Annotated in this window: 44 protein-coding genes and 2 rRNA genes (1 of these 46 only partly in view); 14 read left to right on the top strand and 32 right to left on the bottom strand. The window is 73.1% G+C overall.

What is annotated here, in order from left to right; translation table 11 throughout:
* From ACLIBK_RS10075 to tyrS, 4 genes are all read left to right on the top strand, one after another.
* Positions 1-593: the 3' portion of a serine hydrolase domain-containing protein gene (locus ACLIBK_RS10075; protein WP_415387121.1), read on the top strand. It extends 511 nt beyond the left edge of the window; only the last 593 of its 1,104 coding nucleotides appear in the window; its start codon lies off the left edge, out of view; the stop codon is at positions 591-593.
* Between the two features lie 5 nt (positions 594-598).
* Positions 599-1,630, top strand: a complete 1,032-nt coding sequence (locus ACLIBK_RS10070) for a dipeptidase (protein ID WP_415387120.1) — start codon at positions 599-601, stop codon at positions 1,628-1,630.
* 271 nt (positions 1,631-1,901) lie between these two features.
* Positions 1,902-2,384 carry a hypothetical protein gene (locus ACLIBK_RS10065; protein ID WP_415387119.1) on the top strand — a complete coding sequence of 161 codons (483 nt, stop codon included), beginning with the start codon at positions 1,902-1,904 and terminating at the stop codon, positions 2,382-2,384.
* A 150-nt stretch (positions 2,385-2,534) separates the two neighbouring features.
* Complete coding sequence (gene tyrS, locus ACLIBK_RS10060) at positions 2,535-3,758, top strand: tyrosine--tRNA ligase (RefSeq protein ID WP_415387118.1); 1,224 nt, start codon at positions 2,535-2,537, stop codon at positions 3,756-3,758.
* 53 nt (positions 3,759-3,811) lie between these two features.
* Here the strand turns inward: tyrS and treY are convergent, their stop codons facing one another.
* The 10 genes from treY to ACLIBK_RS10010 all read right to left on the bottom strand — a co-directional run bounded on the left by treY (position 3,812) and on the right by ACLIBK_RS10010 (position 23,238).
* Positions 3,812-6,646 (bottom strand): malto-oligosyltrehalose synthase, encoded by a 2,835-nt coding sequence (gene treY / locus ACLIBK_RS10055; protein ID WP_415387117.1) that lies wholly within the window; start codon positions 6,644-6,646, stop codon positions 3,812-3,814.
* Entirely contained in the window at positions 6,643-8,718 is a 2,076-nt protein-coding gene (malQ, locus tag ACLIBK_RS10050) for a 4-alpha-glucanotransferase (protein ID WP_415387116.1), read from the bottom strand. The genes treY and malQ overlap by 4 nt, the downstream gene beginning before the upstream one ends.
* A complete protein-coding gene (gene treZ / locus ACLIBK_RS10045; protein ID WP_415387115.1) occupies positions 8,715-10,529 on the bottom strand; it encodes a malto-oligosyltrehalose trehalohydrolase in 1,815 nt (604 codons plus the stop codon). The genes malQ and treZ overlap by 4 nt, the downstream gene beginning before the upstream one ends.
* A gap of 1 nt (position 10,530) precedes the next feature.
* Entirely contained in the window at positions 10,531-12,636 is a 2,106-nt protein-coding gene (gene glgX / locus ACLIBK_RS10040; RefSeq protein WP_415387114.1) for a glycogen debranching protein GlgX, read from the bottom strand.
* On the bottom strand, positions 12,620-14,803 hold the full coding sequence (gene glgB / locus ACLIBK_RS10035) for a 1,4-alpha-glucan branching protein GlgB (protein WP_415387241.1): 2,184 nt from the start codon (positions 14,801-14,803) through the stop codon (positions 12,620-12,622). Before glgB ends, glgX begins: the two co-directional genes overlap by 17 nt.
* Positions 14,803-18,102 carry a maltose alpha-D-glucosyltransferase gene (gene treS, locus ACLIBK_RS10030; RefSeq protein ID WP_415387113.1) on the bottom strand — a complete coding sequence of 1,100 codons (3,300 nt, stop codon included), beginning with the start codon at positions 18,100-18,102 and terminating at the stop codon, positions 14,803-14,805. The genes glgB and treS overlap by 1 nt, the downstream gene beginning before the upstream one ends.
* 25 nt (positions 18,103-18,127) lie before the next feature.
* Entirely contained in the window at positions 18,128-21,400 is a 3,273-nt protein-coding gene (locus ACLIBK_RS10025) for an alpha-1,4-glucan--maltose-1-phosphate maltosyltransferase (RefSeq protein WP_415387112.1), read from the bottom strand.
* 168 nt (positions 21,401-21,568) lie between these two features.
* On the bottom strand, positions 21,569-21,832 hold the full coding sequence (locus ACLIBK_RS10020; RefSeq protein ID WP_415387111.1) for a hypothetical protein: 264 nt from the start codon (positions 21,830-21,832) through the stop codon (positions 21,569-21,571).
* 168 nt (positions 21,833-22,000) lie between these two features.
* Positions 22,001-22,465, bottom strand: coding sequence for a transcription elongation factor GreB (greB, locus tag ACLIBK_RS10015; RefSeq protein ID WP_415387240.1), 465 nt, complete (start codon positions 22,463-22,465; stop codon positions 22,001-22,003).
* A 410-nt stretch (positions 22,466-22,875) separates the two neighbouring features.
* Positions 22,876-23,238, bottom strand: a complete 363-nt coding sequence (locus tag ACLIBK_RS10010; protein WP_415387110.1) for a phage holin family protein — start codon at positions 23,236-23,238, stop codon at positions 22,876-22,878.
* Positions 23,239-23,421: 183 nt separating this feature from the next.
* Between ACLIBK_RS10010 and ACLIBK_RS10005 the strand changes: the two genes are divergently transcribed.
* Positions 23,422-24,279: a DMT family transporter gene (locus ACLIBK_RS10005; protein WP_415387109.1), complete on the top strand. Its 858-nt coding sequence runs from the start codon at positions 23,422-23,424 to the stop codon at positions 24,277-24,279.
* Positions 24,280-24,306: 27 nt separating this feature from the next.
* Here ACLIBK_RS10005 and ACLIBK_RS10000 read toward each other — a convergent pair whose 3' ends face one another.
* Complete coding sequence (locus tag ACLIBK_RS10000; RefSeq protein ID WP_415387108.1) at positions 24,307-25,092, bottom strand: hypothetical protein; 786 nt, start codon at positions 25,090-25,092, stop codon at positions 24,307-24,309.
* Positions 25,093-25,372: 280 nt separating this feature from the next.
* Between ACLIBK_RS10000 and ACLIBK_RS09995 the strand changes: the two genes are divergently transcribed.
* From ACLIBK_RS09995 to ACLIBK_RS09985, 3 genes are all read left to right on the top strand, one after another.
* Positions 25,373-25,837 (top strand): methylated-DNA--[protein]-cysteine S-methyltransferase, encoded by a 465-nt coding sequence (locus ACLIBK_RS09995; RefSeq protein WP_415387107.1) that lies wholly within the window; start codon positions 25,373-25,375, stop codon positions 25,835-25,837.
* Complete coding sequence (locus ACLIBK_RS09990; RefSeq protein ID WP_415387106.1) at positions 25,834-26,814, top strand: quinone oxidoreductase family protein; 981 nt, start codon at positions 25,834-25,836, stop codon at positions 26,812-26,814. Before ACLIBK_RS09995 ends, ACLIBK_RS09990 begins: the two co-directional genes overlap by 4 nt.
* A gap of 212 nt (positions 26,815-27,026) precedes the next feature.
* Positions 27,027-27,980, top strand: a complete 954-nt coding sequence (locus tag ACLIBK_RS09985; protein ID WP_415387105.1) for a LysR family transcriptional regulator — start codon at positions 27,027-27,029, stop codon at positions 27,978-27,980.
* Positions 27,981-28,061: 81 nt separating this feature from the next.
* Here ACLIBK_RS09985 and ACLIBK_RS09980 read toward each other — a convergent pair whose 3' ends face one another.
* The 9 genes from ACLIBK_RS09980 to ACLIBK_RS09940 all read right to left on the bottom strand — a co-directional run bounded on the left by ACLIBK_RS09980 (position 28,062) and on the right by ACLIBK_RS09940 (position 38,022).
* On the bottom strand, positions 28,062-28,856 hold the full coding sequence (locus ACLIBK_RS09980) for a GNAT family N-acetyltransferase (RefSeq protein ID WP_415387104.1): 795 nt from the start codon (positions 28,854-28,856) through the stop codon (positions 28,062-28,064).
* 83 nt (positions 28,857-28,939) lie between these two features.
* The gene (locus ACLIBK_RS09975; RefSeq protein WP_415387103.1) at positions 28,940-30,760 is read right to left on the bottom strand and encodes a hypothetical protein; all 1,821 of its coding nucleotides are present in this window, start codon (positions 30,758-30,760) and stop codon (positions 28,940-28,942) included.
* 12 nt (positions 30,761-30,772) lie between these two features.
* Positions 30,773-31,342 carry an NUDIX domain-containing protein gene (locus ACLIBK_RS09970; protein ID WP_415387102.1) on the bottom strand — a complete coding sequence of 190 codons (570 nt, stop codon included), beginning with the start codon at positions 31,340-31,342 and terminating at the stop codon, positions 30,773-30,775.
* 11 nt (positions 31,343-31,353) lie between these two features.
* A complete protein-coding gene (locus ACLIBK_RS09965; protein ID WP_415387101.1) occupies positions 31,354-32,475 on the bottom strand; it encodes a CgeB family protein in 1,122 nt (373 codons plus the stop codon).
* Positions 32,472-33,566 carry a CgeB family protein gene (locus ACLIBK_RS09960; RefSeq protein ID WP_415387100.1) on the bottom strand — a complete coding sequence of 365 codons (1,095 nt, stop codon included), beginning with the start codon at positions 33,564-33,566 and terminating at the stop codon, positions 32,472-32,474. Before ACLIBK_RS09960 ends, ACLIBK_RS09965 begins: the two co-directional genes overlap by 4 nt.
* Positions 33,563-34,684 (bottom strand): CgeB family protein, encoded by a 1,122-nt coding sequence (locus ACLIBK_RS09955; protein ID WP_415387099.1) that lies wholly within the window; start codon positions 34,682-34,684, stop codon positions 33,563-33,565. The genes ACLIBK_RS09960 and ACLIBK_RS09955 overlap by 4 nt, the downstream gene beginning before the upstream one ends.
* The gene (locus ACLIBK_RS09950) at positions 34,681-35,790 is read right to left on the bottom strand and encodes a glycosyltransferase family 4 protein (RefSeq protein WP_415387098.1); all 1,110 of its coding nucleotides are present in this window, start codon (positions 35,788-35,790) and stop codon (positions 34,681-34,683) included. The genes ACLIBK_RS09955 and ACLIBK_RS09950 overlap by 4 nt, the downstream gene beginning before the upstream one ends.
* 46 nt (positions 35,791-35,836) lie before the next feature.
* A complete protein-coding gene (locus ACLIBK_RS09945; protein ID WP_415387097.1) occupies positions 35,837-36,907 on the bottom strand; it encodes an SDR family NAD(P)-dependent oxidoreductase in 1,071 nt (356 codons plus the stop codon).
* A complete protein-coding gene (locus ACLIBK_RS09940; protein ID WP_415387096.1) occupies positions 36,904-38,022 on the bottom strand; it encodes an NAD-dependent epimerase/dehydratase family protein in 1,119 nt (372 codons plus the stop codon). Before ACLIBK_RS09940 ends, ACLIBK_RS09945 begins: the two co-directional genes overlap by 4 nt.
* Positions 38,023-38,598: 576 nt before the next feature.
* On the opposite strand from ACLIBK_RS09940, the gene ACLIBK_RS09935 reads away from it, so the two are divergent.
* The 3 genes from ACLIBK_RS09935 to ACLIBK_RS09925 all read left to right on the top strand — a co-directional run bounded on the left by ACLIBK_RS09935 (position 38,599) and on the right by ACLIBK_RS09925 (position 40,763).
* On the top strand, positions 38,599-39,681 hold the full coding sequence (locus tag ACLIBK_RS09935) for an inositol-3-phosphate synthase (protein WP_415387095.1): 1,083 nt from the start codon (positions 38,599-38,601) through the stop codon (positions 39,679-39,681).
* 12 nt (positions 39,682-39,693) lie between these two features.
* Positions 39,694-40,308, top strand: a complete 615-nt coding sequence (locus tag ACLIBK_RS09930; RefSeq protein WP_415387094.1) for a histidine phosphatase family protein — start codon at positions 39,694-39,696, stop codon at positions 40,306-40,308.
* A gap of 158 nt (positions 40,309-40,466) precedes the next feature.
* Positions 40,467-40,763 carry a hypothetical protein gene (locus ACLIBK_RS09925; protein ID WP_415387093.1) on the top strand — a complete coding sequence of 99 codons (297 nt, stop codon included), beginning with the start codon at positions 40,467-40,469 and terminating at the stop codon, positions 40,761-40,763.
* 127 nt (positions 40,764-40,890) lie between these two features.
* Here ACLIBK_RS09925 and rho read toward each other — a convergent pair whose 3' ends face one another.
* On the bottom strand, positions 40,891-42,174 hold the full coding sequence (gene rho, locus ACLIBK_RS09920) for a transcription termination factor Rho (RefSeq protein ID WP_415387092.1): 1,284 nt from the start codon (positions 42,172-42,174) through the stop codon (positions 40,891-40,893).
* Between the two features lie 518 nt (positions 42,175-42,692).
* Here rho and ACLIBK_RS09915 point away from each other — a divergent pair.
* Entirely contained in the window at positions 42,693-43,814 is a 1,122-nt protein-coding gene (locus tag ACLIBK_RS09915; protein WP_415387091.1) for an alkene reductase, read from the top strand.
* Positions 43,815-43,900: 86 nt separating this feature from the next.
* Positions 43,901-44,329 carry an organic hydroperoxide resistance protein gene (locus ACLIBK_RS09910; protein WP_415387090.1) on the top strand — a complete coding sequence of 143 codons (429 nt, stop codon included), beginning with the start codon at positions 43,901-43,903 and terminating at the stop codon, positions 44,327-44,329.
* 152 nt (positions 44,330-44,481) lie between these two features.
* Here ACLIBK_RS09910 and ACLIBK_RS09905 read toward each other — a convergent pair whose 3' ends face one another.
* From ACLIBK_RS09905 to ACLIBK_RS09880, 6 genes are all read right to left on the bottom strand, one after another.
* Complete coding sequence (locus tag ACLIBK_RS09905; RefSeq protein ID WP_415387089.1) at positions 44,482-45,885, bottom strand: glycosyltransferase family 4 protein; 1,404 nt, start codon at positions 45,883-45,885, stop codon at positions 44,482-44,484.
* 28 nt (positions 45,886-45,913) lie between these two features.
* Positions 45,914-48,862: a glycosyltransferase gene (locus tag ACLIBK_RS09900; protein WP_415387088.1), complete on the bottom strand. Its 2,949-nt coding sequence runs from the start codon at positions 48,860-48,862 to the stop codon at positions 45,914-45,916.
* Positions 48,863-48,873: 11 nt separating this feature from the next.
* Complete coding sequence (locus ACLIBK_RS09895; RefSeq protein ID WP_415387087.1) at positions 48,874-49,200, bottom strand: hypothetical protein; 327 nt, start codon at positions 49,198-49,200, stop codon at positions 48,874-48,876.
* Positions 49,201-49,273: 73 nt separating this feature from the next.
* Positions 49,274-50,029, bottom strand: coding sequence for an ABC transporter ATP-binding protein (locus ACLIBK_RS09890; RefSeq protein WP_415387086.1), 756 nt, complete (start codon positions 50,027-50,029; stop codon positions 49,274-49,276).
* A 7-nt stretch (positions 50,030-50,036) separates the two neighbouring features.
* Positions 50,037-50,870: an ABC transporter permease gene (locus tag ACLIBK_RS09885; protein WP_415387085.1), complete on the bottom strand. Its 834-nt coding sequence runs from the start codon at positions 50,868-50,870 to the stop codon at positions 50,037-50,039.
* Between the two features lie 141 nt (positions 50,871-51,011).
* Positions 51,012-51,623 carry a glycine zipper 2TM domain-containing protein gene (locus ACLIBK_RS09880; protein WP_415387084.1) on the bottom strand — a complete coding sequence of 204 codons (612 nt, stop codon included), beginning with the start codon at positions 51,621-51,623 and terminating at the stop codon, positions 51,012-51,014.
* A 523-nt stretch (positions 51,624-52,146) separates the two neighbouring features.
* Here ACLIBK_RS09880 and ACLIBK_RS09875 point away from each other — a divergent pair.
* The gene (locus ACLIBK_RS09875) at positions 52,147-53,730 is read left to right on the top strand and encodes a transglycosylase SLT domain-containing protein (protein ID WP_415387083.1); all 1,584 of its coding nucleotides are present in this window, start codon (positions 52,147-52,149) and stop codon (positions 53,728-53,730) included.
* Between the two features lie 189 nt (positions 53,731-53,919).
* Here the strand turns inward: ACLIBK_RS09875 and ACLIBK_RS09870 are convergent, their stop codons facing one another.
* The 5 genes from ACLIBK_RS09870 to ACLIBK_RS09850 form a co-directional block, all read right to left on the bottom strand.
* Positions 53,920-54,939 (bottom strand): LLM class flavin-dependent oxidoreductase, encoded by a 1,020-nt coding sequence (locus ACLIBK_RS09870; protein WP_415387082.1) that lies wholly within the window; start codon positions 54,937-54,939, stop codon positions 53,920-53,922.
* A 189-nt stretch (positions 54,940-55,128) separates the two neighbouring features.
* The gene (locus ACLIBK_RS09865; RefSeq protein ID WP_415387081.1) at positions 55,129-55,872 is read right to left on the bottom strand and encodes a pyridoxine 5'-phosphate synthase; all 744 of its coding nucleotides are present in this window, start codon (positions 55,870-55,872) and stop codon (positions 55,129-55,131) included.
* Positions 55,869-56,906 (bottom strand): 4-hydroxythreonine-4-phosphate dehydrogenase PdxA, encoded by a 1,038-nt coding sequence (gene pdxA, locus ACLIBK_RS09860; protein WP_415387080.1) that lies wholly within the window; start codon positions 56,904-56,906, stop codon positions 55,869-55,871. The genes ACLIBK_RS09865 and pdxA overlap by 4 nt, the downstream gene beginning before the upstream one ends.
* A 129-nt stretch (positions 56,907-57,035) precedes the next feature.
* Positions 57,036-57,150: ribosomal RNA gene (gene rrf, locus ACLIBK_RS09855) — 5S ribosomal RNA — on the bottom strand.
* A 122-nt stretch (positions 57,151-57,272) separates the two neighbouring features.
* A 23S ribosomal RNA gene (locus ACLIBK_RS09850) occupies positions 57,273-57,399 on the bottom strand; the annotation flags it as partial.

The following is a 57,399-nucleotide window of genomic DNA, read 5'->3' as shown; positions in this document are numbered from 1 at the left end:
AGGGCAAGGCGCCCAAGGGCTGGGAACGCCCGCTGGCGGAGCCCGGCGCCTACCGGGAATACAACGATGTCCGGGTCAACGTGCTGTCCCTGGCCCTGCTGCACCGCTTCAACCGCGCCCTGCCCGAGGTCTGGGCGGAGCGGGTGGTGGCGGCGATCGGCGGCAGTCCGGACTGGTCCTGGGACGGCTACCGCACCGCCGCCGTCACCCTGGCGGACGGGCGCGAGGTGCTGAGCGTGCCCGGCGGCACCCATTGGGGCGGCGGTTTGCGCACCCATGCGGAGGACCAGGCACGGCTGGGGCTGCTGATGCTGGCGGACGGGGTGTGGAACGGCACCCGCATCCTGCCGCCGGGCTGGGTGGAGGCCAGCGGCACGCCCTGTCCGCTGAACCCGGATTACGGGCTGCTGTGGTGGCTGAACCGCAGCGGCCGCATCCCCGAGGCCGGGCGAGACAGCCTTTTCGCCCAGGGCGCGGGGGGCAACACCATCTGGATCGAGCCGGACACGGGGATCGTGGCCGTGTTCCGCTGGCTCGACCCGGCTGCTCTTCCCGAACTCATCCGACGCCTGCGCGGCGCGAGGACCCAGTGATCGCCATGGACGCCCCTTCCCCCCTTCCCGCCGATGCCGCCGCCATCCACGCGGCGATGCCCACCCTCGACACCCATGTCGACATCCCCTGGCCCGACACGCCCGACCCGCGGCACGAAACGGTGCGGCAGGTGGACTTCCCCAAGATGGCCGCCGGCGGGCTCAAGGCGGTGGTGTTCATCGCCTACACGCCGCAGGGGCCGCGCACCCCGGAAGGCCATGCCGCCGCCGGCGAGCGGGCCGAGGCCATGCTGCGCGCCATCCGCGCCACCGCCGAGGGCGGGCCGCAGCGCCTGGTCACCACCCCCGAGGAGCTGGAGCGCGCCCATGCCGAGGGCGCCCCGGCGGTGCTGCTGGCGGTGGAAAACGGCAATGCCATGGGCCATGACCTGTCCCGGCTGCGGCTGTGGCGGGAACTGGGCGCCTGCTACGTCACCGTGACGCATGACGGGCACAACGACCTGTCCGACGCCGCGCGGCCGCGTGCCGACCTGGGCGACGGCCCCAGCCTGCATGGCGGGCTCAGCGAGCTGGGCCGGCAGGCGATCGCGGAGATGAACCGGGTCGGGCTGATGGTGGACGTGTCGCACATCGCCCGGACCTCCTTCTACCAGGCGGCGGAACTGTCCCGCGCACCGGTGGTGGCCACCCATGCCTGCTGCGCCGCGCTGCGGCCGCATCCGCGCAACCTCGACGACGCGCAGCTGGACGTGCTGCGCGACACGGGCGGGCTGCTGCAGGTCACGGCCGTGCCCGCCTTCCTGCGCGCGCCCGGCGAGGACGGGAAGTTCAAGGCTTCCGTGGCCGACATGGCCGACCACGTCCAGCACGCGGTGAACCGCATCGGGCTGGAGCATGTCGGCCTCAGCAGCGACTTCGACGGCGGCGGCGGCGTGGAAGGCTGGCGCCATGCCGGGGAAACCGCCGGGCTGACGGCCGAGTTGCTGCGCCGCGGCTTCGACGCGGCGGCGCTGCGGCTGCTGTGGTCGGGCAATTTCCTGCGGGTGTGGCGCGCGACGGCTGCCCTGGCCGGCTGACGCCGAACGGCGGCGGGCCGACGTGCATCTCCCCGGGGCGGACCCGCATTCCCCCGGCATGGAGGCGCATCCCGGTCGGGTAGGCCGGAACCCCGCCACCCCTGGGCTCGCCGGATGCCTGCGGCATCGCCGCGCCCCGGCGGCTCCCGGCAACCCCGGAGCCTTCGCCGGGTTTCGTGATGGTCGCGCCCAGATTTTGCCGCGGCATGGACGCGAAGCATTCACCAGCTGGGCGTTTTATTACGGGGCCGATCGGGAAAGGGAGGCGTTGATGCGCGGCGTGGCAATGCTGGTCTTGGCAGGCGGGCTGATGCTGGGGGGCTGCGTGGATGGCGCCTACGGCCCCGATGGCGGCTTCGGCGGCCCCGTTTATGCGCCCGGCGGTCCCCTGGTCGGCTACCAGCCGGAATACGCCCCTCCCCCGGCCTATGGCCGCCCGGACTGGGAGCGCCGGCGCTACCAGGAAGCCCGGCGCGACGACTACGCGCGTCGCGAAGCCTATGAGCGCGACCGCCGCCGCGACGACGACCGGCGCCGGGCCTATGAGCGCGACCGCCGTCGCGAGGACGACCGTCGGCAGTCCTATGAGCGTGACCGGCGCCGCGACGACGACCGCCGGCAGGCTTATGAGCGCGACCGCGGCCGTGACGAGGCCGCCCGGCAGCGCCCCAGCGGCCCGCCGCCCGGACGTTCGCGCGAACAGTCGGAGCAGGCGCGGCGCGAGCAGGCCGTGCGGTCGGTGCTGACGCAGTAGCCGCCGCGGATCGGCTGCCGGATCGGCCCTTCCGCGGGCCGGTCCGGCGCCGCGTCTGAGCCGGCGGTCCTGCTGCCGGGCAGGGAATAGCCAGGGTGCGCCCTGCCCTGCTGGGCAAAGTCGCGCGGAACTGGCAACACCGGCCCCGCCATGGACGACTTCCTGCACATCGCGCGCGAGCGCGGCTACCTCCACCAGGTCACGGACGAGGCCGCGCTGGCCGCCCGGATGAAGTCGGGGCCGATGTCGGGCTATATCGGCTTCGACTGCACGGCGGACAGCCTGCATGTCGGCTCGCTGATGCAGATCATGCTGCTGCGCCTGCTGCAGCGCACGGGCCACCGGCCCGTGGTGCTGATGGGTGGCGGCACCACCCGCATCGGCGACCCCTCCTTCCGCGACGAGGCGCGGCCGCTGCTGGACGACGCCCAGATCGCCCGCAACAAGGCCGGCATCCTGCGCGCCTTCAGCAACCTCGTGCAGTTCGGCGAGGGGCCGACCGACGCGATCGGGCTGGACAACGCGGACTGGCTGGACGGGCTGGCCTATATCCCCTTCCTGCGCGACGTCGGCCGGCACTTCTCGGTCAACCGCATGCTGACCATGGACAGCGTGCGGCTGCGGCTGGACCGCGAGCAGCCGCTGACCTTCCTGGAATTCAACTACATGCTGCTCCAGGCCTTTGACTTCCTGGAGTTGAACCGCGGTCACGGCGTGGCGCTGCAGATGGGCGGCAGCGACCAGTGGGGCAACATCATCATGGGCGTCGACCTGGTGCGCCGGGTCGCGGCGGCGGAAGCCTTCGGCGCCACCACGCCGCTGCTCACCACAGCCTCGGGCACGAAGATGGGCAAGACCGCCGCCGGCGCGGTCTGGCTCAACGCCGACCGGCTGTCGCCCTACGACTACTGGCAGTTCTGGCGGAATACCGAGGATGCCGATGTCGGCCGCTTCCTGAAGCTGTTCACCGAACTGCCGCTGGTGGAGATCGCGCGGCTGGAAGCCCTGCAGGGCGCCGAGATCAACGAGGCCAAGAAGGTCCTGGCCACCGAGGCCACCGCCCTGCTGCACGGCCGCGCCGCGGCCCAGGCCGCCGCCGACACCGCCCGCACCACCTTCGAGGCCGGCTTGGTCGCCGAGGACCTGCCCGCCGTGGCGTCCGCCCTGCCCGCGGCCGTGCTGGACTTGCTGGTGGCGGCCGGCTTCGTGGCCAGCAAGGGCGAGGGCCGCCGCCTGATCCGCGGCGGCGGCGTCCGCCTCAACGACGAGGTGGTGAGCGACGAGGCGCGCCAGGTCGGCCCGGAGGACCTGCGCGACGGCGCCGCCAAGCTCTCGGCCGGACGCAAGAAGCACGCGCTGGTGCGGCCGGCCTAGCGGCCGGCGCGTCGCCGGGACAGCGCGATCCCGGGCAGCAGCGCGGCCGCGCTTCAGTCGCGGGCCGACAGGTCCAGCAGGGCCACCGGCAGCCGTTCCAGCAGCCGCGACACCGGCAGCCGATCGCCCTTCGCCGCGAGGGCCCCCTCCCCCAGCACGTTTCGCAGCGCCGCGCCGGCCAACCCGCCGGGCAGCACCAGCGCGGTGTTGCCCCAGGCCTCGGCCGGCACCAGCGGCACGGCGGCCTCGCCCAGCAGGGCGGCGGAGAGGCGCGTCACCGCCACCAGCACGGCTTCCTCGCCGCGGCGGCGCAGAAAGGCCAGGACGTGACTGGCCCGCTCGCCCACCACCTCCAGCGGCAGGTACTCGCCCTCGGCGAACAGGTCCGGGCGGCGTTCCCGCAGCGCCAGGGCGCGAGCGATGATCGCCTGCTTCACCCGCCCGTCCCGCCAATGGCCCACCAGTTCCGCCGGCGGCAAGGCTGCCTTTTCCGCGGCCTGCCGGGCGGCGAAGTCCACCGGGCGGCGATTGTCCGGGTCCACCAGGGAAAAATCCCAGAACTCCGTGCCCTGGTAGAGGTCGGGGATGCCCGGGGTGGTGCAGCGGAGCAGCGTCTGGCTCAGGCCGTTCAGCGCGCCCGCCGGGGCCAGCCGGTTCGCGAAGCCCGCGATCTCCGCCCGCATCTGGCTGGCGCGGCCGGAGGCCAGGATGGCGCGCAGGAAGTCGCGGCAGGCAGTCTCGTAGCTCTCATTGGGCACCGCCCATTCGGAACGGCGCTTGCCCTCGCGCAGGGCCTTTTCCTGCCAGCCCAGCACGCGCTCGACCAGCGCCTCCACCCCCGCTTCGTCCGAGGGGTCGAGGTCCAGCGGCCAGGCGCCCACCAGGGTCTGGTAGAGCATCAGCTCGTCCGTGGTGTCCGGCGCCGGCGTGTCGTCCACCTCGCGCTTCAGGCTGCTGTTGAGGCGGCACCAGCGGCGCAGCGCCGCCGCCCATTCTTCCGGCAGCTCGGAGATCACCGCGAGGCGGGCGCGGTTGTCCTCGCCGCGCTTGTGGTCGTGCGTGGCGGTGGCCAGCAGCTCGCGCGGGAAGCGCTTGGCGCGCTCGCGGCAATCCGTGTGGAAGGCCGCGGGCGTTTCGGCGAAGTGAGAGGGTTCCGAGCCGACCTCGTTGCGCGAGAGCAGGCGGCCGTAGCGGTAGAAGGCGGTGTCCTCCACCGACTTGGCCGCCACGGGGGCCGAGAGCTGCTGGAAGCGCACCGCCGCGCGCCAGCTTTCCCCCCGCTGCGCGTGCGGCAGGGAACGCGGCAGGTCGCCGCCCAGCCAGGCGCTGAGCAGGTCCAGCAGCGGCCGTTCCGTGGCGCGCACGGTGCGTCGCGCCCCGGCCAGCGCCCATTCCAGCGTGCGCGTGTCCTCCTCCGACCGGCCGGCCAGCGACACGTAGAGCCGGTAGACCGGGAAATGCGCCAGCACCTCCGACAAGGCGCGGCGGATCGCGGTCAGGGTGAAGTCCCGCGTCGCGAGGTCGCGCCCGGCGATGCGGTGCAGGATGGCGGCGGTGCCGTTCAGCTCGCTGGCCAGGTTCTCGCGCAGGATCTGGCGGCGGGCCTCGCGCGCCTCGTCCTCGAACTTCGCGGGGCGCTCGGTCAGCTCGTGCCACAGGGCGGTCAGCGGTGCCTCGCCGGCCGGGTCGTGCAGCAGGCCGGAGACTTCGTCCATGAAGTTGTAGCCGGTGGTGCCGTCCACCATCCAGTCGCCGTGCAGCCGCTCGTGCGGCGCCAGGATCTTCTCCACCACCAGCAGCGGCTCGCCCTTCGGTGCGCCGGCCGGGCGCTGCGCCGTCAGCCCGTCCAGGCGACGGCGCAGCTTGCGGCAATAGCCGCGCGGGTCGGCGAGGCCGTCCACGTGGTCCACCCGCACGCCGTCGATCAGCCCGCGGGCGTAGAGGTCGAGGATCAACTCGTGCGTGTCCTCGAAGACCCGCGGCCGTTCCACCTGCAGGCCGGCGAGCGAGGTGACGTCGAAGAAGCGGCGCCAATTGATCTCGTCCGTGGCGGCGCGCCACCAGGCGAGGCGGTAGTTCTGCGCCTGCAGCAACTCGTGCAGCCGCGCCCGGCCTTCCGGCTGCTGCGGGTCGAAGGCGGCCAGGGTGGCCTCGATGGCGGCCTGGCCTTCGGCCGTGGCGGCGAAGCGGGCCAGGGCATCCAGCGCCACGCCGGCCGCGGCGCGGGCGGCATCCGCCTCGCCGGAGGCGGCGATGCCGGCGAAGACCTGGGCCAGCCCGCGCAGTTCCGGGCGGCCGGCGGCGCGCAGGATGCGGTCATAGGTCCAGGGCGCGATGGGAAAGCGGTGCTCGAAGTAGCGGGCGAAGATCTTGCCGGTCTCGGGCTCGAAATGCAGCGCGAGATCGCCGGATTCCAGCACCGTGCCGTAGGGCGCGCCCAGGAAGGGCGCCAGCATGCGGTCCTGCAGCGCCGGGTCGGGCGGGTTCCAGTCAATGTCGAAGAACTGCGCGAAGGGCGAGCGCGGCCCCCATTCCAGCACGTCCAGCCACCAGCCGTTATCGGCGCCGCCGACGCCCATGTGGTTGGGCACGATGTCCAGGATCAGCCCCATCCCGTGCGCGCGCAGCGCGGCCACGAGGCGTTCCAACGCTTCCTCGCCGCCCAGTTCCGGGTTGATGCGGCCGGGGTCCACGATGTCGTAGCCGTGGGTCGAGCCCGGCCGCGCCTTGAGCAGCGGCGAGGCGTAGAGATGGCTGATGCCGAGCGCGGCGTAGTAGGGCACCAGCGGCACGGCGTCGTCGAGGGTGAAGCCGGCGTGGAACTGCAGCCGGGCCGTGGCGCGGGGCGTCGTCGGCACGACGGACGCCGCCGTTGTAGCGGAACTCACGATCGGGAAACTCCCTGCGGCCCGGCGGTGCGGGCGCGTTGGATGGCGTCGAGGCGGTGGGCGGCGCCGGGTTCGTCCAGCAGCGTTTCCGCCGTGCCAGGCAGGCGGCGCTGCCAGTTGGGGTGGCCTTCGGTGGTGCCGGGCAGGTTGGGCTGTTCCGGCAGGGCCAGCACGTCCTCGACCGGGATCAGCGCCAGGGCACAGGCGGCACCGGCCACGTGCGCCACGGCGGCATCGGCTACGGCCTCCCCGGCTTCGGGTGGCGGCGCCTCGCCCTGGGCGGCGCCGCTGTCGCGCATGGCCTGCCACAGGGCGGCACGGTCGCGCTCGCGCTCCTCGCGCTGCTCGCTGCCGTCCTTGCCTTCGCCCAGCAGGCCCAGCTTTACGCGCCACTCGATGTCGCGGCCGCGCCACCAGCCCGCCACGGTGGGCAGGTCGTGGGTGGTGGTCATCGCCATGGCGCCGGGCGTCCAGCTGGCAGGCGGCGTGAAGCCGCGCTCCTCGTCCTGTTCGAACCACAGCACGCGCATGCCGAGCATGCCGATGCCCTCGATGCGGTCGGTGAAGCCTTCCGGCACGGTGCCGAGATCCTCACCCACCACGACCGCGCGGTTGCGATGCGATTCCAGCGCCACCAGCCGCAGCATGTCGTCCACGGGGAAACGCAGGTAGGCGCCTTCCGCGGCGGAAGCGCCGTCCGGCACCATCCATAGCCGCTGCAGCCCCATGGCGTGGTCGATCCGCACGCCGCCGGCATGGCGCATGGCGGCGCGCAGCATTTCCAGGAAGGCCGCGTAGCCGCCCGCCTTGAGCCCGCGCGGCGAGAAGGCCGCGAGGCCCCAGCTCTGCCCCAGCGGCGAGAAGATGTCCGGCGGCGCGCCTACGGTCAGGCCGCGCAGCATCTCGCGCGGGCGGCTCCAGCCATGGCTGCCGGAACCATCCGTGCCCACGGCCAGGTCGGCGATCAGCCCGATCCGCGCGCCGGCCTGCTTCGCCGCCACCTGCGCCGCATCCAGCCCGCGTGCGGCGAGCCATTGGGCGAAAGCGTGGAACTCCACCTCCCGCGCGTTCTCGCGGGCGAAGCGCTCCACCCCAGGGCCTTGCGGGTCGCGGAACTCGGCCGGCCATTTCCGCCAGTTCCACTGTTCCGGGTCGGCGGCGAAGCGGCTGCCCTGCAGCGCCTCGAAGCGGGCATGGCTTTCCAGCGCCTCGCCGCCCTCGCGCCGGAAGCGCTCGAATTCGGGGCTGCCGGGAAAGCGGTCGAAGAGGGCGCGCAGCACCGCCAGACGCGCCCGGCCGCTGGCCGGCCAGTCCACGAGGTCCAGCGTTTCCAGCCGCGCGAATTCTGCTTGCAGCCCGGTGCTGGCCAGGGCCTCGCGCAGTGCGTCCTCGCCCAGCGCGGCGGGGTCGGCATGCAGCACGTTCAGGAACAGGCGCGAGGAGGGCGCGTAGGGCGAGGAGCGTTCAGGGTCGGCCGAGAACTGCGCGTGCACCGGGCTGATGGCGACCGCATCCGCGCCCTTGCGCGCCGCGGCGCGGGCGAACTGCGCCAGGGCGGCGAAATCGCCCAGGCCTGCATCGCCCGGCCGCCGCAAGCCGTAGAGCTGCACGGCCGTGCCCCAGGGCCGCGCGCCGGGGGCGGCATCGGACACCTCGAAGCCGCGCGCCGGCGCCACGGCCAGGGTGGTTTCCCGGTCGCCGATGACGAGGTGGTGGTAGCCGGCCTCCTCCACGGTGCAGAGGCGGCACAGCTCACCCTCGGGCGTCGCGGTGCCTTCCACGGTCGCCCCGCTTTCCAGCGTCAGCTTGAAGCGCGGCGCCGGATCGGCGAGGCGGCCGAGGCGCACGGGCTGCCCGGCCACCGCGGTGCAGAGCGGCGGCAGGGCGGCTTCGCGCGCCAGCTCCTCCCGCCCTTCCCGCATGGCGGCCTCGGAATCCGTGGGCAGGCCCAGGGCCTGCAACACGGCGCGCATCGCCTCGGGGGCGGTTTCCTTGTCATCCCCGTGGGCGTCGCGCCAACGCAGCTCGATGCCGGCCGCTTCCGCGAGAGCGCGTAGCGCGTCGTCGCTCATGGTCCCGAATCCTCCGGCGCGTCCAGCAGCGCCACGGTGCAATGGGGCGGCAGGGTGCCGCCGGCCAGAGCGGCCCCGGCCCCTTCCGCGGTCTCGAACAACAGCGTCGCACCCGTGGCCGTTGCGGCGGCGGGCTCAGCGCCGAGATTGGCGGCGAGACACAACACCGTGCCATCTCCCATGCGCCAGCGCGCCACCACCGCCTTGGCCCCCACGGGCTCCGCGCCCAGCGCCGCGGCCCCGGGCAGGCGGGGGATGATCTCGGCGTGACGCAGCGCCAGCAGCCGCTTGTGCAGCGCCAGCACCGCGGCGTGCTCGCCCTGCGCGGCCTCCGCCCGGTCGGGGATGGAGGCGGTGAAGGTGGTCTCGGCGTTGGGGTCGGGGATGCGCTCGCGGGTTTCCGGGTTCTGGAAGGCGGCGAAATGGGCGAACTCCTTGCGCCGCCCTTCGCGCACCGCCTCGGCCAGTTCGGCGCCGGGAAAGCCGGTGAAGAACAGGAAGGGCGCGGAGGCCGCCCATTCCTCGCCCATGAACAGCATGGGGATCTGCGGGCAGAGCAGCAGCAGCGCCGCCGCCGCGCGCAGCGCCGCCGGGTCGGCCAGGGCGGGCAGACGTTCGCCCAGGGCGCGGTTGCCGATCTGGTCGTGGTTCTGCAGGAACAGCACGAAGGCGGTGGGCGGCAGGTGGCCGGAGGGCGCGCCGCGCGGGCGGCCGAGATGCGGCATCTCCTGGCCCTGGAACAGGAAGCCCTCGCCCAACACCGTGGCCAGCTTGTCGGCGCCGTCGGCGGCGAAGTCCTCGTAATAGCCTTCGCGCTCGCCGGTCAGCAGCGGGTGCAGCACGTTGTGGCCGTCATCGTTCCACTGCGCGTCGAAGCCCGGCGCGTCCGGCCCGGTGCGGAGGTGCTCGACGCCGTTGCGCTCGTTCTCCAGCACCAGGTGGATGTGGCGACCGGGGGTTTCCGCTTCCACCTCGCGCCGCAGCCGGGCGGCGAGGTGGTCCAGCCAGTCCTGCTCGGCGATGGCGTGCACGGCGTCGAAGCGCAAGCCGTCGAAGCGGTACTCGCGCAGCCACATCAGGGCGTTGCTCTCGAAGAAGTCGCGCACCGGCTGCTTCTTGAAGTCGATGGCCGCGCCCCAGGGCGTGTGCAGGCCCTCGTCGAAGAATTCCTTGGCGTAGGCGTGCAGATAGGCGCCGTCCGGGCCGAAGTGGTTGTACACCACGTCCAGGAACATCATCAGCCCGAGGCCATGCGCCTCGTCGATCAGGGCCTTCAGCTCCTCGGGCGTGCCGTAGGTGCTGTCGGGGGCGAAGGGCAGCACGCCGTCGTAGCCCCAGTTCCGCTCACCGGGGAAATCATTGATCGGCATCAGCTCCACGGCCGTGACGCCGAGGTCGCGCAAGGCGGGCAGCAGGGCGCGCACGCCGTTGAAGCCGCCGCAGGCACCGGCATGCAGTTCGTAGAGCACGGTTTCGTGCCAGGGCCGGCCTCGCCATTCCGCGTTCCGCCAGCGATAGCCGGCGGGGTTCACCACCTGCGAGGGGCCGTGCACGTCCCCCGGCTGGAAGCGCGAGGCGGGGTCGGGCACGGCGAGGTCCGGCGACACGCGGAAGCGGTACAGCGCCCCGGCGCCCACCGGTGCCTCGGCGCTGAACCATCCCTCTCCGTCCACCCGCATCGGCTGCGGGTCGCGCCCTTCCACCTCCAGCCCCACCGTGTCGGCGGAGGGCGCCCAGATGCGGAAGCGGGTGGTCTGCCCGCCGGGCAGGATCGTTGCCCCCCAGGTGCTATCCATCGCGTCCTGCGACATCTCAGTTCTCCACGCGGGTCCCGAGCAGCACGGCACCGTGCGCCCCGACCCTCAGCAGCGTCTCGTTGTTTCGCAGCGGCCGTTCCGGCGCCGAGGGATGGATGGTGTCCAGCAGCAGGCTCCAGCCCAGCCGGGGTTTCGGCAGGGAAAAGTCGCGCGGTTCGGAATCGGCGTTGAGCAGCAGCAGAACGGCGTCCACGCCGCCTCTCCCGTCGGGATCGGCGCGCAGCATCGCCAGCGTGTAGTCGCCCGGGTCGTTCCAGTGTTCGGGCTGCATGGGCGCGCCGTGGCGATCGAACCAGGCAGTGTCCGGCAGGCCCGGCATCGGCTCGGTGCGGCCATGCGGGAAGTGCTTGCGGCGCAGCGGCGCCAGGCGATGGCGCAGGGCGATCAGCCGCGCAACGAAGCCGGTCAGCTCGCGGGCCTCGGGGGTGCTGCCGCGCTCCCAGTCCACCCAGGACAGGGCGTTGTCCTGGCAATAGGCGTTGTTGTTGCCACCCTGGGTGCGGTCCATCTCGTCCCCCGCCAGCAGCATCGGCGTGCCGGCGGACACGAAAACGGTGGCCAGCATCGCCCGCTTCAGCCGGCCGCGGGTCTCGTTGATCACGGGATCGTCGGTTTCGCCCTCGACGCCCCAGTTGCGCGAATGGTTGTCGCCGTGGCCGTCGCGATTGCCCTCGCCGTTCTCCTCGTTGTGCTTGTTCTCGAAGGAAACGAGGTCGTGCAGCGTGAAGCCGTCATGGGAGGCGACGTAGTTCACGGAAGCCCAGGGCTGGCGCCGGTGGTGGTCGAAGATCTCGCTCGACCCGGTGAGGCGCGCGGCGAGGTCCGGCCGCCCCCCGGCATCGCCCCGCCAGTAGGAACGGACGCCGTCGCGGAAGCGGTCGTTCCATTCGGCGAAGCCCGGCGGGTGGTTGCCCAGCTGGTAACCGCCCGGGCCGATATCCCAGGGCTCCGCGATCATCTTGACGCGTGACAGCACGGGGTCCTGGCGCAGCGCGTCGAAGAAGCCGGCACCGGGGTCGAAGCCCTGCGCCTCGCGCCCCAGGATTGGGCACAGGTCGAAGCGGAAGCCGTCCACGTGGAAATGCTCGACCCAGTAGCGCAGGCTGTCCGTGACCATCTGCAGCACCCGTGGATGCGCGAGGTCCACCGTGTTGCCGCAGCCGGTGTCGTTGATGTGGAAACGCTCCTCGCCGGGGAGCAGCTTGTAGTAGGAAGCGTTGTCCAGCCCTCGCCAGGACAGGGTGGGGCCGGTCTCGTCGCCCTCGCAGGTGTGGTTGTACACCACGTCCAGGATCACCTCGATCCCGGCGGCGTGCAGGCGGCGGATCGTGCCCTTGGCCTCGGCCAGCGTGCCGGTGCTGAGATAGGCGGGCTCGGGCGCGAAGAAGCCCAGGGTGGAATAGCCCCAGTAGTTGCGCAGGTCCTTTTCCAGCAGGAAGCGGTCCTGCAGGAAGGCATGCACGGGTAGCAGTTCCACCGCCGTGACGCCCAGGCGCCGGATGTGGTCGATCACCCGCGGGTCGCCCAACCCGGCAAAGGTGCCGCGCGCCGCGTCCGGCAGGTCGCCCCGCAGCATGGTCAGGCCGCGCAGGTGCGCCTCGTAGATCACCGTGTCGGTCCAGGGCACGGCGGGCGGCCGGTCGTCGCCCCATTCGAAGGCATCGTGCACCACCACCGCCTTGGGCATGGCGGCGGCGCTGTCGCGGCGGTCGAAGCTGAGGTCGCCGCGCCCGGCGCCGGGCCGATGGCCGTAGAGCGCGTCCGACCAGGCGACCTGCCCTACCAGTTGCCGGGCATAAGGATCCAGCAGCAGCTTGTTGGGGTTGAAGCGGTGGCCGCGGCGAGGCTCGTAGGGACCATGGGCGCGCAACCCGTAGACCAGCCCCGGCCCCGCTTCCGGCAGGAAGCCGTGCCACACCTCGTCCGTGCATTCCGGCAGCGGCAGGCGCGCGATCTCCTTGCGCCCCGACGCGTTGAACACGCACAGGTCGATGCGCTCCGCATGGGCGGAGAACACCGCGAAATTCACCCCCAGCCCGTCCCAGTGAGCCCCGAGCGGATAAGGCCGCCCGGGGTCGAGACGGTCAGGGAGAAACGCCATGCGGGGCCAGGCTTCCGGGTGACAGGATCAGGGTGGCGAGGGGCGGCAGGGTCAGCAAGACCGAGTTTTCCTGCCCGTGGCTGGGCTGGGCGTCGGCGGTGACGGAACCGGAATTTCCCATGTTGGTTCCGCCGTAGCCACCGGCATCGGTGTTCAACACCTCGTGCCAGGTGCCGCCGGCGGGAACGCCGATCCGGTAGCCCTCCCGCGGCACCGGGGTGAGGTTGCACACCACCAGCACCGGCGGGTCGTCGTCGGTGCCCAGGCGGAGATAGGCGAAGACGCTCTGGTCGCGGTCGTCGCCGATCACCCACTGGAAGCCGGCCGGCTCGGCATCGCGCCGGTGCAGCGCCGGCAAGCCGCGATAAACCCGGTTGAGGTCGCGCAACAGGCTCTGCACCCCACGGTGCCGGGGGTCGTCCAGCAGATGCCAGGAGAGCTGCGTGTCGTGGTTCCATTCCGTGGGCTGCGCCAGCTCGCTGCCCATGAAGAGCAGCTTCTTGCCGGGATGGGTCCACATGAAGCCGAGATAGGCGCGCAGGTTGGCGCGCTGCTGCCAGTCGTCGCCCGGCATCTTGCGCAGCAGCGAGCCTTTGCCGTGCACGACCTCATCGTGCGAGATCGGCAGCACGAACTTCTCCGAGAAGGCATAGACCAGCCCGAAGGTCATCTGATCGTGGTGCCAGCGGCGATTGACCGGCTCCTCCTGCATGTAGTGGAGCGTGTCGTGCATCCACCCCATGTTCCACTTGTAGGTGAAGCCCAGCCCGCCGGCGGAGACCGGCGCGGTGACGCCCGGCCAGGCGGTGGATTCTTCCGCGATCATCACCGCGCCCGGGCAGCGCTCGGCCACCACCTCGTTCATCTCGCGCAGGAAGGCCACGGCTTCGAGGTTCTCGCGGCCGCCATACTGGTTCGGCACCCATTCGCCGGCCTTGCGGGAATAGTCGCGGTACAGCATCGAGGCCACGGCATCCACGCGCAGCCCGTCGACGTGGAAGCGTTCCAGCCAGTGCAGGCCGGAGGCGATCAGGAAGCCGCGCACCTCGTTGCGGCCCATGTTGTAGATCAGCGTGTTCCAGTCCTGGTGGAAGCCTTCGCGCGGATCGGCGTGCTCATACAGCGCTGTGCCATCGAAGCGGCCCATGCCGTGCGGGTCGGTCGGGAAATGCGCCGGCACCCAGTCCAGGAGGATGCCCAGCCCGGCCTCGTGGCAGCGGTTCACGAAGCGCGCGAAGCCCTCCGGCGTGCCGAAGCGCGCAGTGGGGGAGAAGAGTCCGAGCGGCTGGTAGCCCCAGGAGCCGCCGAAGGGATGCTCGGAGATCGGCAGCAGTTCCAGGTGGGTGAAGCCCATCCCGGCGGCATAGGGGATCAGCCGTTCCGCCAGCGCGTCCCAGTCGGGGGTGGCGCCGTTTTCCGGCTTCCACCAGGAACCGGGATGCACCTCGTAGATGGAGAGCGGCGCGTCCGGCGCCTGCGCCGCACCGCGGCGGGCCATCCAGGCCTCGTCGGTCCAGCGGAACGGCGCCGGCTCCGCCACCACGGAGGCGGTGGCCGGAGCCAGTTCCGAGCGCTGCGCCACCGGGTCGGCCTTGAGCGGCAGCACCGCACCGTCGGCGCCGAGGATCTCGTACTTGTAGGAGGTGCCGGGCCCGAGGCGCGGGATGAACAATTCCCAGACGCCGGCCTCGCGGCGCAGCCGCATCGGGTGGCGGCGGCCGTCCCAGGTGTTGAAGTCCCCCACCACGGACACGCGCTGCGCGTTGGGCGCCCAGACCGCGAAGCGCACGCCGGGGATGCCGTCCACCGTCACCGCCTGGGCGCCGAAGACGCTGCCCAACTCGCGATGCCGCCCTTCGGCGAAGAGGTAGAGGTCCAGCTCGCCCAGCAGGAAGCCGAAGGAATACGGGTCTTCGGTTTCCTGCACGCCGCCGTGCCAGTCGATGCGCAGGCGGTAGGGCGCGTCGGAGGCCACGCGGCCTTCGAACAGCCCGCCCTGGCGGTGTTCCAGCCGGCCCAGCACGGCGCCGCCGTCGCGCGCCACCACCTCCACCCCGGCGGCACCGGGCTGGAAGGAGCGCAGCACCTCGCCGTGGCGGCCGAGGAGGCTGAAGGGGTCCCCGTGCCGGCCCTCGATCAGGGCGGCAATCGCGGCTTCGTCGGCCATCATGCGGCTCCCCCCGGCAGCAGCCGTTCGGCGATGGCGGCCAGCCCGCGCAGCGGCAGCGGCAGCCAGGCCGGGCGGTTCGCCGCCTCGTAGCGGATCTCGTAGGCGGCCTTCTCGATCAGGAACAGGTCGAGCAGCGCCTGCTCCGAACCTTCCGGCACCCAGCGCGCCGGCGCCGCATGCTCCACCTCGCGGTAGGCGGCCAGGAAGGCGTCCGACGCTTCGGTGCGGAAGCGCGCCAGCAGCGCCGCGCGGCGCTCGGGCGCGGCGGCTGCACCGGCGCTGCCGGTGGTGTCCTGCGCCGCCGCGGCCGCGGCATAGTCGAAGGAGCGCAGCAGCCCGGCCACGTCGCGCAGCGGCGAGCCCTTGGCGCGACGCTCCTCCAGCGGGCGGGCGGGCTCGCCCTCGAAGTCCACGATCACCGCGTCGCCCTGCGCCACCAGCACCTGGCCGAGGTGGAAGTCACCGTGCACGCGGGTCTTCAGCGCCCCCGTGGCGGATTGCGCCAGGCCGCGCACCACCTCGCGCAGCGCTTCCGCATTGCCCGTCAGCCGCTGCGCCAGCGCCTTGTCCTCCTCGGACAGGTCGGTGGCCTTGCCCAGCAGTTCCAGCGCCGGGTCGAGCTGCGCGATGGCACCCCGCGCCCAGCCCTCGCGGTCCGCTTCCTCGGCCGGTTCGGGCGCGAAGGCCGGGTCGGTGGAGGGCGAAGCCAGCACCGCGTGCAGTTCGCCCAGGCGGCGGCCCAGGGCGGTGGCGAAGCTGAGGTAGCCGGCGAAGACGTCGGCCGGGTCCTCGGCCGCCAGCGCCGCCTCGTCCACCGAGCGGCCCAGCCAGCCCAGCGTCCAGCCCCAGCCGTCGCCCTGGTTGCGCACGAAGCCCTGCAGCAGGATCAGCGTGGTGGGCGTGCCGTCCGGCGCGACCCGCACCACCTCGCCCAGCAGCGGCGCGATGTTGCTGAAGCCGGCTTCGGTCAGGTGCCGCGTCACCTCGGCTTCCGGGTGGATGCCGTGCGACAGCTTGCGCAGGATCTTCAGCACCACCGCTTCCCCGATGATCATCGAGGAGTTGGACTGCTCGGCCGAGAGGCGGCGGATTTCCGGCTGCTCCGCCAGCGCCGTCTCGTTCAGCCGGGCGCTGCCGACGAAGCGGATCTCGCCCTCGTCGGTGGGCACGGTGGCGCCGCTGCGCAGCGCTGCCAGCGTGGCCCGGGCGAAGTCGTCGGAAGCGAAGGCGTCCGTCAGGTAGCCGACGCGCCGCACCTGCCGCCCGCGCGCCAGGGCCAGCTGGTAGGCCAGCGGGCTGGCATTGTCGCTCTCCTCCACCGCGGCCAGCGGCAGGCAGTAGCGCTCGCTGCGGCCGGGCAGCCGCGCCTCGACCTCGGCCAGCACGACGTAGCCGTTGGTGCCGGGAAGTTCGGCCGTGGCGCGCAGGGACACGCCTTCCAGCGTTTCGCCCTTGGCGGCGAACCAGCGGCGCTTGGGCAGGTAGGCGGGGAGGACGTCGCGCTCCAGCTCCGCCTTGTGGGCCGGGCTCAGCATGCTCTTCTCCTCGGCGCGGAACACCAGGGTCCGCAGGTCGGGCAAGGGTTCGGGGGCCTTCTGGTGCCAGGGCGGCAACGCCTGCTCGGTGGCGAGGACGAACCAGTAGAAGCCGTAGGGCTGGATGGTCAGCAGGTAGGTCAGCTGGCCGATGGCGGGAAAGGCAGTGCCGCCCAGCATCTCCACCGGTACGCGGCCGGCAAAGGCGGATAGGTCCAGTTCCACCGCCTGCGCCGTGCGGCTCAGGTTGAAGACGCAGAGGATGGTCTCGCCCTCGTATTCCCGCAGGTAGGCGAGGACCTTGCGGTTGCCGGGATAGAGCAGCCGCATCGTGCCGCGGCCGAAGGCGCGGGACTGCCTGCGGGTGGCCAGCATCCGCCGGGTCCAGTTGAGCAGCGAATGCGCGTCGCGCATCTGCGCTTCCACGTTCACCGCTTGGAAGCCGTAGAGCGGGTCCTGGATGGCCGGCAGCACCAGCCCCGCCGGGTCGGCCTTGGAGAAGCCGCCGTTGCGGTCGATGCTCCACTGCATCGGCGTGCGCACCCCGTCCCGGTCGCCCAGGAAGATGTTGTCGCCCATGCCGATCTCGTCGCCGTAATAGATCACGGGCGTGCCGGGCATGCTGAGCAGCAACCCGTTCATCAGCTCAATCCGACGGCGGTCACGCTCCAGCAGCGGCGCCAGGCGGCGGCGGATGCCGAGGTTGATGCGCGCCCGCTTGTCGGCGGCATAGGTGGTCCAGAGGTAGTCCCGCTCCTTGTCAGTGACCATCTCCAGCGTCAGCTCGTCGTGGTTGCGCAGGAAGATGGCCCACTGGCAGCCCTCGGGAATGTCCGGTGTCTGGCGCAGGATGTCGGAGATCGGGAAGCGGTCTTCCTGCGCGATGGCCATGTACATGCGCGGCATCAGCGGGAAATGGAACGCCATGTGGCATTCGTCGCCGTTGCCGAAATACTGCTGCGTGTCCTCCGGCCACATGTTGGCCTCGGCCAGCAGCATTCGGTCGGGATATTCCTCGTCCAGCTTGCGCCGGATGGTCTTCAGGATGTCGTGCGTTTCGGGCAGGTTCTCGTTGGTGGTGCCGTCGCGCTCGATCAGGTAGGGCACCGCGTCCAGGCGCAGGCCATCCACGCCGGCGTCCAGCCAGAAGCGCATGACGTTCAGCACCTCGACCATGATGCGGGGGTTGTCGAAGTTCAGGTCGGGCTGGTGGCTGAAGAAGCGGTGCCAGAAATACGCCTTGGCCTGGTCGTCCCAGGTCCAGTTGGACTTCTCGGTGTCCAGGAAGATGATGCGCGTGCCGCTGTAGAGCTGGTCGTTGTCCGACCACACGTAGTAGTCGCGCATCGGGTCGCCCGGCTGCGCGGCCCGGGCGGCCTGGAACCAGGGGTGCTGGTCGGAGGTGTGGTTGATCACCAGCTCGGTGATCACCCGCAAGCCGCGGCGATGTGCCTCGGCGATGAAGCGCTTGGCATCGTCCAGCGTGCCGTAGTCGGGGTGGACATCCCGGTATTCCGAGATGTCGTAGCCGTCGTCGCGGCGCGGGCTGGGATAGAAGGGCAGCAGCCACAGCGTGTCCACGCCCAGTTCCGCCAGGTAGTCCAGCTTCTCCAGCAGCCCGGCGAAGTCGCCCACGCCGTCATTGTTGCCGTCGAAGAAGCTCTTCACGTGCAACTGGTAGATCACCGCGTCGCGATACCAGTGCGGATCCTCCGCGGAGGATACGGTGACGGCGGTGGTCGAGGCGGAGGTCAGGGACATGGTTCTCTCGAAACTTCCGTTCGGCTCAGGCGCCTGCTGGGCGAACGCGCCAGATGGCGAAGGGCAGGTCGTGGGGGTCCAGGCGGAGGCGCTGGTTCTTGCCGGTCCAGGTGAAGCGGTGGCCGCGCATCAGGTCCTCCGCTTCCAACGACCCGCCATCGGGCAGGTTCCATTCCCACAGCGGCAGCTCGAAGCCGGCTTCCTGCACGGTGTTGGGGTCCAGGCTGACCGCGACCAGGATCACGTTGGAGCGGTCCGGCGTGGCCTTGGCGAAGTACAAGATGTTGTCGTTGAAGCAGCTGTAGAACTTTACCCCGAGATGCCCGTGCAGTGCCGGGTTGGCCTTGCGGATGGCGTTCAGCCGGGAAATCTCGGGCACGATGTTGCCGGGGCGGTCGTAGTCCCAGGCGCGGATCTCGTATTTCTCGCTGTCGACGTAGTCTTCCTTGCCCGGCACCGGCGTGGCCTCGCACAGCTCGAAGCCGTTGTAGACACCCCAGAGGCCGCTCAGCGTGGCGGCGAGGGCCGCGCGGATCAGGTGGCCGGGACGGCCGGAGGTTTGCAGGAAAACCGGGTTGATGTCGGGCGTGTTGACGAAGAAATGCGGGCGGAAGAAGTCGCGCGGCGCCGTGGTGGTCAGCTCCGTCATGTACTCCACGAACTCCGCCTTGGTGTTGCGCCAGGTGAAGTAGGTGTAGCTCTGCGAGAAGCCGACCTTGGCCAGGCGGTACATCACCTTTGGCCGGGTGAAGGCCTCGCTGAGGAAGATGCTGTCGGGATACTTCGCCTTGATCTCGGCGATCATCCATTCCCAGAAGGGCAGCGGCTTGGTGTGCGGGTTGTCCACCCGGAAGGTGCGGATGCCCTGGTCGGCCCAGAACATCACCGCATCGCGCAGCGCCACCCACAGGGACGGCTTGGCGCCTTCCGCGTAGAAGTCGACGTTGACGATGTCCTCGTACTTCTTGGGCGGGTTCTCGGCGTAGCGGATCGTGCCGTCCGGGCGCCAGTCGAACCATTCCGGATGCTCGCGCAGCCAGGGATGGTCGGGCGAGCACTGGATGGCGAAATCGATTGCCAGTTCCAGCCCGTGCTGGAAGGCCGCGTCGCGCAGGCGCTGGAAGTCGGCCAGGGTGCCGAGCTCGGGGTGCAGCGCGTCGTGGCCGCCTTCCTCGGAGCCGATGGCGTAGGGGCTGCCAGGATCCTCCGGGCCGGGGGTCAGGCTGTTGTTGCGGCCCTTGCGGTTCTTCTTGCCGATCGGGTGGATGGGCGGGAAGTACAGCACGTCGAAGCCCATCGCCTGGATGCGCGGCAACTGCCGGATGACGTCGTCGAAGGTGCCGTGGCGCTTGGGGTCGCCACTCTGGGAGCGCGGGAAGATCTCGTACCAGGAGGCGAAGCGCGCTGCCGTGCGCTCGGCCTCGATCGTGGCGATCGGCGACTGGCGCACGCGGTGCGGGCGGTCGTCGGCGGCGGCCATCAGCGCGGCGGTGTCGGGCGAGAGCAGCGCTGTCAGCCGCTCCGCCTCGCCGGCGGATTCCAGCTGCGCGGCGAGGCCGGTCAGCGCCTTGCCGGCCGGGCGTGCGGCCGCGGCGGCCACGAGGCGGCGGCCTTCTTCCAGCTCCAGCGTCACCGGCACGCCGGCCGCGTGCTTCTTGCTCAGCTCGTCGCGATAGCTGGCGAAGGCGTCCACCCAGGCTTCCACCGCGAACTGGAAGCGGCCCAGCCGGTCCAGCGCGAAGCTGGCGGCCCAGCGGTCATTGCCCAGCGGCGCCATGCGCACCTCGCGCCAGGCCCGCTCGTCGGCGGCGCGCCACAGCAGCGCCACCGCCAGCTTGCCGTGGCCGTCGGTGAAGACGTCCGCTTCCACCGTGACGGATTCGCCCACCACGCGCTTGGCCGGGAAGCGGCCGCCATCCACCGTGGGCGTCACCGCCTCGATGGCGACGCGCGGGCTTTCCACCGCCTGGGCCGGGGTGGGGCGCACGGAGCGCGGGCGCAGGATCGGCGCGCCGCGCTCGGCGGTGAAGAGGCGGACGGCGCCGGGTTCCAGCACGGTCGGCGTGCCCGGCACCAGCGGCGCCCCCTCCCCCAGCGGCAGGAAGCGGCCGAGCATGCCGCCGGTGCCGGGCAGGATCGCCTCGGGCTGCACGGCGACGGGGGTTCGCAGGTCGGGATTGGCCAGGATCAGCGTGGCGCCGCGGGCGCTGCGCAGGTCGCTGCCGCGGGCGCGCAGCACGGCCACCGCGGGGGCGTCCGGGCCGGACAGGGCGCGTTCCTCGCCGCTGGCGAAGGGGGCCATGCGGGCGGACAGGGCATTCGCCTCGGTTATCGCGGCGGACAGGTCGTAGGGCGCGTTCTGCCGGATCCACTGCCAGTCGCCCGGCCGGTCCTGCGACGGGTCCAGCGGGCGGGTGGCGCCGAACTCGAAGCCCATCGGGACCAGAAGGGCGTCGCCGAAGGCGGCGGCGAAGCGCAGCAGGCGTGCGGCGGCGCGGGCGCGCTGCGCCGGGTCTTCGAGCCCCATGCCGGTGCGCGGGCCGAAGGGTGCTTCGGGGAAGGCGAGCAGGGGCGCGACGCCGGCCAGGGCCTGCCGCTCCTCCAGCAGCCAGCCGGCGCGGAAATCCCACCAGGCCAGGGAGGAACAGGCGAGGTCGAAGCCGATGCCAGCCAGCGCCAGCGCCTCCTCGCGCGGCAGGCCGGGGGTCCAGGCCAGGAACAGGCAGCCGGGCCTGGCGGCGCGGGCGGCGGCCATCAGGCGGCGCCAGGCGGCGGGCGGCGTTTGCGACGGAGCGGTGCAGCGGAAGCCCGCCACGCCGGCCTCCAGCCAGCGGCGCAGCCGGTCTTCCCACCAGCCGAGCAGGTCGTCGCGGTCCAGCGCGGCCAGCACGGTGCCGATCTCGGCAGGGGTGCGGCGCGGGTCGGGCGTGCCCGCCAGGATGGCTGGCACCGGGAACCAGTCGGGATGCGCCTGGGCCAGGGCGCCGTCCTCGGCCACGCGGTCGGGCGCGAGGTCCAGGAGGAGGTCCAGCCCCTGCGTGCGGCAGGCGGCGGCGATGCGGGCCACAGCGTCCGTGCCGTCGCCCGGTGCGTCGAGCGCGGGGTGCGGACGGTCGGGGTCGGCCAGCAGCGTCACCTGGCCGCTGCGGCCGGGCGCGAAGGGCAGCGGCGTGGCCACGGCGCGGAAGCCCAGCCCGGCGATGCGCGCCAGCTCGGCATCCCAGTCGCGCAGCGGGCCCAGCAGCAGCGGGCTCAGGTAGTAGAGGGAGGTCGGCGCAGGTCGTTGCGCGTCGGACATGGGTTCCGAAGCCTCTGGCTCGCGGCCGACCGCGGAGCGATCGACGGGTGTTTCGGGAACAAAGGTCATCGCAGCCCGGCCGGGCAGAACCAAGCGCGGCGGGCCACAACAGCGCGTGATGCTTCCGCACCCGGCCGGTGGCCCCGGGCCGGGCTGCCGGAGGGAGCGCTACTCCTCCGTGCGCTCGATGGTGCGGCGGCCGCGGATCGGTGAGATGTCCACCGGCCCGCCCAGCGCCTGCGCCAGTTCCGAGCGGTCGCCGGCCTGGATCTCGCCGGGCGCCACGGGTTCGTCCGCCGTGCCGGCGGCGGGGTCGTCGCCCCGCTCCTCCGCCATGCGGCCGTGGGCGCGGCGGTGATAGCGGGTTTCCTCGGTGCCGGGGCTGGTGGGCACCTGATTCCGCGGGTCGTCCTTGCTCATCTGGTCGCTCATGGTCGATCTCCGGCAGCGGTATCGGGGGAGCAACGCCTCCCCCGCGGGGCGGTTGCCGCCGCCGGGCCCGGCCACGGATCAGTCTCCGGCGGGGCCGTGGGTCACCCGCCGGAGTAGCCGGAGATCAGCCGCCGGGCGGCCGAAGATCAGCCGCCGGGCAGCCGGAGATCAGCTGCCGGGGTAGCGGATCGCCAACACCTCGATCTCCTCGCCGCCGCCGGGGGTGCGCAGGCGCACGAGGTCACCCACGCGCTTGCCCAGCAGCGCGCGGGCCACGGGCGACACCCAGGACACGTCGCCGCGGCTGGCATCCGCCTCGTCGATGCCGGTGATGGTGACGCTGCGCTCGGCGTCGTCCTCGCCGGCAAAGGTCACGGTGGCGCCGAAGAAGACCTGGTCGCGCCGACGCTGCGCCGCGGGGTCCACCACGGCGGCGCGGTCCAGCCGCTTGCGCAGGAAGCGGACGCGTCGGTCGATCTCGTGCAGGCGGCGCTTGCCGTACTGGTAGTCGGCATTTTCCGACCGGTCGCCGAGGCTGGCGGCCCAGGACACCAGCTCCACCACCTTGGGGCGGTCCTCGTCCCAGAGCTGGCGCAACTCCTCGCGCAGGGCGGCGTGGCCGGCGGGGGTCATGTAGAAGGGCGCGCCCGCCGGCAGGCCGGGGGGTGCATCGTCCTCGTCATCGTCGGTCAACGACACGGTTCGGGGGTTTCCGGCTGTGCGGCGGCCGGGCGGGTCCGGTTCGCCTTACTTCCTTACCATCTTACTTCCTTACCGGGGCACCCCCGGGAGGGCGGCTCGGAAGCCCAACTTTGGCGAAAGAAGTATTGCACAACAATGGTTTGCTGGTCAAGCTGGACATGGCGGCGGTGTCGCGGCGTGGCAGAATCGCGGGTTCCTGTCACAAAGCGCCGAATGTGGCACGCAACGGCGCAATCCCGCCCTTTCCTTCCCCGAACGGATCGCCGGGCGCACGGCGGCGGCGGCCCGTGGCACCCGATGTTCCGGGGACGCGGGGCGCTGGCGGCGGGACCGCGCGGGGTTCAGCGCCCGGCCAGGGCCGACCCGCGGTCGCCGATCAGGCGGCTGGCGGCCCAGCTCACCAGCCACACCACGATGGCGCCCAGGATCGCCGCGCCGAAGCCATGCACGCGCATCCCCGGCGACAGCGCGGCGGTGAGGCCGAACATGGCGGCGTTGATCACCAGGGTGAACAGCCCGAGGGTGAGGATGGTGAGCGGCAGCGACAACAGCGACAGCACCGGGCGGATCACCGCGTTGACCAGCCCGAAGATGATGGCCGCGAAGAGCGTGCCGATCACCCCCGGCAGCTCGATGCCGCTGACGAGGTGGGCGGCGACCCAGAAGGCGATGGCGGTGATGACGGTGCGGGCGAGAAAGCCCATGGGCGCGGTTCCCTGGATGGCGCCGGCACAACGTCGCCCTGCCGGTGCGGTTGCCGCGCCGCGGCCGGGGGGCGCTGTCGTGGTCACGGTCACGGTCGTGCCCGGCGGGCGTGGGCGGCGGGTATGCCCGGGCACAGGCGGACGGATGGGCTGGGGCCGGGCGTGACGGCGCCTCGGGGGAAGATGGCCGCGGGGGCTGCTGCGCGCGGGGCGACGCTGGCGGGGTGCGGCGCGCTGGCGCTGTGGGCGACGCTGGCGCCCTTGTCGCGGCTGGCGGCCGGGCTGCCGACGCTGCAGCTGACGGCGATGGCCTTCGCGGTGGGCGGGCTGCTGCCGCTGATCGTGCTGGCGCTCCGGGGGCGGCTGGGGGTGCTGCGGCAGCCGCCGGTCGCCTGGCTGCACGGGGTGGGCGGGCTGTTCGGCTACCACGCGCTGTATTTCGCGGCCCTGGCCCTGGCGCCGCCGGTGGAAGCCAACCTGCTGAACTACATGTGGCCGCTGCTGATCGTGCTGCTCTCGGCGCCGGTGCTGGGGTTGCCGTTGGGGCCGCGGCGGCTGGGCGGGGTGGCGCTGGGCTTCGCCGGCTGCGCCACGGTGCTGGGCGGCAATGCCGGTTTTCCGCCCGGGGCGGCGCTGGGCTTCGCCTGTGCGGCGGCGGCGGCGCTGTGGTGGGCGCTGTATTCCGTGACCTCGCGCCGGATGGCGGCGGTGCCGACCGAGGCCGTGGCGGGCTTCTGCCTGGGCACCGCGGCCCTGGCCGGCATCGCGCATGCGGTGTTCGAGCAGGGCGTCTGGCCGGACGGGCAGCAATGGCTGGCGGTGGGGCTGATGGGGGTGGGGCCCGTGGGCGCTGCCTTTTTCCTCTGGGATGCCGGCATGAAGCGGGGCGACCCGCGGCTGCTGGGGACGCTGGCCTATGCGGTGCCGCCGGCCTCGACGCTGCTGCTGCTGGCGCTGGGTGAAGGGACGCTGAGCTGGCGGCTGCTGGCGGCGGCGGCGCTGGTGGTGGGCGGAGGGTGGCTGGCGGCGCGGGCGGGGTAGTGGGCCATGCTGCCCGCCGGCGCGGCGTCAGACCGGGATGTCGAACAGCATCAGCCGGCCACCACCCTGCATCAGGACCTGCCGCGGCTGGATGCGCGTGGTGGCGGTGCCGATGTCGGCCGCTTGGCCGGTGACGCGCCAGGCGGTGGCGCCATTCGCGCCTTTGCCGCCGAGGTCGCAATGCAGGTAGACGCCGCCGGTCCTGGCCGCGCTGCGGGAACTGGCGGCGGAGTTGGTGCCGCTGATCTGGATGTGGATGTCCGGCGCGGCGAGGTTGTTCTGCGCGATATAGGTTCCCAGCCGGCCCTGGTTGTAGTCGAGGCAGATGTCGAGCCCGATGTTCAGGCCGCCGATCGTCGCGTAGGGGACCCCCTTGCCGCCATCCGTCTTGGTGCGGAAGGTGCCGTTGTTCTGGTACACGCCGTCGTCGTTGGCCTTGTACAGCTTGCGGATGATCTGGCCGTTCAGCAGGATCGGGCAGACATTGTAGGTGTCCTTGAAGAAGGTGCCCTTCCTGTAGGCGATCGAGCCGGCGACGATCAGCAGCTGCGGCACTGCCGCGCTGATGTTCTCCAGCTGACGGTAGATCGCGTGCTTGTTGTCGCGCGACAGCAGTGCGCCGCCCGCGCTGAACAGGTATTCCGGCACCACCAGCATGCGGCTGAAGTCCCCGCCAGCGGTGTTGCCGGCGATCTTCAGCTGCGTGTCCGCCACCAGGGCGATGTCGCGCAGGGTGCCGGCCCGGGCTGCGGCGCCGCTGCCGTTGAAGGCGATCTCGCTCATGGTCCAGCAGGCGGCATAAACATTGGGCATGGCGCGTCCTTCCGGCACCGTTCCTGCGGTGACCTTTGGGCGGCATCACATCACGGTCAGGCGTTCCCCTCAATTCACGGCGGGGATGCCCGCCCGAAACGGCCTCGCCGGATCCGGGGCACGGGTTCCGGCCCTGCAAACTGCCGTTTCGCCGGGCCGCGGTGGCGGAGCCGGGGCCACCGCGTCCGTAGCGGAACGCACCGCTGCCCCCCTTCGCCGCCGGCAAACCTTGACGCCCACCCCCCGCTGGGGGCCAATCCGCGCCGGAACCTCCGCCCGGATGCCGCAACTCACCCTCCATACCCCCCTCGGCGAGATCACGGTCTCGGAGGAGGAGGGGCAGATCGTCGCCCTCGATTGGGGGCGCGGGCGGGACCAGTGCGTCACCCCCGTGCTGGCCGCGGCGCGGGACCAGTTGCACGCCTTCTTCGACGGCGAGCGGGCCGGCTTCGACCTGCCGCTGGCGCCCCACGGCACCCCCTTCCAGACGCGGGTCTGGGACGCGATGCGGGCCATTCCGCGCGGCGAAACCAGGACCTATGGCGCGGTGGCGCAGCTGCTGAACAGTTCGGCGCGCGCCGTGGGCGTGGCCTGCGGCGCCAATCCCATCCCGATCCTTATTCCCTGCCACCGGGTCGTCGCCGCCAACGGCGCGCTCGGGGGCTATTCCGGGGACAGCGGGGACGCCACCAAGCGTTTCCTGCTGCGGCTCGAAGCCGCTCCCTTCCAGGACCTGCTGCCATGAACCATGCGTTGCGCATCCACGAATATGGCGGCCCCGAGAAACTGTTGTGGGAGGAGGTGCCGGTGCCCGGCCCCAAGGCGGGCGAGGCGCTGGTGCGGCACGCGGCCATCGGGCTGAACTACATCGACGTGTATTTCCGCAACGGCCTGTACAAGGCGCCTGCCCTGCCGGCGGTGATTGGCATGGAGGCCGCCGGCGTGGTGGAGGCGGTGGGCGAGGGCGTGACCGAGGTCGCCCCCGGCGACCGCGTCGCCTACGCCACCGGCCCGCTGGGCGCCTATTCCGAGGCACGCGTCATCAAGGCGGAGCGGCTGGTGAAGCTGCCCGACGGCATCAGCGACGAGGTGGCCGCCGCCGCTATGCTGCAGGGGCTGACGGCGCAGTACCTGTTGCGCCGGACCTATCCGGTGAAGCCGGGCGAGACGATCCTGGTGCATGCCGCGGCCGGCGGCGTCGGGCTGATCCTGTGCCAATGGGCCAAGGCGCTGGGCTGCACGGTGATCGGCACGGCCGGCACGGAAGGCAAGGCGGAGCTGGCCCGGGCGCACGGCGCGGCGCACGTGATCCTGCCGGGCGAGGACCTGGCCGCCCGCGTCAAGGCGATCACCGGGGGCGCGATGCTGCCGGTGGTGTATGACAGCGTGGGGCGGGACACCTTCATGCCTTCGCTGGACTGCCTGGCGCCGCTGGGGATGATGGTGTCCTACGGCAATGCCTCCGGCCCGGTGCCGCCGGTGGATCTGGGGCTGCTGGCGGCCAAGGGCTCGCTCTACGTCACGCGGCCGACCCTCGCCTCCTACACGGCCAAGCGCGCCGACCTGGTGGCCAATGCCGCCGACCTGTTCGACGCCGTGCAGAGCGGCGCCGTGCGCGTGCTGGTGAACCAGCACTGGCCCCTGCGCGAGGCCGCCGACGCCCATCGCGCCCTGGAAGCCCGCCGCACCACCGGCAGCACCGTGCTGCTGCCGGCGGGGTGAGGATGTCCGGCGGGGTGGCGTGGTGCCTGTGGCCTGCAGGGAGGGCTCTGCCCCCCTGCACCCCCCGCCAGGAAACTGAGTTTCCTGGACCTTCCGTTCGTGAAACTGCGGCGCTGGCTGACAGGGGGCAGCGCCCCCTGCGGGCCATCGAGCACCACACCATGCGACCGGATGCCCCCGCCCACCGCCGAGCGGCATAGGGAGCACGGCGGGTGGACCGGGTGGCGCAGATGACGGTGTTCCGCCGGGTGGTGGAGGCGGGCGGGCTGACGCGGGCGGCGCAGTCGCTGGGCATGGGGCAGCCCAACGTGTCGCGGCTGTTGTCGGAGCTGGAAGCGCGGCTGGGGGTGCCGCTGCTGCACCGCTCGCCGCGCGGGCTGCGGCCGACGGAGGCCGGGCAGCACTTCTACGAGGAAGCGGGCAAGGCGCTCACGGCCATCGAGGAGGCGGAGGATTCCGTGCGCCGCGAGGAGGCGACGCTGCGCGGCACGCTGCGGGTGGCGGCGAGCCCGTCCTTTTTCCGCCGCACGGTGGTGCCCTGGCTGCCGGAGTTCCTGCGCGAGCATCCCGGGCTGAACCTGGACCTGCTGCTGGGCGACGGCGAGGTGGACCTGCTGGCCGCGGGCGTGGACATGGCGCTGCGGGCGGGGCCGGTGCGGCAGGAATCCCTGATCGCGCGGCATCTCGGGCGCTTCGCGCTGAACCTCTACGCCTCGCCGGTCTACCTGGCGGAACGCGGCACGCCCGGGACGCCCGAGGGGCTGGCGGGGCACGACATGTGCCTGCACCGCATCACCGGCCACGCGATCCGGCTGGAGGACGCGGCGGGCCGGCAGGTCGAGGTGCCCGTGAGCGGCCGGGTGCGGGCGGACGACGTGGCGGTGCTGGTGACGGCGGCGGAAGCCGGGCTGGGGCTGGTGCAGCTGCCGCCCTGGCGCGCCTTCGTGCGGCTGGAGCGCGAAACCCTGGTGCCCGTGCTGCCGGACTGGCATTCCGAGCCGCGCGACATCTACGCGGTGTGGCCGGCGACGCGGGCGCTGCCGCGGCGGGTGCGGGTGTTCGTGGACATGCTGGCGGCACGCTTCGCCTCCGACCCGCGGCTGTCGCTGCGGTCCGGGGCGGCGCTGGGCGGGACGGCCGGCGGGCGGAACGCCGCGTCCGGGTGATGGCGCCCGGGGCGCGCGTGGGGCGCCGGGGCACGTGCGACGCCGAGGCGCCGGGCACGGGGTTGGCGGCGGGCCGGCCGGTCAGGGCCGCAGGAAGTAGCGGTAGCGGTAGATCTCGCGCAGGCCGAGCGCTTCGTAGAGGCGCTGCGCCCCGGTGTTGCCGGTGGCGACCTGCAGCCAGGCCGTGTCGGCGCCCTGCGCCGCGCCCCATTGCGCGATTGCTGCCAGCACCCCGCGCGCCAGGCCACGGCGTCGGAAGCGCGGATCGGTGGCGACGTCGAAGATGCCGCACAGGGAGGCGTCGGCGATCGCCTGGGCACTGGCGGCGGGCACGCCCTCCGCGCGGTGCAGCAGCCAGGTGGCGGGGCGGGCGAGCAGCGGCAGGGCGGCCGCCTTCTCGGCGCGGCGGGCGGGCGTCTGGTACTCGGCGGTGCCCAGCACGGCAAGCCAGTCCTCGGCCGGGCCGTCGAGGTGTTCGCCGAGCGGGGAAACACCGCTCAGCCCGTCCAGCGGGCCGGCCATGACGCGGGCGCCCTCCGCCTCGGCATAGCCGCGCGCCAGCAGCAGCGGCACCAGCCCGGGCGGGTCCAGCGGCGTGGAGCGGAAGCGCGGGACGAGGTTCCAGCGGGCGAAATCCGCCTCGATGCGCGCGACCCGGGCGGGCAGCTCCGGGTCCGGGGCGGGGTCGAGGCAGCAGGCGGCGTTGGCGCGGCCGGTGCCGCCGCGGAAGCCGCGCACCACGAAGCCGCCGTCCCAGGCCAGGCGCGGCGCCGGCACGGCCGTGAGCGCGGCGCGTTCCAGGGTGGCGATGCTGGGGGGAGGCGGAACGGCGGTCATGGCGGCGAGGTCCAGTGGTGGGAAGGGGTGGCGCAGCATGCCCGCGCCGGCTGCCCGGCGCGATGGCGGGGGACCGCTGGTCGAGCTAGTGGGCAGGGGCGGCGCGGTCGGGGTCCGGCGGGCTACAGCAGCGCCCGCAGGCGCGCGGCGTAGCGCTGCGCCGCGGCGCGCAGCCGTGTCGCTTCTTCCGGCCAGCCCGCGGCGGCCTCCGCCGCCATCGTCCAGGCGCCGAGCTGAAAGGCCAGGTAGGGCGGCAGCAGGGCCGCCACCAGCGCCGGGTCGGGGGCGCGGCCGGCCTCCCGCTCGGCGGCGGCGAGCAGGGCGTCGCGGTCGAGGTCCAGTTCGGCCATGGCACCGGCGATATCCCAGGCGATGTCCTGGCAGCCGATCAGGTCGTGCGCGGCGTGGTGGTCCAGCGCGTCGGTTTTCAGGGGCGGCCCGTCCGGCGGCAGCAGCCATTCCCAGGCGTGCAGGCGGTTGTCGGTTTCCACGCGGTGCAGGCGGGGTTCCAGCGCGGCGGGATCGGGCAGGCGGCGGCGCAGGGCGCGGGCGGCCGCCTCGCCCAGGGCTTCGGCGGTGTTGTGGCAGGCCATGTCGAACAGCGCGTCGAGGCTGGCCCCCTGCCCCGCCGCGGCCGGGAAATGCCGGGCGCGGAAGCCGAGGTAGCGGCCCACCCGCACCGCCAGCGCGACGGGGTCCGGGCGGTCCGCGGGCGGTGCGGCGGTGCCCGGGGCCGGCACGCTGCCGGGTAAGCCCTGGACCGGGACCGGTGGAATGGGCGAGCGGAGCTGATCCAGGGAGGGCAGCCCGGCCAGCCAGGGTTCCACCAGGAAGCCGTGCCGCAGGCCGGCGACATCGGGGGTGAAGCCGGCGGCGTGCAGGGCGCGGGCGCGGTCCAGCTTGCGGGCGCCCTCGCGGCCGAGGCCGGCGAAGCGCAGCAGCCAGGTGCCGGTGTCGCTGCGGAGGAGGAATTTGCGGCGCTCCCCCTGCGGGTTCACCGCGGGCCACTCGGCTTCGCGGCGGTAGCGGTGGGCGCGCCAGCCGCCGCCGGAAATCTCCTCGGGCGGGGCCTGGGCCGGGCCGGTGAGGTCGGCCACCCAGGCTTCCAGCCGGTGCTCCGGGCGGGGCGCGCGGAGGACCGTGTCCTCGAAGGAGGCGACGTAGCGGGGGATGCGGTCCCAGCGGGCACGGTGGCGCTCGCTGGCCTGCGGGCCGAGGGGGCCGAGATGGCCGGGAAAGGCGTGCAGCCGGTGCGGCGACACGCCGCGGTCTTCCAGGAAGTCCCCCACCGCGCCGAAGGAACTGCCGGACAGGCCGGGCCCCTCGTCCACCAGGGCGAAGCGGGCGGCGGGGTCGCGCAGCAGTTCCGCTTCCAGGGCGGCGCCGGGGCGGAGCTCGCGCCGGAACGGGTGGCCGACCGGGCGCAGGGTCACGGGCGGGGCGGCGTCCAGGGCGGCGGCCACCAGGGCGGCCAATGGCGTGCCGATGGAGCGCAGGCCGACCACCACCGGGGGCGGTTCGCCGGCCAGGGCTTTGGCGGCGCGCAGGGTGAGTTCGGGATACAGGGCGTAGAAGGCGAAGCCCTCGGCGCGCCGGGGCTGGATCTGCGCGGGCAGCGCGGCCGCGGCCAGGGGGGCGAGGTCCGGCAGGGGTGGCAGCCGGGCGAAGCCGCTGTTCCAGGAATCCCGCAGCGCGCGCGCCAGGGCCAGCAGCACCGCCATCGCCGCGTCCGGCACGGGGGCGCGGCGGTCCTCGCCGGCAGCGGCGAAATCGGCATCGGCCAGGCCCTGGGCCAGTTCGCCCGCGTCCAGGAAGGCGCCCACCAGCGCGGCGTGGCGCCCGATCCCCGGCGGCAGGGTGGCGAGGTGGCGGAACTGCGCCGACAGGTCGCGCAGCAGGGCGCGCGGGTCGGCGCTGCGGCTGGGGTCGCCGTAGAAGATCATGGGCCGCGGCGGCTAGGCGGCGAAGAGTTCGGGCCGGCGCAGCCGCAGCGTCTGCACGAGGGTGAGCAGCTTCAGCTCGCACAGCGTGCCGGCATCGGCCATGGCGGCCAGTTCCGCCAGCGGGCGTTCCAGCACGGTGATGTGTTCCTGTTCCGCCGCGAGGCCGCCGCCGGCGGCGATCCGGTCGGCGCGCGCGTAGGGGGCCAGGAACAGCCAGGCGCGCTCGGTGGACAGGGCGGGCATGGTCCAGACCCGCGCCACCGGTTCCAGCGGGCCGAGCCGCACGCCCAGCTCCTCCAGGGCTTCGCGGCGGGCGCAGGCTTCCGGGTCGGCCTCGTCCAGGCGGCCGGCGGGGGGTTCCAGCATGGTGGCCTCGCCCGCGGCATGAAAGGCGGGGGCGCGGAACTGCTGCACCAGCAGGGCGCAGCGGCGTTCGGGGGCGAAGGGGAGAACGGCGACGGCCTCGCCGTGGTCCTCGATGTCGCGCGGCATCTCGGCGCCGTCGGGCAGGCGATAGGTGGCCAGCAGCATGGTGGACCAGCGCCGGTAGCGCGTCTCGATCCGCGCCAGTTCCGGCGTCATCGCGGCGCGCCTCAGCCGGCGGGGAGTTCGGCCGGGATGCGGCCCGGGCGGGAGGCGCGGCGGGCGGCGGCCTCGCGCAGGTGGGCTTCCAGCTCGGCGGCGCGGTGCTCGGCGGTGTGCTCGTGCAGGACGCGGCGACGGGCGGCCTCGGCCAGGGCGTCGCGGCGGGTTTCGTCGCCGTCGCGCAGAACCGCCAGGACGTCTTCGGCGGTGTCGGCCAGCAGGATGTCGCGGTCGGGCGTGAAGATCTCGTCCAGCCCGGCCCAGCGGTCGGAGATCAGCGGCGTGGCGCAGGCGCCGGCCTCGAACAGGCGGACGCTGGGGCTGTGGCCAGCGCGGATCATGTCGGCGCGGGTGACGTTCAGGCCGTAGCGGCTGGCGGCGTAGAACTCCGGGTGGTCGGCGGGGCCGACATGTTCCAGGCGCTCGACGTTGGCGGGCCAGTCGATGTCGTCCGGGTATTGCGGGCCGGCCACGGCGAAGCGCAGCTCCGGCGCACGGCGGGCGGGTTCGAGGAGGAAGCGGTCCAGCGTCGGCTGGCGGTCGGGGCTGTAGGTGCCGAGATAGGACAGGTCCCAGCGCCGCGGCACGTCCAGCGGGTGATAGTTCTGCGTGTCCACGGAACAGTACAGGGCGCGGGCGGCGGGCGAGCCGTAGCGTTCTTCCAGCCGGCGCAGCGTCGGGCCGCCGGTGAAGCTGAGATAGAGGTCGTAGCCGGGGATCAGCGCGGGCGAGAGGTACTCGTGGTCGCCGCGTTCCAGCTTGGCCAGGGTGACGGGGGTGTCGATGTCGTAGAAGGCGGACACGCCGCGCGCGGCGTCCTGCGCCCAGCGGCCCACCGCCACGCCGTCCGGCACGTAGGAGCCGACGATCACCGCGTCGGCCGAGGCCACCTCGCCGCGCCAGCGCTCCAGCGCGCCGAGGTCGGGGTAGAGGGCCAGGCGGCAGAAGCCGGGATCGGGCAGGTCGCGATGCGCGGCGTACCAGGGCACGTCGCGTTCCAGGAACAGCACCTCGTGCCCGCGCGCGGCGAAGGCGCGCAGCAGGGCCCGGAAGGTGGTGGCGTGGCCGTTGCCCCAGGAGGAGGAAAGGCTGAGGCCGAGAACGACGAGGCGCAGCGGCGCGTCGGTCACGCCGCGCTCCGCTGGGCCTTGCGCGCGGCCTCGGCGCGCAGCAGGGCGTCCACCTCGGCGCCGCGCAGGTGGTAGGTGTGCTCGGCCAGGATGCGGCGGCGGGCGGCCTCGCCGATCGCGCGGGCGCGCTCGGGGGTCAGGTTGCGGACGTGTTCGGCCACGTCCTGGCCGTCGCGGGCGACGAGGACTTCCTCGCCTTCCTTGAGGAAGAGTTCCAGGCCCACCCAGGCATCGGTGATCAGGCAGGCGCCGGCGCCGGCGGCCTCGAAGACGCGGGTGGCGGGGGAGAAGCCTGTCGTGGCCATGCTGTCGCGGGCGATGTTCAGCACCGCCAGCGGCGAGGTGTTGAAGGCGTTGTGTTCGCGCGTGTAGACGTGGCCGAGGTGGCGGACGTTGGGCGGCATCGCCTTGCTGTCCCAGCCGTTGCCGCCGATCAGGAAGCGGCGGTCCGGCAGCAGCGCGGCGGGCTGCAGGAAGAACTGTTCCACCCGCGCTTCGCGGTCCGGCAGGCGATTGCCGAGAAAGGCGAGGTCGGCGGCGAAGCGCTCCTCGGCCGGCACGGGATGGTGCGTGCTGGGATCGAGCGCGTTGTAGATCGGGATGCAGCGGCGGGCGCCGAAGCCCTCGTAGGCGGCGATCACCGGCGGGCCGCCGCCGTAGGTCAGCACGAAGTCGAGCTGCGGCATGCAACGGCGGAGGACGTGGTCGGGGCTGCCGGCGATCTCCGCCAGCGTGGCGGGGGCGTCCACGTCCCAGAAGATGCGGATGGCGTCGGGACGGGCGGCGGCGGTGACGCCTTCCAGCAGTTCCGTGTCGAAGACGCCGACGCCGGAGGCCTTTACCACCACGTCGGCGCGGGCGGCTTCCGCCACCACTCCGCGCAGGGCGTCGGGGGTGGCGGGATAGACCACCACCTTGGCCCAGTCCGGCGGGTCGATGTCGCGGTGCTGCTGCCGATCGAACGCGTCGGGCTCGTAGAAGGTGATGTCGTAGCCGCGGGGCGCGAGGTCGCGCAGCAGCCCGCGGTAATAGGTGGCCGCGCCGTTCCAGTACGACGACAGTAGCGAGGAACCGTAGAAGGCGAGCTTCACGCGGGGATCTCCGTGGACGGCGCCTGCGTGGAGGCGTGTGGCCGCAGCGTGGCGAGGATGCCGAGGAGTTCCTCGGCGCGATGGGCGCAGGAATGGCGGGCGCGCACGGTGGCCAGGCCGCGGGCGGCCAGGTCGCGGCGCAGCGCCGGGTCGTGCCGGAGGGCGCGCAGGTGTTGCACCATCTCCGCCTCGTCGCGCGCCACCAGGAAGTCGCTGCCCGGGGTGAAGAGGTGTTCGGAGTCCTGCCAGGGGGCGGAGACCAGCGGGATGCCGCAGGCCAGGGCCTCGAAGACGCGGATGGTGGGGATGCCCGGCAGCAGTTCCACGTAGAAGCGGCGCGGGACGTGTACCGTCGCGAGATGGCGGGCGAAGATGTCCGGCGCGCGGGCGTTGGGCGCCCAGCCGTGGAAGCGGACGCCGTAGCGGTTCAGCGTTTGCAGCGCGTCGTCGGGGTAGCGGACGCCGTAGATGTCCAGCGGGAGTTCGGCCGTGCGGGCGGGGCGGAACAGGAAGGATTCCAGCTCGGCGCTGCGCTCGCCGTCGCCCCAGTTGCCGATCCAGACCAGGCCCTCGCGCGGAGCTTCGACCGCGGGCGGGTGGAAGTGGTGCAGGTCGGCGGCTTCGTGCCAGACCCAGACGCGGTTTGCCCAGCCCCAGCGGCGGTAGACCTCGGCCAGGGTTTCGCCGAAGGCCAGGACGCCGTCGTAGCCGTCGAGGTCGAAGGCGCGGATCGCTTCGGGGTCGGAGACGGCGCGATGGTGGGTGTCGTGGAACAGCAGGGTGAAGCGGGCGCCGGCGCGGCGTTGCGCGCCGAGGGCGGCCACCAGCGCGGGCTCGTTCCATTCGTGCACGATCACCAGGTCGGCGTCGGACAGGTCGAGTTCGTGCAGCGCGGCGAAGCGGGTGGAGCGGAGTTCGGGATAGGCGTCGCGGTAGGCCTGGAGGCCGGCCTCGCCGTGGTCCTGGAGGAGGTTCTGCAGGCTCCAGGCGCCTTCGGGTTCGTAGGCCTGAACGTCGTGGCCGCGGCGGATCAGTTCGCGCAGGACGCCGCGCAGGAAATGCGCGTTGCCGTGGTTCCAGCAGCTGTCGAGCGAATGGGTGAAATAGCGGATCTTCACGCGGTGGTGGTTCCCTGCGCCGGCCGCAGGCGGCGGTACACGTCCAGCATCGCCCGCGCCATGGGGGCGACGCCGTAGTTCCCGGCGCGCTGGCGGGCGGCGGATTGCAGGCGGGCGCGGTGGGCGGGGTCGTCGCAGAGGCGCTGAATGGCGGCGGCGATCGCGGCGTCGTCGTGCGGCGGGACGAATTCGGCGGCGCCGTCCCACAGCTCGCGGAAGGAGGGGATGTCGGAGAGCACCAGGGCGGCGCCGGCGCGCACGGCTTCCAGCACGGCGAAACCGAAGGGTTCGTAGAGCGCGGTGGACACGAAGACCGGGGCGGCGGCCATCCAGCCCGACAGTTCCCTCTCCGGCATGCGGCCGAGCGGGCGGATGTGCTGCAAGGAGATGGCGGCGCCGTTGGGGCCGGACACCGCGCCGGCGGCCAGCACGGGGATGCGCAGGCGACCGGCGGCGCGGTCCAGCGCGGCGATGCCCTTGCCCTCGTCCCAGAGGCGGCCGGCGGTCAGGGCGAAGGATTCCGGGGCGCCGGAGATGGCAGTCGCGGTGACCTCGCGGCGGCCGTTGTGCATGGCGATCGGGGGCTCGGGCAGGCTGTAAACGCGGGCGGTGTCGGCGGCGAAGGCGGCGGAGGGCACCACCAGCGCGCCCACGGCGCGGTAGCCGCGGCCGGTGAGGTCCGTGCGCCAGCGGAAGTCCTCGGGCAGCGGGCCGGATTTCACGGCGTCCCACCAAGTAGCGACGCAGGAATGGGCGACGCCCACCACGGGAACCGGGAAGCGCGCCGCGGCGGCGTGGGCGGGGCTGTTGAGGTGCAGGAGGTCGGCGCCGTCGGCGCGGACGAGCTCGGCCAGGGCTTCGCCCGTGCGCTCCACGGTGTCGGCGTCGGCGGCCAGCCAGTCCAGCGGCAGGTCGGTGTGCAGGGTGGAAAGGCCGGGCACCGCCGCGGCCTCGGCCAACTGGTCGGCGGCCGGGGTGGGGCCGAGCACGGCCAGGGTGGTGCGCACGCCCTCCGCCGCCAGCCCGCGCGCGAGGTCCAGCGCGTAGGGCCAGACGCCGCCCACCGCGTCGGCCGTCATGAAGAGGCGGAGCGGTTCGCCCGGCATCAGCGGCGGCGGGCGGCCGTCACGCCGGCGCCCGGGCCGGCCGCGGTCACGACAGCGCCTCGGCCGGGGCCGGGGCGCTGAGGCCGCGGGCCTCGCGCAGCCAGTCCGCCAGGGTGGCGAGGCCGGCGCGCCAGGGGCGCGGCTGCCGCAGGCCGAGTTCGCGCTGCGCCAGGCGGGTATCGGACACGTAGTAGCGCTGGTCGCCGGCCCGCCAGGCGCTGTAGCCGGTCTTCACGGGGTGGCCGACGATGTCCTCGATGGCGGCGAGGACCTGCCGCAGGCTGACGGCGTTGGCCGGGCCGCCGCCGAGGTTGAAGGCGCGGCCCTGCACGGCGTCGATGCGGCGCCAGGCGGCCATGTAGGCGTCCACGGCGTCGCCGACCTCCAGCACGTCGCGCACCTGGCAGCCGTCGCCGAAGATGGAGATGGGCTGCTTCAGCAGGGCGCGGATCAGGAAGTGGGCGACCCAGCCCTGGTCCTCCGTGCCCATCTGGCGCTGGCCGTAGATGCAGCTCATGCGCAGCACCGCCGTGGGCACGCCGAAGGAGCGGGCGAAGTCCAGCACGTACTGGTCCGCCGCGCCCTTGGAGCAGCCGTAGGGCGTGTGGAAGTCCAGCGGGCGGGTTTCCGACACGCCGTGGTCGCGCACCGCGGGATCTGCGGGGAGGTAGGCGTCGCCCACGAGGTCCAGGGAAACGTCGTTGAGGTCGCCGTAGACCTTGTTGGTGCTGGCGAAGATCAGCGGCACCGGGGTGGCGCGGCGGCGCAGCGCGTCCAGCAGGTTGAAGCTGGCGCGCAGGTTGATGTCGAAATCCTCGCGCGGGTTCACCAGGCTGGTGGTGACGGCCACCTGGGCGGCGAGGTGGAACACGGCGGAGGCGTCGGAAGCGGCGTGGGCCAGCGCGTTCTCGTCGCGCACGTCGGCCACCACGGCCGAGACGCGCTGCGGGTGGCGCTGCTTGAGCCAGTCCAGGTTGGCCTGCACGCCCGGGCGCAGCAGCGCGTCGTAGACCAGGACGTCGTGGCCTTCGGTCGCCAGGCGGTCGGCAAGGTTGGAACCGATGAAGCCCGCCCCGCCCGTCACCAGGACCGGGCGGCGGCCGGTGATGGCCGTCACGCCACCAGCCCCCGCGCTTCCAGTTCCTTGCGCGCCTGCTGGACGCGGTCTTCGGCCCCCTGCTGCTGGGCGACCCATTCGGCGAGTTCCGCGAGGCCTGCGCGGAAATCCTGCTTGGGCTCGTAGCCCAGCACGGCGCGGGCGCAGGAAATGTCGGGGATGCAGTGGCGGATGTCGCCGGCGCGGGCCTTGCCGGCGAGTTCGGGGAGCAGGTCGGGGCGGCCCATCGCTTCGGCCAGCAGGGCGGCGACGTCCTGCACGGTGCGGACCTCGCCGCTGCCGATGTTGAACACGCCGCCGGGGGCATCGGGGTGGTTCAGCGCCAGCACGAAGGACTGGGCGACGTCGCCGACATGCACGAAGTCGCGCTGCTGCAGCCCGTCCTCGAACACCATCGGGCGCTGGGCGTTGTGGATGCGGGAAGCGAAGATCGCCAGCACGCCGGTGTAGGGGTTGCTCAGCGCCTGGCCGGGGCCGTAGGCGTTCCACAGCCGCAGCGCCACGCCCTCCATGCCGTAGGCGGGGGAAAGCGTCAGGGTCAGGCGTTCCTGCACGTACTTGCCAATGGCGTAGACGGAAGCGAGCGCGGTGCGCTTGCTTTCCGGCGTCGGTACGGGGACCAGCGGGCGGCCCTTGGGGTCGAGCGGGTCCCAGGGCGCGTCGGGGCCGGAGCGCGGGACGCGGGTGACTTCCTCGTAAAGCGCGCCATCGGCGTCGCGGTACAGGCCCTCGCCGTAGACGCTCATGGAGGAGGCGACCACGACGCGCTGCACCGGGCGCTCGATCAGCTGCTGGAACAGGGTGGCGGTGCCGTAGTCGTTGACGGAGGTGTAGCGGTCCACCGCGTACATGCTCTGCCCGACGCCGACCTCGGCCGCGAGGTGGACGACCTTGTTCACGCCCTTGAGCGCGCGGAGCAGCGAGGCTTCGTCGCGCACGTCGCCGATCACCACCTCGACTTCGGGGTCCAGGCCCTCGGGCTGGGTGCGGTCGCCGTGGACCTGCTCGATCAGGCTGTCCAGCACGCGCACCCGGTCGCCACGTTCCAGCAGCGCCCGCGACACGTGCCGACCGATGAAGCCGGCACCGCCCGTGATCAGAACCGTGTCTGCCACCCGCTCAAACTCCGTAACACTCTTCATGATCTTCTTAGGACCGCCGCAGCGGGCCAAGCAACTGCCCGGCCAGGACCGGCGGCCGGGCGCCGCGCCGCGCTCGGCGGGGGACGGGGCGCGGCGGCGCCGGGCGGTCACGGCGGCCCCTGGCGAGGGCGGCGGGTGCGAAACATCGCTGATTCCCGCAGCAACATAGAAGCTCCCCCGCGAGTCCGCGCCCGGCCCGCCGCCGCGCCGCGGCCGGGGCGGTTCCGCCGGGGATGCCCGCGCCGGCCCGGCCCGCGCGGCGCCGGGGCAGTGCCCGCAGGCTATGCCTCACCACTTCGTGTTGCGGGATGGTGACGGGGCCCCGCGGTTTTCCGGGCTCCCGCTCTCGGCTTCCCGTGCCGAATCGGGCGCTTCGCGCCGGTGCGGCGGCCCCGGCCGCCAGGGGTGGGGGCCTTGGTTCCGGCGGCGCGGAACTGGTATGTTCCTCCGTCCACCCGCCGGGCCGGGCAAGGATCGTCCCCGGCCCGAACCGCCCCTTTCTCCGGTCCCCCGCGGCGCGGCCGGTTCTTCCCGTTGGAGTTCATCGCCTTGAGTTCGAGACCGCTGCGCGTCGGCATCGTTGGCGTCGGGAACTGCGCGTCCTCCTTCGTGCAGGGCCTGACCTATTACCGCGACGTGGCCTCCAACGAGCCGGTGCCGGGGCTGATGAACGCCGAGGTCGGCGGCTACCGCGTGGCCGACGTGGAGATTGCCTCAGCCTTCGACATCAGCGCCGCCAAGGTCGGGCGCGACGTGTCGGAGGCCATCCTGGCCGCACCCAACAACACCAGGCGCTTCGCCGAGGTGGCGCCGGGCGGCGTGGCGGTGGAGCGCGGGCCAACGCTGGACGGCCTGGGCAAGTACATGCGCGACGAGATCGACGAGGCCGAGGCCCCCGTGGCGGACGTGGCCGAGAGCCTGCGCCGGTCGCGCACCGACGTGCTGGTCAGCTACCTGCCGGTGGGCTCGCAGCGCGCCACGGAATGGTACGCGGAACAGGCGCTGGCTGCCGGCTGCGCCTTCGTGAACTGCATCCCCGTCTTCATCGCCTCCGACGCCGGGTGGCGGAAGCGCTTCGAGGAGCGCGGGCTGCCGATCATCGGCGACGATATCAAGAGCCAGGTCGGCGCCACCATCGTGCACCGCGTGCTGGCCAACCTGTTCCGCGAACGGGGCGTGCGGCTGGACCGGACCTATCAGCTGAACTTCGGCGGCAACGCGGATTTCCAGAACATGCTGGAACGCGAGCGGCTGGAATCCAAGAAGATCTCCAAGACTCAGGCAGTGACCTCGCAGCTGGAGGTGCCGCTGCCGGCGCGCGACGTGCATGTCGGGCCGTCCGATCACGTGCCCTGGCTGGAAGACCGGAAATGGGCGCATATCCGGCTGGAAGGCACGGCTTTCGGCGGCGTGCCGCTGAACCTGGAGCTGAAGTTGGAAGTCTGGGATTCGCCCAACTCCGCCGGCATCGTGATCGACGCCGTGCGCTGCGCCCGGCTGGCGCTGGACCGCGGCATTTCCGGCGCGCTGGTGGGGCCGTCCTCCTGGTTCATGAAGTCGCCGCCGCAACAGTTCACCGATGGCGAGGCGCAGGACCGCATGCGGCGCTTCATGGCCGGCGAGAATTGCTGAGAACCGCGTCGCGTGGCCACCACCCTGTTCCTGGTGCGCCACGCCGCGCATGACCGCGTGCACGACACGCTGACGGGCCGCACCCCCGGCGTGTCGCTGGGCGCGGCCGGGCGGGCGCAGGCGGAATGGCTGGCGGAGCGCCTGGGACGCGAGGCGGTGGAGGCGGTGCTGTGCAGCCCGCTGGAGCGCGCCCACGAAACCGCCGCACCGATCGCCGCGCGGCTGGGACTGGAAGCCGTGGTGGATCCCGGGCTGCTGGAGATCGACTTCGGCGCCTGGACGGGGATGCGCTTCGACGCGCTGGCGACGGATGCGGGCTGGCGGCACTGGAACGCCGCGCGCGGCTCGGCGCGGCCGCCGGCAGGACGCACCCCCGGCGAAAGCATGGCCGAGGCGCAGCGCCGGGCGCTGGACGCGGTGGAACGGGCGCGGGCGGCGCATGCCGAGGCCGGAGTGGTGCTGGTCAGCCATGCCGACGTGATCCGCGCCGTGCTGCTGGCGGTGCTGGGGATGCCGCTGGACGCCTTCCACCGGATCGAGGTGTCGCCCGCCTCGGTCAGCGTGGTGTCCGCCTGGGAAGGCGGCGCCCGGCTGCTGGGGCTGAACGAGATACCGCCGCCGGGCTGAGAGTTGCAGCCGTGCCGGTGTCGCCGCGGCGATGACCATCATCAGCGTTGCGCATGGGACAGGGGGGGCGGCCATCACCATCTCGGTGGGGACCGAGGAGAACCCTCGCGGCCGGAACCGCCGGCTGCCCGCCTTCTCCGGCCAAGAAAAAAAGCGAGATGCCTTCGATGACCTCCTTCCGCTCTTCCCTCACCGTCGCCGCCGCCCTGTTCGCCGCCCTCGGCACCGCCGGGCTGGCGCAGGCCGCCGAAACGCGCGCGCCGTTCTCCTTTGAGACCTTCGACACGACCTCCGGCGTGGCCTCCCGCGGCGTGCCGCTGGGCGAGGCGCCGACCGCCCAGGCCGGCCGCGAGCTGCCCGCCCTGGCGCGGCTCTGGTCGCCGGCCGATGCCGGTGCCCGCGGCGTGCTCGGCCGCAACGTGGCGCAGAACGACGCGGTGTCCGTTACCCGCTGAGGATGGCTGCGGGCGGCAGGGCGGCTTTCGGCCCCCTGCCCCGCCCGGAAACGAAAAACGCCCTCGCCACGACGTGGCGAGGGCGTTTTGCTGTTCCGGGCCCCGCGGTGGCGGGACGCCGGCCGGTTCAGGTGTTCATGGCGTCGAAGAAGTCGTGGTTGGTCTTGCTGTACTTCAGCTTGTCCAGCAGGAACTCCATCGCGTCCTGGGTGCCCATCGGGTTCAGGATGCGGCGCAGGACCCACATCTTCGACAGGTCGGAACGCTCCACCAGCAGCTCCTCCTTGCGGGTGCCGGACTTGGTGATGTCGATCGCCGGGAAGACGCGCTTGTCCGAGAGCTTGCGGTCCAGGATGATCTCGGAGTTGCCGGTGCCCTTGAACTCCTCGAAGATCACCTCGTCCATGCGGCTGCCGGTGTCGATCAGCGCGGTGGCGATGATGGTCAGGCTGCCGCCTTCCTCGATGTTGCGGGCGGCGCCGAAGAAGCGCTTGGGCCGCTGCAGCGCGTTGGCGTCCACGCCGCCGGTCAGCACCTTGCCGGAGGACGGCACGACGGAGTTATAGGCGCGGCCGAGGCGGGTGATGCTGTCCAGCAGGATCACCACGTCGCGCTTGTGCTCCACCAGGCGCTTGGCCTTCTCCAGCACCATCTCGGTGACCTGGACGTGGCGGGTCGCCGGCTCGTCGAAGGTGGAGGCCACCACCTCGCCACGCACGGTGCGGGCCATGTCCGTCACTTCCTCCGGCCGCTCGTCGATGAGCAGCACGATCAGGAAGACTTCCGGGTGGTTGGCGGAGATGGAGCGGGCGATGTTCTGCAGCATCACCGTCTTGCCGGTGCGCGGGGGGGCGACGATCAGCGCGCGCTGCCCCATGCCGATCGGCGCCACCAGGTCGATCACCCGGTGGGTGTTGTCCTTGGTGGCGGCCTTGGCCACCGCCGGCGCATTCTCGGCGTCGGGGTTCTCCATCCGCAGGCGGCGGGTGGGGTAGAGCGGCGTGAGGTTGTCGAAGTTGATGCGGTGGCGCAGCGCCTCGGGCGGCTCGAAGTTGATCGCCTCGACCTTGAGGAGCGCGAAGTAGCGTTCGCCGTCCTTGGGCGCCCGGATCTGGCCTTCCACCGTGTCGCCGGTGCGCAGGCCGAAGCGGCGCACCTGGGTGGGGGAAACGTAGATGTCGTCCGGGCCGGGCAGGAAGTTCGCCTGGGGGGAGCGGAGGAAGCCGAAGCCGTCGGGCAGGATCTCGAGCGTGCCGTCGCCGTGGATCGCCTGGTCGTTCTCGGCCAGGGTCTTGAGCACGGCGTACATGATGTCCTGCTTGCGCAGGGACGAGGCGTTCTCGATCTGCAGCGACTCCGCGAATGCGAGGAGGTCGCCGGGGCTCTTGGCCTTGAGTTCGGAAAGATGCATGGCGCGGACGCGTTCCGTCTCGGCAGGGAGGGCGGGACCCTTCCCGGTGGGCCTGGCCGCCCGGCAGGACGCGGGGCGGAGGCGGCCGTTTCGCCGGTGGGATGCACCTGTCCCGTTGTGGGAAAGGCGAAGCCGGCGAAGTCCCGTGAAAAGATGAGGAGGGAGGCGCGGCACGGACCGGTGCTGGTCCGCAGGCACCTGCAGGAAGCGGTGTCACATTAGGGGATTCCCGCCGCTTCCGTCAATGCGGCTCTGCAACCGCCGCGTATCTGGGCCGCAACCGGCGCCCCGGGGTCCCCGGGACGGGGGTGGCACCCGGCCCGGCGCGGCGGCACGGCGGGCCGCCAAGCTGGGCCGGGGCGACAGCGGTTGCGGCGCGCACCGTCGCGCCCTGCGAATGGGAGGGTCCCCCCGGACGCCGTTATCGCCGCCCGGGGCGGACCACAAATACCCCGCCGACGCCCCGCCCTGCCCGGCTTTCGCCGCGCGGCACGGGGGGCACGGAGAGTTCCCGACCGATGTCCGCCGATCCCCTGTTCCAGCCCCTGCCCCTGGGGGCGATCACCCTGGCCCACCGCGTGGTGATGGCGCCGCTGACCCGGCTGCGCTCGCGCCAGCCCGGTAACGTGCCCACCGCGCTGAACGCCGAATACTACGGCCAGCGCGCCAGCCGCGGCGGGCTGGTGATCGCCGAGGCGACCAACGTGTCCGACCAGGCACGCGGCTATCCCGGCGCCCCCGGCCTGCACACGCCCGAGCAGGTCGCGGGCTGGCGCGGCGTGGCGGAGGCGGTGCACCGGAAGGGCGGCTTCCTGTTCGTGCAGCTGTGGCACACCGGGCGGGTGTCGCATTCCTCCATGCATGGCGGCGCGCTGCCGGTGGCGCCCTCGGCCATCCCGGCGGTGGGCAAGCACATGGACGTCACCGGCGCGCCGGCCGAGTTCGAGGTGCCGCGCGCGTTGGCGCTGGCCGAGCTCCCCGGGATCGTGGCGCAGTTCCGCCATGCCGCGGAATGCGCGAAGGCGGCCGGGGCCGACGGGGTGGAGGTGCACGGGGCCAACGGCTACCTGCTGGACCAGTTCCTGCAGAACAGCGCCAACCAGCGCGACGACGCGTACGGCGGCAGCATTGCCAACCGCGCCCGGCTGCTGCTGGAAGTGGTGGACGCCGTGAGCGAGGTGCTGGGCGCCGACCGGGTGGGCGTGCGGCTGTCGCCCTACGGCGTGGTCTACGGCACCACCGACACCGATCCGGAAGCGCTGTTCAACCACGTCGCCGCCGAGCTGGACCGCCGGGGCGTGGCCTACCTGCACGTGATCGAGCCGCGGGTGGACCAGCATTCCGACACCAACGCCTTCAAGGAGGACCGGCCGAGCGACGTGGCCGGGCGCTTCAAGGCGATCTTCCGCGGGCCGGTGATCGCCGCGGGCGGCTTCGTGAAGGAGACCGCGGAGCGGGCGCTGCGCGAGGGCCATGCCGATGCCATCGCCTTCGGGCGGCTGTTCATCGCCAACCCCGACCTGCCGGAGCGGCTGCGCAGCGGGGCGGCGATGAACCGCTACGACCGTGCGACGTTCTACGGCGGCGACGCCCGCGGCTACACCGACTACGCTGCCCTGGCGGAACAGCGCGCGGCCTGAGCAAGCTGCCGCGCGGGCGGCCGCCCCGGCCGTCCGTGCGGGACCGCCGGCGCGGTCCCTGCAACCCCTTCGAGGAAAGAACCGGCATGTCCGTCGACGTGAAGTACACCACCTCCGCCACCGCCACCGGGGGGCGCGATGGTCGCTCCGTCACGGAGGACGGGTCGCTGGACGTGAAGCTGGGCGTGCCCAAGGAGATGGGCGGCAACGGCCAGGGCAATAACCCCGAGCAGCTCTTCGCCGCCGGCTATTCCGCCTGCTTCCTGGGTGCCATGAAGGCAGTGGCGTCGCACGACAAGGACGGGCCGCGGGTTCCGGCCGACGCCACGGTGAAGGCCACGGTGGGCATCGGCCCGCGTTCGGAAGGCGGCTTCGGCATCACCGCGGCGCTGGACATCTCGCTGCCGGGCGTGCCGCGCGAGCAGGCCGAGGCGCTGGTGAACAAGGCGCACCAGGTGTGCCCCTATTCCAATGCCACGCGGGGCAACGTGGACGTCAAGCTCACCGTCCTTTGAGGCGCGGCGCTGAGGCGCTGAAAGGACAGGAAGGCCGGGGGAGTGAACTCCCCCGGAACCCCCTCCTCCTTTCGGGAGTTCGAGGTGCGCTGTTGGCCAGGGGAGCTGCCCCGGGACGGCCGACACCATCGGGGGGGAGTAGCTCCCCCGGATTACGGGGCCTGCTGGCCGGCGCCGGGCAGCAGGGCGCGCACTTCCGCCGCCACGTCGGCCCAGGGCCGCGGGCGGTATTCCTCGCGGATGCGGTCCTCCAGCGCGGCGATGCGCCCGGGCTGGGCGATGGCGTCGCGCAGCACTGCCGTGGCGGCGGACACGTTGTCGGGGTCGATGTAGAGGCAGAACTCGCCGCCGGCTTCCGGCACCGCGCCGCGGTCGGAGGCGATGCAGACCCGCCCGAAGCTCAGGCTTTCCGTGACCGGCAGGCCCCAGCCCTCCGAGAAGGAGGGGAACAGGGTGAAGCGGCAGTCGCGGTAGAGCAGCCGCAGCTCCGCGTCGCTGGGCGTGCCGATGGTCACCAGCTTGCCGCCGAGATGGGCGGTGTTGCGGATCTGCCCGAGCAGGTCCTGCACCAGCCAGCCGGTGCCGCCGGCGAACACCAGCCGCGGCACGGCCTCGGGCGGCAGCTCCGACAGCAGGCGGCGCCAGGCGCGGAAGGCCAGGGCGTGGTTCTTGCGCGCTTCCAGCGTCGAGACGAACAGCACGTAGCCCGGATCCCCCGCCGGGGGCGGCACCGCCGGGGACACGTCGCGCGGCAGGCCGAAGCCGGCGCCCACCGGAAACACGCTGATGGCCGGGGCCGGGTCGATGCCTTCGCGCGCGACGTGGTCGGCCAGGTCGCGCGCCGTGGCCTGAGAGATGGCCAGCACGTGGTCGGCCTGCGGCAGGGTGCCGCGCAGCCAGGGGCCGAAGGAGCGGATCAGCCCGGGGTCCGACCATTCCGGGTGGTTCACCGCGATCAGGTCGTAGACGATCATCGCCACCCGCAGCCGGAAGCGCGCCTTGAGCCGGCCCAGGGCGGCGCCGTAGCTCGGGTGGCTCCAGGGTGCGCCGGGGATCAGCAGCGTGTCGCCCGCGGCGGGGGCCACGGCTTCGCGCACCACGGGGGCGTCCCGGCCGGCCCGGTTCGCCAGGCCGGGCATCAGCCCCACCAGCCCGCCCAGGGCCTGGCCGAGATTCACCAGCGCCGCCTGCTGCGCCAGCGTTGCCCGCGCCAGCGGAAAGCGCACGGCCTGGGGCAGCCGCCCGGCCGCTCGCCGCACCGCGCCGCGCCGGCGCGGCACCGGCAGGGGATGGAGGTGCGACAGCACCACCGCGTGGCCCGTGGCATCCGCCGTGGGCGCGGCGTCGCCGCCGGACAGGCGGTCGTAGAGCGCCGCGAGCTCCGCCCAGTCCACCGCCAGCAGCGTGCCGCGCGGCGGGGCGGCGCGGCAGAAGCGCACGCCGGGGGTGCCGGCCAGCGCCCGGCACAGTTCGAAGGCCAGGCGCTGGATGCCCGAGAGACGCTTGCGCACCGCCGCGTAGTCCAGCAGGTCGCCCACTTCCACCCAGAGCGTCATGCCGCCCCGTGCCGCGGAACCCGGCGGGTCACGGCGCGCCGCCCGCCAGCCCGTCCAGCCAGGCCGGCAGGGCGGCCTCGCCGTCCAGCGGCACGGCGCGGCCGGTGCCGTCCCGGCGGGCCAGGGCGCAGCCGCGCCACCGCAGCTGCCGCAGCGCCGGCCAGCGCGGATCGTCGCGCTCCGGCACCCCGGGCAGCAGCAGCACGTCCCCCGGCGCGGCGGCGAGGCGCTGCGGCGTGATCTCCGGCACGGTCAGTTCCAGCAGCACTGCCGCGGCCTCGGGTGCGGTGCGGTATTCCGCCGCTTCCGGGGCCGCGGCGCCCTCCGGTGAGGCGGGACGGAGGCGGACGGTGTCGACGCGCAATCCGGTCGGGTGTTCCGCCAAAAGGCGACGCGCGGCGGCTGCGTCGGCCCAGCCCGCGGTCACGTCCAGGAACAGGAAGGGCGGGCGGCGCGGCGGGCAGCTGGCCACGGCGGAATGCGCCACCGCGGCCCAGTCGGCGGCATCGCCGGGCGGCAGGGCGGCGCCGCGGAACGGGTCGCCCAGGCGGTGAAAGGCTTCCGGGTCGGCATAGGCGGCCTCGATCGCGTCGCGGTAGCGGGCGGCGAGGCTGGCGGGGGACAGGTGCTCCCGCACCCAGGCGCGGGCGCGGGCGCCGAGCGCGCGGGCCGCGGCGGGGTCGTCCAGCAGGGCGAGAAGCGTGGCGGCCAGCTCGGCGTCGGTGAAGCCTTCGGGGATGGCGCGCAGGCAGTCGGCGGGAAGTTCCGCCATGGCGCCGTGGCTGTTGTTCACCACCGGCAGCCCGGCCGCCATGCCGTCGAACAGCGCGCCGGAGGTTTCCCCGCGCGACTGCGCCCGCAGCTGCACCGCGACGTCGGCCGCGGCCATCCAGTCGGCATAGGTGGCGGGGGACACGCGGCCGGTGAAGCGCAGCGTTTCGCCGGCCGGGGGCAGCGCCAGCTCCTCCACCCGCTCTCCCACGAAGGCCAGGATCGTCGGGCTCTCGCCGGCGGGCAGCTGCTGCCAGGCCGCCACCAGCCGTTCCGGCAGCTTGGCGCGGGCCAGGATGCCGAAGCTGGCGATCACCCGCGCCCCGGGCGGCAGGTCCAGGCGGCGCCGCGCCGCCGCGCGGTCGCCCGGCGGCGGCAGCTGGCGGAGATGCGGGATGATGGCGGGGCGGCCGGCGGTGGCGGGGTCGAAGAAGCGCGCGGTCCAGCGCACCGCGTCCTCCGAATGTTGGATCAGGCCGATGGTGTCGCGCAGCACCGGCAGGGTGCAGGGCCAGGCGCGCGCCGCCGCGATCTCCCCCTCGCGCGCCCAGTGCAGCACCGCCGGCCAGCCGTGCGAGGCGTGCAGCGTCGCCGCGAAGCGCGCGGGATGGCCGGACCGGTAGGCGCGCCACAGCGCGTGGCCGGACAGGAAGCTGTCGTGCAGCGTCGCCACGCCGGGCTGTTCCGCCAGCAGCCCGGCATACTGGAACTCGTGCATCTCGGAATTGCCGAGCTGGAACAGCACCCGGTCGAAGCGGTGCGCCCCCTGCCGGAAGCGGTCGGCGTCCAGGGCGGGGAAGCAGCCGCGCAGGCGCTCGTCCTCCGTGCGGCCGGTGCTGCTGACCAGGGTCACGTCGTAGTGCCGCGACAGGGCCGGGGCCAGTTCGCGGGTGTAGTCCGCGATGCCCGTGGGTTCCGGCGGCAGCGGCGCCACCAGCGCCAGGCGCGGCAGGCGGCGGTGCGGGTCCGGCGGCGGCGCGTCGCGGCGCGCGGCGGCTTCCAGCGCGGTCCAGGCGCGCGCGGCGGTGTTGGTCCAGGTGAAGGGCGCGGCCTGGGCCGGGGCGTGCGCCAGCAGGGTTTGCCGGAAGGCGGGGTCGCGCAGCGCGCGGGTGATCACGCGGGCCATGTCGGCGGGGTCGGCGGGGTCGAACAGCGCCTCGTCCAGGCCGATCACCTCCGGCAGGCTGCCGGCGCGGCTGCCCAGGGTGGGGGCGCCGCAGGCCATCGCCTCCAGGGCGGGCAGGCCGAAGCCCTCGTAGAAGGAAGGCAGCACGGACAGGGCGCAGAGGGCGTAGAGCGCCGGCAGGTCGGCTTCCGGCACGAAGCGGATCTGGCGCACCTCCTCCGGGCGCAGCCCGGCCTCGCGGCGGGCGGCGGCGAAGCTGTCCGGGTCGGCGGCGCCCACCACGACCAGCTGGTGCGCGGCGCGCAGCCCGGGCGGCAGCAGCCCGTAGGCGCGCAGCAGGCCCGCCTCGTTCTTGCGCGGGTCGCCGGCGCCGACGAACAGGATGAAGCCGTCGCGCAGCCCGTGCCGCGCCAGCAGCGCCGCGGCCTCCGCCGGCGCAATGCGCTGCGGGCGGAAGGCGGGGCTGTTGCCGGCGCGGATGTTGACCACCGCGTCCGGCGACAGGGCCAGGTGGTCGATCGCGTCGCGGCGGCTGGCTTCCGAGATGGCCAGCAGCAGGTCGCTCGCCGCCAGCTCGTGCAGGCAGCGGAAATACCAGTCCTTCAGCCCCTGCGCCCCGGCCCAGGGGCCGTCGAGGTAGCTGCCGCGCTGGATCAGCGGGATCAGGTCGTAGCAGACGGCGGCGCTGGCGGGGCGCGGCCGGTCGGCCGGCCAGCGGGTGACGGCGTTGTCGGAGGAACCCTCGAACAGGCTGGTGTTCAGCAGCAGGTCGGGGGCGAGGCGGTTGATCGCCTCGGCGCGCAGGATCTCCGCGGCGGCGCGGCGGGCCGGGCTGGGGGCGGTGACCTCCGCCATGCCACCCGGCCCCCACCAGGGGTGGATGGCCCCGGGGGGCAGCAGCCCGGCGAAGGCGTCGCGCAGTTCCGCGCCGCCGTCGCCCAGCCCGGCATTGACCAGCAGGTGCACGGCGTAGCCGCGCGGGTCGCGGGCCAGGGCCAGGGCCAGTTCGCGCGAATAGCGGCCGATGCCGCGCAGGCGGCTGACCCCCTGCGCTCCCTGCATGTCGATGAGCAGGCGCATGGGTGGGCCGCTCAGCCGCCGCCGCGGGCGGCGAGGCGCAGAAACACCGCCCGCTCCGCGCCGCCCAGTTCCGGCGGCGGCAGCGGCAGGGACCGCGGCCCGGCGGGGGCGGGAAAGGCGTCCTCCCCGCCCGTGCGGCTGCGCTCATAGGCCAGGAAGCGGCGCACCAGCCCGGCCTTGAGGCCGGGTGCCAGCCGGCCCAGGCCGCGCGACAGCTGCTGGCCGGCGGGGACGCCGCGCAGGATCGCGACGCCGCCGCGGAAGCCGCCGCGCAGGCCGCGCTTGGCCGGCTCGGGCAGGCGGCGGGCCAGGAGCATGAGGAGGCCGGGCAGGTTCACGGGCGAGGCGCCCTGCCCCGGTGCCGCCGCCGCGGCGCGGCGTCGCGCGGTGCTGGGCGTCCCGGCACGCGGCTCAATCGCGAACCATGGCGCGTTCCTCGGCCGGGCCGAGCACCTCCTCCACCGGGCCGTCGGCCACGATGCGGCCGGCTTCCAGGCGAATGGCGCGCGAGCACCAGCGGCGCACGATGGTCTGGTCGTGGGTGGCGATCACCAGGATCTCGGCGCTCTGCACCAGCCGGGTCAGCCGTTCCTCGGCGCGGCGCATGAAGTCGGCGTCGCCGGCCAGGAACCATTCGTCCATCAGCAGGATCTGCGGCTCCATGGCGGTGGCCATGGCGAAGGACAGGCGCACCGACATGCCGGCGGAATAGCCGCGCACCGGCATGTCGAGGAACTCGCCCAGCCCGGCGAACTCGGCCGCTTCCGCTTCCAGCGCGTCCAGCTGCGCCGGGTTCAGGCCGCGGTACAGGCCGCGCAGGCGGATGTTCTCGCGGCCCGTGCAGTCCGGGTCCATGCCGGCGGACGGGTCGATCAGCGAGCCGATCTCCCCTTCCACGTGCAGGCGGCCGCCCACGGGCTCGTAGATGCCGGCGATGGTGCGCATCAGCGTGGTCTTGCCGGCGCCGTTGTGGCCCACCAGTGCCACGCGCTCGCCGCGGCCGATGGAAAAGTCCAGGTCGCGCAGGGCGCTAACCACGACGCGGTTGCTGTCGTCGGTTTTCACCCGCAGCTGCGCCTGCGCCAGCAGCCGCTTCTTCAGGGAGCGCGCGCCGACATGGTAGAGCGGGAACTCGATGGTCAGCCCGTGGGCTTCGATCATGGCCATGTGCGGTTCACACCCAGAAGGCGACGCGGCCGCGGAAGCGCACGAAGAAGCCGAAGGCCAGCGCCACGGCCGCCGCGGTGTAGAGCACCGCCGCCAGCCAGCCGGTCAGCGAACCGCCGCCGTCCACCAGCGGGCCGCGGATGGTTTCCATCACGGCGAAGAAGGGGTTCAGCGGCAGCCAGGGCCGCCAGGTGCCGGCCAGCTCCGGCTTCCAGATCACCGGCGTCAGGAAGAAGGCGAGCTGCATGATGCTGCCCACGATGGGGCCGATGTCGCGGAAGCGGGCGCAGACCATGCCCAGGAACAGGCAGGCCGCGAGGGCATTCACCGCGAAGAGCGCGAGGCCGGGGATGATCAGCAGCGCTTCCAGCCCCGGCCAATGGCCCAGCAGCAGGAACACCACCAGGATCAGCGGCAGGTTGTGCGCCGCCGTCAGCAGGTTGCGGAACACGCAGCGCAGGGCGTGCACGGTATAGGGCAGGCGCACCTGCCGGATCACGCCCTCCGCGCTGGTCAGCGCGGTGCAGGCTTCGCCCACCAGCCCGGCGATGATGTTCCACACGATCAGGCTGACCGCGAGGTGCGGCAGGTATTCCGCCACCGAGATGTTGAACAGCCGCGCATACAGGAAGCCCAGGCCCAGCAGCATCACCGCCGTGGACAGGGTCATCCAGAAGGGGCCGATCACCGAGCCGCGGTAGCGGTTGCGCAGGTCCAGCCGCGCCAGGGCCCAGGCCAGCCGCCAGCCGCCCAGGCCGGAGGCGAGGTCCTCCAGCGCGCGGGACAGGTGCCGGGGGTCGCGCGCATCGATGTTGTGCGCACTCACCAGAAGGGTCGTCATGGCGGCGTGCCTACCTGATGCGGCCCGGCGCCACAACACGCAGCGTCGCCCGAGCGGCACCCGGCGCGGCGGGCCGCCCGGCGCGGCCGGGCGGCCCGCGGGCGCCCCGCGGCCGGGGCGCGCGGGGCGGGAAAGCGGCCGCTACTTCGGGCTGTAGGCGCCGGTCGGCGAGGCGTAGCCGGAGGGCGCGGCGCCGGACGGGGCATAGCCCGGGGCCGCGCCCAGGGCGGCCGGGGGCGGGCCGCCGGCGGCGCGGCTGATGCGGGTGCGGTCGCCGCGGCTGATCACCACGCGGTCGCCGACCTGCAGCCCTTCCTCGTTGGTCTGCACCACCGAGATATCGGTGCCGTAGTCCTCGCCGATGAAGAACTCCACGGCCTGGCCGGTGGAGGCGGCGTTGCCGATGGCGCTGCCGGCCAGCCCGCCCAGCAGCGCGCCGCCCAGGCCGGCGATGATGTTGGAGCGCGGGTCGCCGCCGATAAAGGAACCGGCCAGCCCGCCCGCCACGGCGCCGCCCACCGCGCCAACGCCGGCGCCGTTGCCCTGCACCGTGACCGGGCGCAGCCCCTTGATCGTGCCGTAGGACACGGAAGCGGCGCGGCCCAGCGCGGCGCTGCTGTAGGTGGTACCGGTGTTCTGCGGCGCGCAGCCGGCGAGTCCGGCGCCCAACGCCAGGGGAAGGGCCAGCGGAACGGCCAGGCTACGGAACCGGCCGAAACGACGCGGCGAAGGCGTGGCGGGGGTCGTGGCCATGGATGGGTTCTTCCGGGATTTCTGGGGACGTCCGTCCGGGCGTCCGGGATGCACGAGACGATAACAAGGGAGCGCGGGGCGGACACCGCAAGTCGTGGCACGGGACGGCGCGGCCCGGTTTCCCCCGGGCCTGTCGCGGCAGCCGGTCCGGCCGGCGGCGCCGGCAGGCCGGGTGCCGCTTCGTGGCGGATGCGCGGCGGCTCGTGGCGAAAAAGTGGCGGTGAATCGGGGGGCCGGGGGGCCGAGTGGTGCAGCGCGGCCACAGTTGACAGGCCTGGAGGGGTGATTCGTGCCGCGATGACACGGTGCCTCCCGGCCCGGCCGGGCGGCGCCAGGGCGCGCTTGCCTGCTCTCCGGGGTTCCGTGTAGCCCTTGCCGGCGCGGACAGGGGTCCGCACCCGGGGCCTGCGGGCTCCTCCGGTTCGGCGTGGGGGCGCGGAACGGGAGGATGTTGCGGCCCAGGGTACTCCGATTGGGGGGATAGGGTATGGCTCCACGCGGTGCCGATCGGCGCAGGATGCTGGTGCATGCTCGGGGGGCCGCCACCGTGTCGCTGGTGACACTGGTGGCCGCCTGCGGCAGCCAGACGGCGACCACGAGCGGCCCGGTGAGCGCCAGCAGCTACACGGCCTCCCATCGATCCGCCTCCTACGATCCGCCGGGTCCGCCGAGCGATCCCTGGGGCCCGTATATCCGCGAGGCTTCCGCCCGCTTCGACGTGCCGGAGCGCTGGATCCGCGAGGTGATGCGCCAGGAAAGCGGCGGCCGCGCCACCGCCACCAGCCCGGTGGGCGCCATGGGGCTGATGCAGGTGATGCCCGGCACCTATGCCGAGCTGCGCAACAAGCACGGGCTGGGGGACGACCCCTACCACCCCTATGACAGCATCATGGCCGGCACCGCCTACGTGCGGCAGATGTACGACCTGTACGGCAGCCCGGCCTTTCTGGCGGCCTATAACGGCGGCCCGCGGCGGCTGGAGGAATACCTCTGGGCCGGGCGTTCCATGCCGGCCGAAACGCGCAACTACGTCGCCCGCATCGGGCCGCGCATCGTGGGCGCCGAGCCGAACCGCCGCGCCCCGCCGGAAATCTATGCGGCCGCCGAGATCCCGCTGAACGTGCCGCCCGGCCCGCGCCGCGCCGACACCGCCACCATGCTGGCGCTGCGCGACCAGCGCGAGCAGCGCCGCGCCAACGACCTGGCGGCGACGCAGGTGGCCAGCCTGCCGCCCGGCCCGGTGGTGCGGATGGACCCGATCGCCGACGGCTCGACCTACGGCCGCGGCACGACCTCCTCCGTGCAGGTGGCTTCCCTGGGCGGCCCGGTGGTGCGGATGGACCCGATCCCCGACGGCTCCACCGGCGGCGGGCGTTCCTTCCCGCCCGAGGGCACGGTGGTGGCGCGGATGGACCCCATCCCCGACGGTTCCACCGGCCCGCGCTCCTTCCAGCCGGAAGGCACGGTGGTGGCGCGCATGGACCCGATCCCGGACGGTTCCACCGGCCCGCGCGGCTACCGGCCCGAGGGCACGGTGGTGGCCAGCATGGACCCAATCCCCGACGGTTCCACCTACAGCCGTGCCGAGCCCGCGCCGGTGGCCCAGGCGGAACCGCTGCGGGCCCTGCCGACCCCGCCGCCCCCGGCCCCCGGCCGCGCCGTGGCGGAAAGCCGGCAGGCACCGCCGGCCCGCATGCCCTTCGGCGTCGCCGAGCGGCAGCCGCCCGCACCGGCGGGACGGCCGCAATTCGCCGATTCGCGTTCGCCCTTCACCACCGGGCGCAGCCTGAACCTGATCGGTTCCGCGCAGGCTTCCACCCTGCCGCAGGGCGCCGTGCGCTCCGCCTTCTCGGGCAATGGCGGCGGCTGGGCGGTGCAGGTCGGTGCCTTTGCCAGCGAGAACCTCGCCCGGGCAGCGGCGCAGCAGGCCAGCGCGCAGCTGGGCGGGCTGGGCACGCGGGTGGCGGTGCAGCCGGTGATCCAGGGCCGCAACACCCTGTACCGCGCCCGGGTGACGGGCCTGTCGCGCGAGAGCGCCCAGAGCGCCTGCGACCGTTTGCGCGGCCGTGGCGCCTGCATGACGCTGTCGCCCGACGCCCAGAGCTGACGCGCCGGAAACGGGCTGTGCCGGGCGCGCTGCTGCCCGGACGTGCTGCACTGGCATTTCGCCAGGCCGGCGCCGCAGCCCTTGCCGGTGGAGTAGGCGCGGCGGGGACGGGTGCGTCGCGCGGGCGGCTTGGGTAGGCCCGCGCGATGCCGACCAGCGCCCCGGACGGACCGGTCGGGGCCTGCGGGATCAGCGCCAGCCCAGCGCCGGCGCGACCTGCTTCAGGATGCCCTCGATGACGTGGGCACAGTATTCCACCCCGAGCTGGTTCGGGATGGTCAGCAGCAGCGTGTCGGCGGCCGCGATCGCCTCGTCGCCGCGCAGCTGCTCCACCAGGGCTTCGGGCTCGGCGGCATAGCCGCGGCCGAAGATGGCGCGGGTCTCGCCGTCGATGTAGCCAACCTGGTCCTGCTCTTTGCTCCGGCCGAAATAGGCGCGGTCGCGGTCGTCCAGCAGCGGGAAGATGCTGCGGCTGACCGAGACGCGCGGCGTGCGGGCGTGGCCGGCTTCCTTCCACGCGTCGTGGAAGGCCCGGATCTGCCGGGCCTGCTGGACGTGGAAGGGCTCGCCCGTCTCGTCGGTCTTCAGGGTGGAGCTCTGCAGGTTCATGCCCCGCTGCGCCGCCCAGACCGCCGTGGCGTCCGAGCTGGAGCCCCACCAGATCCGCTCGCGCAGGCCGTCCGAATAGGGCTCGATCCGCAGCAGGCCCGGCGGGTTGGGAAACATCGGGCGCGGGTTGGGGCGGGCGAAGCCTTCGCCGCGGAGGACGTCCAGGAACACCTCGGCGTGGCGGCGGCCCATCTCCTCCTCCGTTTCACCCTCGGCGGGGGCGTAGCCGAAGTGACGCCAGCCATCGATCACCTGTTCCGGCGAGCCGCGGCTAAGCCCGAGCTGCAGGCGGCCGCCGCTGATCAGGTCGGCGGCGCCGGCATCCTCGGCCATGTAGAGCGGGTTCTCGTAGCGCATGTCGATCACGGCGGTGCCGAGCTCGATGCGGCGGGTCTTCGTTCCCATGGCGGAGAGCACGGGAAAGGGCGAGGCGAGCTGGCGGGCGAAATGGTGCACGCGGACATAGGCGCCGTCCGCGCCCAGTTCCTCCGCCGCGACGGCGAGGTCGATGGACTGGAGCAGCGCGTCGGCGGCGGAACGGGTGCCGGAATGCGGCGAGGGCGTCCAGTGGCCGAAGGACAGGAAGCCGATCTTCTTCATGGTGGGCAGGGTCCGGGTGGGCGGGATGCGATCCGCCCGAGGGGGAGAGGCGGGCCCAGGTGATCGGCCATGGGGGCCTCGGTCGGTGGCGCATATGGGGTGGGGGCCGTCGTGCCCCTCATTACCCGCGGCGATGACGGTTATGGGCCGGGAGCGCGGCGCGGCCACCCCGTGCCCGGCGATCCGGCGCTAGCGATGGGTTCGGGACCGCGCCGCGTCGATCACCTGCCGCATGCGCGCCACGGCGGCGGGGAGCCCTTCGAACACCGCCTGGCCGAGCAGGAAATGGCCGATGTTGAGTTCGGCGACCTCCGGGATCGCGGCCAGTTCGGCGGCGGTGTCGTAGTCCAGCCCGTGCCCGGCATGGCATTCCAGGCCGAGTGCCGCCGCCTGCGCCGCAGCCTGCCGCAGGCGGGCCAGTTCGGCAGCCCGGCCGGGGCCGGCGGGGGCTTCGCAGAAGGTGCCGGTGTGCAGTTCCACCGCCCCGGCCCCCAGCCGCGCGGCGGCTTCCAGCTGCCGGGGGTCGGGGTCCAGGAACAGGGACACGCGCGCGCCGGTTGCCGCCAGCTGCCGCACGGCGGGCGCCAGCACCGCTTCCGCCGCGGCGGCGTCCAGCCCGCCCTCGGTGGTGAGTTCCGCGCGGCGTTCCGGCACGAGGCAGCAAGCCTGCGGCCGGATCGCGGTGGCGAAGGCCACCATCTCGGCCGTGGCGGCCATTTCCAGGTTGAGCGGCGCGTCCAGGGCGGCGCGCATGGCGCGCACGTCGGCATCGCGGATGTGGCGGCGGTCTTCCCGCAGGTGGACCGTGATGCTGTCGGCGCCGGCGCGCAGCGCGGCCCGCGCCGCTTCCAGCGGGTCGGGATGCGTACCGCCGCGGGCGTTGCGCAGGGTGGCGACGTGATCGACGTTCACGCCCAGGCGGATGCGGGTCATGCGTTGCTGCTCCTCGCGGCGCGATGGGTGGCGAGTTCCGCGGCCATGCGCAGGGCGGCCAGGAGGCTGCCCGGATCGGCCCGGCCGGTGCCGGCGATGTCGAAGGCCGTGCCGTGGTCGGGCGAGGTGCGGATGATCGACAAGCCCAGCGTCACGTTCACCCCGCCATCCATGTCCAGCGTCTTGAGCGGGATCAGCGCCTGGTCGTGGTACATGCACAGCGCGGCGTCGTAGCCGGCGCGGGCGCGCGGGGTGAACATCGTGTCGGCGGGCAGCGGGCCGGTGGCGGCAACGCCGTGCCGGCGCAGGGCGGCCACGGCGGGGGCCACGATGGCCGCGTCCTCCTCGCCCATCGCCCCGTCCTCCCCGGCATGAGGGTTGAGGCCGGCCACGGCGATGCGGGGCTGCGACAGGCCGAAATCCTCGCGCAGCGATCGGGCCAGGGTCAGGCCGGTGGCCAGGATCGCCGCCGTCGAGAGGTCGCGGATGGCGCGTTGCAGGGACACGTGCACGGTGACCGGCACCACGCGCAGCATCGGGCTGGCCAGCATCATCACCGGCGCTTCCGGCATGTCGCAGAGGGCGCCGAGGAATTCGGTATGGCCGGGAAAGCCGAAGCCGCTGCGGTAGAGGGTGGCCTTGCTGATCGGGTTGGTGACCACGGCGCCCACCCTGCCCGCCTGGGCCAGCCGCACCGCCGTCTCGATGGCGGTGATCACGGCGGGGGCGTTTCGCGGATCGGGTTGGCCGGGGATGGCGGGGGTCGGCAGCCGGATGGGCAGCACGGGCAGTCGGTCGGGGAAGACGGCAGCGGCTTCCGCCAGATCGGATAGTTCAGCGACGGGAATTTCCGGCGCCACGGCGGCGAGGTGCTCTGGGTCGCCGAGGAAGATGAAGGGCGCGCTGCTGGTATCCCGGAGGTGGCACCAAGCGGCGACGGTCAGTTCGCCGCCAATCCCGGCTGGGTCGCCCATGGTGAGGGCCAGAACAGGGGGCGGAGCGCCGGGACCGGGTGGCGGGGTGGGTTCGCGCATCGGCAGTACTATGGGGTGTGGCGAGGGGCTTCGCGACCCGGTTCGCCGCACCCCAGCCAAGCGAAACGCAGAAAGCCCACCGGCGGGGCCGGTGGGCTTTCTGGAACGGTTCAGATATCCGGCGTGGCGGCCTGGCGGCGACCGACTCTCCCGCAGCTTGAGCTGCAGTACCATGGGCGCAGGGGCGTTTCACGGCCGAGTTCGGGATGGGATCGGGTGTGGCAGCCCCGCTAAGGCCACCAGGCCACCGCGCCGGATGTCCGATGCGATGAAAACGGAATTGGCGTGCGCTTTAAGTTATTCGTGCGATGAGCGCGGCTTGGTGCTGCGTGCGGTGTTTCCCGAAGGAAACATCGATAATGGTCAGGTGTGAGATCGATCGGGCGATTAGGACCGCTCAGCTGAGCCAGTTACCTGGCGTATACTTGCGGCCTATCGACGTGGTGGTCTTCCACGGCCCTTGGGGAGACCTGGTTTTGAGGCTGGTTTCCCG

Source organism: Roseomonas sp. BN140053 (assembly GCF_047690175.1).
Lineage (GTDB): Bacteria > Pseudomonadota > Alphaproteobacteria > Acetobacterales > Acetobacteraceae > Roseomonas.
The sequence above is the reverse complement of the archived record's forward strand: the minus strand, read 5'-3'. Positions and strand labels throughout refer to the sequence as shown.

Bases quoted from the DNA above. Each gene is read 5' to 3' on its own strand.
- ACLIBK_RS10070 (WP_415387120.1), top strand. From the start codon at position 599: ATGGACGCCCCTTCCCCCCTTCCCGCCGATGCCGCCGCCATCCACGCG.
- ACLIBK_RS10065 (WP_415387119.1), top strand. From the start codon at position 1,902: ATGCGCGGCGTGGCAATGCTGGTCTTGGCAGGCGGGCTGATGCTGGGG.
- tyrS (WP_415387118.1), top strand. From the start codon at position 2,535: ATGGACGACTTCCTGCACATCGCGCGCGAGCGCGGCTACCTCCACCAG.
- malQ (WP_415387116.1), bottom strand. From the start codon at position 8,718: ATGAGCGACGACGCGCTACGCGCTCTCGCGGAAGCGGCCGGCATCGAG.
- treZ (WP_415387115.1), bottom strand. From the start codon at position 10,529: ATGTCGCAGGACGCGATGGATAGCACCTGGGGGGCAACGATCCTGCCC.
- glgX (WP_415387114.1), bottom strand. From the start codon at position 12,636: ATGGCGTTTCTCCCTGACCGTCTCGACCCCGGGCGGCCTTATCCGCTC.
- glgB (WP_415387241.1), bottom strand. From the start codon at position 14,803: ATGGCCGACGAAGCCGCGATTGCCGCCCTGATCGAGGGCCGGCACGGG.
- treS (WP_415387113.1), bottom strand. From the start codon at position 18,102: ATGTCCCTGACCTCCGCCTCGACCACCGCCGTCACCGTATCCTCCGCG.
- ACLIBK_RS10025 (WP_415387112.1), bottom strand. From the start codon at position 21,400: ATGTCCGACGCGCAACGACCTGCGCCGACCTCCCTCTACTACCTGAGC.
- ACLIBK_RS10020 (WP_415387111.1), bottom strand. From the start codon at position 21,832: ATGAGCGACCAGATGAGCAAGGACGACCCGCGGAATCAGGTGCCCACC.
- greB (WP_415387240.1), bottom strand. From the start codon at position 22,465: ATGACCCCCGCCGGCCACGCCGCCCTGCGCGAGGAGTTGCGCCAGCTC.
- ACLIBK_RS10010 (WP_415387110.1), bottom strand. From the start codon at position 23,238: ATGGGCTTTCTCGCCCGCACCGTCATCACCGCCATCGCCTTCTGGGTC.
- ACLIBK_RS10005 (WP_415387109.1), top strand. From the start codon at position 23,422: ATGGCCGCGGGGGCTGCTGCGCGCGGGGCGACGCTGGCGGGGTGCGGC.
- ACLIBK_RS10000 (WP_415387108.1), bottom strand. From the start codon at position 25,092: ATGCCCAATGTTTATGCCGCCTGCTGGACCATGAGCGAGATCGCCTTC.
- ACLIBK_RS09995 (WP_415387107.1), top strand. From the start codon at position 25,373: ATGCCGCAACTCACCCTCCATACCCCCCTCGGCGAGATCACGGTCTCG.
- ACLIBK_RS09990 (WP_415387106.1), top strand. From the start codon at position 25,834: ATGAACCATGCGTTGCGCATCCACGAATATGGCGGCCCCGAGAAACTG.
- ACLIBK_RS09980 (WP_415387104.1), bottom strand. From the start codon at position 28,856: ATGCTGCGCCACCCCTTCCCACCACTGGACCTCGCCGCCATGACCGCC.
- ACLIBK_RS09975 (WP_415387103.1), bottom strand. From the start codon at position 30,760: ATGATCTTCTACGGCGACCCCAGCCGCAGCGCCGACCCGCGCGCCCTG.
- ACLIBK_RS09970 (WP_415387102.1), bottom strand. From the start codon at position 31,342: ATGACGCCGGAACTGGCGCGGATCGAGACGCGCTACCGGCGCTGGTCC.
- ACLIBK_RS09950 (WP_415387098.1), bottom strand. From the start codon at position 35,790: ATGCCGGGCGAACCGCTCCGCCTCTTCATGACGGCCGACGCGGTGGGC.
- ACLIBK_RS09925 (WP_415387093.1), top strand. From the start codon at position 40,467: ATGCCTTCGATGACCTCCTTCCGCTCTTCCCTCACCGTCGCCGCCGCC.
- rho (WP_415387092.1), bottom strand. From the start codon at position 42,174: ATGCATCTTTCCGAACTCAAGGCCAAGAGCCCCGGCGACCTCCTCGCA.
- ACLIBK_RS09915 (WP_415387091.1), top strand. From the start codon at position 42,693: ATGTCCGCCGATCCCCTGTTCCAGCCCCTGCCCCTGGGGGCGATCACC.
- ACLIBK_RS09910 (WP_415387090.1), top strand. From the start codon at position 43,901: ATGTCCGTCGACGTGAAGTACACCACCTCCGCCACCGCCACCGGGGGG.
- ACLIBK_RS09905 (WP_415387089.1), bottom strand. From the start codon at position 45,885: ATGACGCTCTGGGTGGAAGTGGGCGACCTGCTGGACTACGCGGCGGTG.
- ACLIBK_RS09900 (WP_415387088.1), bottom strand. From the start codon at position 48,862: ATGCGCCTGCTCATCGACATGCAGGGAGCGCAGGGGGTCAGCCGCCTG.
- ACLIBK_RS09890 (WP_415387086.1), bottom strand. From the start codon at position 50,029: ATGGCCATGATCGAAGCCCACGGGCTGACCATCGAGTTCCCGCTCTAC.
- ACLIBK_RS09885 (WP_415387085.1), bottom strand. From the start codon at position 50,870: ATGACGACCCTTCTGGTGAGTGCGCACAACATCGATGCGCGCGACCCC.
- ACLIBK_RS09880 (WP_415387084.1), bottom strand. From the start codon at position 51,623: ATGGCCACGACCCCCGCCACGCCTTCGCCGCGTCGTTTCGGCCGGTTC.
- ACLIBK_RS09870 (WP_415387082.1), bottom strand. From the start codon at position 54,939: ATGAAGAAGATCGGCTTCCTGTCCTTCGGCCACTGGACGCCCTCGCCG.
- ACLIBK_RS09865 (WP_415387081.1), bottom strand. From the start codon at position 55,872: ATGACCCGCATCCGCCTGGGCGTGAACGTCGATCACGTCGCCACCCTG.
- pdxA (WP_415387080.1), bottom strand. From the start codon at position 56,906: ATGCGCGAACCCACCCCGCCACCCGGTCCCGGCGCTCCGCCCCCTGTT.